The organism is Janthinobacterium woesei, from assembly GCF_051380875.1.
Lineage (GTDB): Bacteria > Pseudomonadota > Gammaproteobacteria > Burkholderiales > Burkholderiaceae_D > Janthinobacterium.
This window is the reverse complement of sequence record NZ_JBNYXW010000016.1, coordinates 110592-167552: the sequence shown is the minus strand read 5'-3', so window position 1 is coordinate 167552 and position 56961 is coordinate 110592. Positions and strand designations below refer to the sequence as shown.

The following is a 56961-nucleotide window of genomic DNA, read 5'->3' as shown; positions in this document are numbered from 1 at the left end:
AGGCGCTCGGCCAGGGCCTTGCACTCTTCGATGGCTTCGCCCATGACCACGCCGCCGCCGGAGATGATGACGGGGAACTTGGCCTTGGCCAGCAGTTCGGCCGCATCGTTCAGGCTGCTCTCGCCGCCGGCGCCACGGTCGAGGCGGCTCGGTGTTGGAATCTCGGCCTTGATTTCGCCGTAGAAATAATCGCGTGGAATGTTCAGTTGCGTCGGGCCCATTTCCGACATGGCACGGTCGAAGCAGCGGCCCGTGAATTCGGCCATGCGGGCCGGATGGGTGACGTGGCCTTGATATTTCGTAAATTCTTCGAACATCGGCAATTGATTGGCTTCCTGGAAACCGCCCAGGCCCATGCCCATCGTGCCCGTTTCCGGCGTGATGATCACGACGGGCGTATGCGCCCAGTAAGCGGCGGCAATCGCCGTGACGCAATTGCTGATGCCGGGGCCATTCTGGCCGATGACCACGCCATGGCGGCCCGAAACGCGGGCATAGCCGTCAGCCATGTGGCCGGCGCCCTGCTCGTGCACCACGGGGATCAAACGGATGCCGGCTGGCGCAAAGATATCCATCGGGTCCATGAAGGCAGAGCCCATGATGCCGAACATGTCGGTCACGCCATTGGCGGCCAGGGTTTCCACGAACGCCTCGGAAGGCGTCATCTTTTGCGGGCCAACTGGGACGGCTGGGGTGGCCGCTGCGGCGGCAGCTTTTTGCTCGGTCATGTCATTCATGGTGGTGTCTCCTTACGGTTTTATAAAAAATCGGTATATTTTGTTCCGATATTTGAAATATCGCATTCAATTTAACGCTTGAGAAATGGGATGTCAATGAAAATTCATGAAAAATCGGACTGTTCCGTTCCTGAATCTGAAATATCCAACAAAGTCCCATTCCTGAAACGCAAATGGCGGGCTATCTGCAACAGATAACCCGCCATCGGTTTCGCCAGCCTTGCGCCTTAGAACTTCAAACGCATGCCGGCCGTAAAGGCGCTCGAGTTATGCCCCGGCAAGGGCACGCTGCCGCCGCTCGACGCATCACCGGCAAAGTTGCTGCCCGCGCTATCGTTGGTGATGCGCCCGTACGAGGTGTACAGGTTGGTGCGCTTGGATAAGGCATACGTATAGCCGATGGCCAGCTGGCGAGCGCCGCGGCGCGCGTTCGTGCGGTCATCCTTCTTGATGTAGGACGCCATCACGCTGCCCGCCGCCCCTGCGGGTGCGGACACGCCCAGCATATAGTCGCGGAAATCCGTGCCCGCATCATCCTTGTCCGTTTCATACGCGGCGTGCAGCTTGGCAGGGCCGAAATCATAGGTGCCGCCCAGCAAGGTTACTTTTGCCGTGTTCAGTGGCGTGTCCTTGCGGTTGTCGTGCGCCAGCGTCAGCACCAGCGGGCCATTCGCGTAGTCGATGGAAAAGTCGATGGTGCGTCCCAGGGTGTTGCTGCCTGGCTTTTCGCCCAGGCCGACCATGACGGCGGCCGACAAGCCGTTCACCTTCGGCGATTCATACATGATGGAGTTTTTCGTGCGCAGGCTGGCCACGCTCATCAGGTTGATCGAGGCGCCCGTCATGCCCGTCTCGAACGGGTCGATATTGTCCAGCGCGGTAAACAGCGGGTTGTGCTGCAAACCGATATTCACGGCACCGAAGCCGCCGGACAGGCCCACATACGCCTTGCGCCCGAACAAGGCGCCCTGGCGGTAGGCGCCCGTGTCGAGATCGAGACCATTTTCCAGCAGGAAATTAGCTTTCAGATTGTTGCCCAGGTCTTCCGTGCCCTTGAAGCCGATGCGGCTGCCCGACTGCACGCCGGTGGCCAGCTTGGTGACGGAACCGTCGGCGCCGCCATGTTCGGACGTCAGGCCCGCGTCGAGCAAGCCGTACACGGTGACGGACGATTGGGCGCCGGCGCTGCCGGCGAAGGCGGCCAATGAGGCCAGGACGGCTGCCGCTACGAATGTGTGTTTCATGTCATCTCCAGATATTGTGGTTTTTATGGGTGCTTTAAACAAGAATCAACAACGGTGCTACAAAACCGGCTCAGGCGATCCGCCCGGCCATCGGCGACGAGGGCGAGGCGCTCATGAGGCCTGTCCGCCGGGGCATGCGTCCGGCCAGGTAGGCCTCGCGTCCGCCCTGCACTGCCAATTTCATGGCGCGCGCCATGCGGATCGGTTCGCGCGCCGCCGCGATGGCGGTATTCATCAGAATGCCGTCGCAGCCGAGCTCCATGGCGATGGCCGCATCCGACGCCGTGCCCACGCCGGCATCGACCAGCACGGGCACGCGGGCTTGCTCGATGATCAAGGAGAGGTTCCACGGATTCAAGATGCCCATGCCCGAGCCGATCAGGGAGGCCAGCGGCATGACGGCGATGCAGCCGATGTCTTCCAGCAGGCGCGCCTGGATGGGGTCGTCGCTGCAATACACCATCACCTGGAAGCCATCCCTAACCAGCTGTTCGGCCGCTTTCAGGGTTTCCGGCATGTTCGGGAACAATGTTTTTTCATCGCCCAGCACTTCGAGCTTGCACAGCTGATGGCCGCCCAGCAGCTCGCGCGCCAGCTGCAAGGTGTAGACGGCATCGCGCGCGTTGTAGCAGCCGCCCGTATTGGGCAAGATCGTGTATGTCGATGGTGGAATGAAATCGAGCAGGTTCGGCTCGCCCTTCTCCTGGCCGATGTTCACGCGCCGGATGGTGACGGTGACGATCTCGGCGCCGCTCTCCTCGATGGCCAGGCGCGTTTCCTCGAAATCCCTGTACTTGCCCGTGCCTACCAGCAGGCGCGATTGATAGGTGGTGCCGGCCAGGGTCAGGCCGCTAGTCGTGGGGCTGGGGGTGGTGGCGTCTCTCATCGTGCTGCTCTCCTAAGTTGAACTACAGCGGTCCCTTGCCGGGGGGGCTTCTCCGCAAAACGCAAAATCGACCTCGGGCCGCCGTCCCGACACCAGCTCGGCAATCGCCCTGCCCGCGCCGCAGCCCATGGTCCAGCCCAGGGTGCCGTGGCCCGTGTTGAGGAAGAGCTGGCGGTAGCGCGTGGCCCCAATGTAGGGCACGTTCGAGGGCGTCAGCGGGCGCAGGCCGGCCCAGTAAAGGGGCGCGCTGTAATCGCAGGCATGGGGAAACAGTGCCTGCACGCGGCGCGTGATGGCGGCGCAGCGCAGCGCATTGAGTTCGCGCGTGTAGCCGTTCAGCTCGCAGGTGCCGGCCACGCGCAGGCGCTGGCCCAGGCGTGAAAACACCAGCTTGCAGCCGTCGTCCGTCAGCGACACGCGCGGCGCGCTGGCAGGGTCGATAATCGGGTAGGTAGCCGAATAGCCTTTACCGGGATACAACATCAAACGCATGCCCAGCGGCTGCATCAGCGGCGCCGAAAAGCTGCCCATGGCCACCACCACGGCATCCGCATGGTCCAGGCGATGGCGCCCCTGCGCGTCGATGCATTCCACGCCCGTGATGCACTCGCCCTCAAGCAACAGGCGCGTCACCGTCGTGCCGTACTGGAAATCGACACCAGCGGCCGCCGCACGGGCGGCCAGCGCCGTGGTAAACAAATGCACGTCACCCGATTCGTCGCTGGCCGTAAAGTCGCCGCCTACGATGTGGCGGCGCGCGTGGGCCAGCGCTGGTTCGATGCGGATCACTTCGTCGGCGCTGACGGTGTTGCGGGGACAGCCCAGTTCGCGCAGCAGGGCGGCGCCCGCTTGCGATTTATCAAATTCCTTCTGCTCCGTATAGAAATGCAGGATGCCCCGTTCGAGGTGGTCATAGGCAATGCCCGTCTCGCGGCGCAGCGCCTGCAGGCTCTGCCGGCCGTATTCGGCCATGGCGACGATCTGGCGCATATTGCGCGTCACGCGCGCTGGGAAACATTCGCGCAGGTAATGCAGCGCCCACTGCCATTGCAGCAGGTCAAGACGGGGGCGGAACAGCAGCGGTGCATCGTCCTTGCCCAGCCAGCTCAAGACTTTGCGCAGGGTGGCCGGGTTGGCCCACGGTTCGGCGTGCGAGACGGAAATCTGCCCACCGTTACCAAAGCTGGTTTCCTGCGCCGCGCCCGCCTGGCGCTCCAGCACGCGCACGTCGTGGCCCGCCTGGCGCAAATACCAGGCCGTGGCCGTGCCGACCACGCCGGCGCCGAGGACGATCACTTTCATGGCCGGCTGCGCTTAACGCGTCAGCAGGATGGCGATGGCGACGAAGACGGCGATCCACACCGTTTCCATCACCAGCATGATCACGGGGCGCCAGCCCAGCGAGGCCAGCGACTGGAACGAGGTCTTCACGCCCAGTGCGGCAATGGCGATGACGAGGCAGGCGCGCGAGGCATTGTTGATCCAGCCATTCACTTCCTGCGGGATCAGGCCCAGGCTGTTGGTGATGACGAGCCAGACAAAGCCGATCAGGAAGAACGGCACCAGCGGCGGCGCATCGACTTCGCTCTTGCCATCCTTGCTGCGCTTGAACATGATCGACAGGCCCAGCACGACGGGCACCAGGCAGGCTACGCGCGTCAGCTTCACAAACGTGGCCACGTCACCCGTATGGTTGCTGACCAGATAACCGGCGCCCACCACTTGCGCTACATCATGAATCGTGCCGCCGATGAAGACGCCTGCCTCGGTCGGATCAAAGCCCAGCAGCTTGACCAACAGCGGGTAGACGATCATGGCCAGGGTCGACAAGGTCGTCACGCCCACCACCGTCAGCAAGGTGAACTTCTCGTTTTCCTTGGTTTGCGGCAGCACAGCGGAAATGGCCAGCGCAGCCGAGGCGCCGCAGATGGCCACCGAACCGCCCGACAGGATGCCTTCCGTGATGGGCCGCTTGAGCCACTTGGCCAGCATGTAGCCGAAACCCAGCGTCGCCACCAGGCCGCCGACGACGATCAATAACGGCGTCACGCCCACGGAAGCGATCTGGTTGAAGGTGATGCGCGCCCCCAGCAGGGCCACGCCCGTGCGCAGCAGCACCTTGCTGCAAAACTCGATGCCGGGCTTGCAGGTAGGGTCGGACGCCAGGAAGTGGAAGGCCAGGCCGAAGAACAGCGCGTACAGCAGTTGCGGCCCGCCATAATTGCTGGAAATAAAGGTGGCCGACAAGGCGATCACCAGCGCAATGGCCACGCCGGGCCAGCTGCGCAGCACCGCACGGGGGCGCCAGATGGCGACGGCGGAAGAGAGGTAGGGAATGTTGCTATCGACAACGCGTGTTATCGCTGATGAGTTGGTTTTCATGCGGGTCCGCTCATAATGTTTTAAAAATTGGGACATTTCATCTCGTTTTTTAATAATACACGATGAGGCAGCCAAGTCCACGCTTTTCGATTAAAATCGAAACCAGATGTTCCGAAAACTGACTTTTTAATGTTCGCTTCAAGATTAATACTGGCGCACAACGACAAGCGGCGCGGCCCTTTGCAGGGACGCGCCGCTATGGCTGAGGTGAGCCGGATTACTTTTTCGTCAAACGGGTAATCAGGCTGGACGTGTCATAACGGTTGCCACCCGCCTGCTGCACTTCGCCATAGAACTGGTCCGTCAGTTCCGTCACGGGCAAGTCGCTGCCGTTGCGTTTGGCTTCGGCGAGGCAGATACCCAGGTCCTTGCGCATCAGGTCGACGGCGAAGCCAAAGTCGAACTTGCCCTCGATCATGGTCTTGCCGCGGTTTTCCAGCTGCCACGACTGCGCCGCGCCCTTGGAAATGACGTCGACCACCAAGGCCGCGTCGAGGCCCGCGTTTTGCGCAAAGGCGATGCCTTCGCTCAAGGCTTGCACCAGGCCGGCGATGCAGATCTGGTTGACCATCTTCGTCAGCTGGCCCGAGCCGGACGCGCCCATGTAAGTGACGGCGCGCGCAAATAAAGCAATGACAGGCTCGGCGCGGGCATACGCTTCGGCGTCGCCGCCCACCATCACCGTCAGCTTGCCGTTTTCCGCGCCGGCCTGGCCGCCGGACACGGGCGCGTCGAGGAAGAACACGCCCTGCTCTTTCGCCGCAGCATGGATGGTGCGCGCCGCTTCGGCCGAGGCCGTCGTATGGTCGATCAGGATGCTGCCCGGCGCCATGGCGGACAGCAAGCCGCCCTCTTCCAGGATGACTTGATACAGGTCATTATCGTTGCCGATACAGGTAAACACGAACTCGGCGCCTGCCGCTGCGGCGGCTGGCGTGGCGGCGCTGCTGCCCTTGTACTGCTCCAGCCAAGCTTGCGCGCGGGCCGGGTTGCGGTTGTACACGGTAACGTCGTGCCCGCCCGCCGCCAGATGGCCTGCCATGGGGAAACCCATGACGCCCAAACCGATGAATGCCACTTTTGCCATATTGTCCGTCCTGTCGATGAATGAATACGATGATTGTTGCACAAATGGCTCGCTCTGGCAGCATCGCGCTGCCATATGGCCGCACGGACATGCTGGCAGTAGCGACTGGGGCAGTCAACATTTCAGCTATGCAAGATGCCAATTATCATAAAGAAACTTTATGTTGCATTTTTTACTATCAAATACTATATTGAATTGGCATTGGGAATCTCCATGCGCAGTGCCAGGTCCTTCCCCCATCCCTGTTAAGGAGTCAATCTTGCAAACCGCACTCTTCCGCCTGAAAATCATCAGTGCCGCCGCCCTGCTCCTCGCCGCCAGCGCCGCACAGGCAGACATCACGCTCTTTACCAACCAGGCCGCCTATCTGGCAGCCGCCGGCAATACCGGCGTCGATACCTTTGACGATTTGCCAATCGATGCGCTCGACGGCCCGCTGAACCGTAGCGCCGGCAGCTACGCCTACACGGTAAGCTCCGTTGGTACCTCGCCCATCCTGTATGGTGCCGGCACGGGCAGCGACAACTGGCTGAGCACGAACAACCGTAACGACAGCGTGTTGTTCTCCAACTTTTCCAGCGCCGTACGCGGTGTCGGGGGATTCTTCTTCGGCTCGGACTTTGCCGGTGGATATGCCACCAGCCAGAACGTCACGCTGACAGCGCGCAATGCGCTGGGCGAACTGCTCACCTACGAGCTGACCTTGCCGACGCAGGCATCGTTTGTCGGCTTCCTGTCGACGGGCGCCTTCTCCGACTTGTCCGTCAGCACGGCAGGACAGATCGGCATCTGGCCGACCATCAATAACCTGTCCGTGTCGGCCGTACCGGAACCGGCCACTTACGGCATGCTGCTGGGGGGCTTGGGCTTGCTGGGCTTCATGGCGCGCCGCCGCCGGGCCAGCCAGCGCTAAGCGAACTGGCGTCTGGTACGGTTCCAGGCAGCCGTACCAGACCTGCCATTACGACAATATCTCGCGCAAGGCCGCCAGCAAGGCTGCGCATTCGCCCACGTTGCCGATGCTGATGCGCAGATACTGGCTGATGCGGGGCGCGTTGAAGTGGCGCACGATCACGGAACGGGCGCGCAAGCCGGCCGCCAGTTGCGCCGCGTCATGCTGCGGGTGGCGGGCAAAGACGAAATTGGCCACCGAGGGCAGCACCTCGAAGCCCAGCGCCGTCAAGTCCGCCGTCAGTTGTTCGCGGCTGGCGATGACGGCTTGGCGCGTGTGCTGGAAATACGCTTCGTCACGCAGCGAGGCCACGGCACCGGCCAGCGCCAGCCGGTCCAGCGGATATGAATTGAAACTGTTCTTGACGCGTTCCAGTGCCTCGATCAGCTGGGGATGCCCCAGCGCGCAACCCACGCGCAAGCCGGCCAGCGAACGCGATTTCGAGAACGTATGCACCACCAGCAAGTTCGGATAGCGATTGACCAGGGCCACGGCGCTGTCACCGCCAAAATCCACATACGCTTCATCGACCACCACCACGGCGTCGGGATGGTCGCGCAGCATGGCTTCCACGCCAGCCAAGGGCAAGTCCACGCCCGTGGGCGCGTTCGGATTGGGGAAGATGATGGCGCCGCAAGGCCCCTGGTAATCTTCCGGACGGATGCGCATGGATTCGTCGAGCGGCACGGTGCGGTAATCGATGCCGTACAGCTTGCAATACACGGGGTAGAAACTGTAGCTGATGTCGGGGAACAGCAGCGGCGCGTCGTGCTTGAGCAAGGCCATGAAAGCCAGCGCCAGCACTTCGTCGGAACCGTTGCCGACAAACACTTGATCGCTAGTCAGCCCGTGATACTCGGCCAAGGTTTGCTTCAGTTCACTGGCGGACGGGTCAGGATACAGGCGCAGGCTGTCGTTACTTGCTTCGCGCAGTGCGGCCAGCACTTGGGGCGACGGGCCGTAGGGGTTTTCGTTGGTATTGAGTTTGACCAGGTCGGGCAGCTTGGGCTGCTCGCCAGGGACGTAGGGGGTCAGCTCACTGACGATGTTGCTCCAGAATCGGCTCATTGCTTGTATGTTTGCTCAGGAAGATGGGTGGGGTAGATTACCATAGGCTGAGCGAGAGCAAGGTGGGGAGAGTGGTGTGCTCACTTGCGCTGGCGGGGATGCTGGCAGTTACTGCCTGAATGGAGGAAAAAACGCCTTGCGCTGCGCGCTTTGGGCGGGTTTTCTACCTGGCCTGATGCGCTGGTAATACGCGCGCGTTTCAGATATAAAAAAAGCTCCCTTGCGGGAGCTTTTTCTATTTGTTCTGGCGGAGAGGGTGGGATTCGAACCCACGGTACGATTTAACGTACGCTTGATTTCGAGTCAAGTACATTCGACCACTCTGCCACCTCTCCAGGTGTTACGTTACTGCGGTCTATTCATTCAAACTGGCGTGCCGGTTTGAACGAGGCGCTATTTTAGCATGGGGATTGTTCAATTGGGTAGGGGTTTGTTGCTAATCCTGCTCTTGAAAAGCAAAAACCGAATGGACGATTCGGGGAGCCTCGCGCGAGTACGCGCTCGTCTTCGAATCCCACCGTACGCCCCGCAGGGGGCGTACTCCTCACCGCCGCCACAAATAGAAAAAGCTCCCTTGCGGGAGCTTTTTCTATTTGTTCTGGCGGAGAGGGTGGGATTCGAACCCACGGTACGATTTAACGTACGCTTGATTTCGAGTCAAGTACATTCGACCACTCTGCCACCTCTCCATTTACTGCGGTCTTTTCTTGCATTGCTGCGAGAAGGCAAGATTATAGCAGCCCGCAACAAAAAGAAAAGGACTATTTTATGCCTTCAAATGCGTCAGGCCGCCCATGTACGGACGCAGGACGGCAGGGATCTCGACGCTGCCGTCGGCTTGCTGGTAATTTTCCAGCACGGCGACCAGGGTGCGGCCCACTGCCAGGCCGGAGCCGTTCAGGGTGTGCGCCAGTTCCGGCTTGCCGGCGGCGTTGCGGAAGCGCGCCTGCATGCGGCGGGCCTGGAAGGCTTCCGTGTTCGACAGCGAGGAAATTTCGCGGTAGGTGTTTTGCGCCGGCAGCCACACTTCCAGGTCAAAGGTCTTGCTGGCCGTAAAGCCCATGTCGCCCGTGCACAGCGACATCACGCGGTATGGCAGGCCCAGGCGTTGCAGAATGGCTTCGGCGTGGCCGACCATCTCTTCCAGCACTTCATACGAGGTGTCCGGGTGCACCACTTGCACCATTTCCACCTTGTCGAACTGATGCTGGCGGATCATGCCGCGCGTGTCGCGCCCGTAGCTGCCCGCTTCCGAACGGAAGCATGGCGTGTGGGCCGTCATTTTCAACGGCAATTGATCGAGCGCAAGGATTTCATCGCGGGCGATATTGGTCAGCGACACTTCCGACGTGGGAATCAGGTAGAAGGTCTCGCCCTCGCCTTCCACGCCGCCTTTTTTCACCGAGAACAGGTCGGCTTCGAATTTCGGCAACTGGCCCGTGCCGCGCAGCGAGTCGGCGTTGACCATGTAGGGGGTATAGCATTCCATGTAGCCGTGCTCGTCAACGTGCGTGTTGAGCATGAACTGCGCCAGTGCGCGGTGCAAGCGGGCGATGCCGCCCTTCATGACGGAGAAGCGCGAGCCGGTCAGCTTGGTGGCCACTTCGAAATCGAGGCCCAGCGGGGCGCCCACGTCGACGTGATCCTTGACCTCGAAATCAAACGTGCGTGGCGTGCCGACCTTGCGCACTTCCACGTTGCCCGACTCGTCCGTGCCTACGGGCGCCGATTCGTGCGGCAGATTCGGCACAGCCATGATGAAGTCGCTCAACTTGGCTTGCACCACGGTCAGGGCCGCTTCATCGGCTTTCAATTCATCGCCCAGGCCGGCCACTTGCGCCATCACGGCCGAGGTATCTTCCCCCTTGCCTTTGAGCATGCCGATTTGCTTGGACAGCGCGTTGCGCTTGCCCTGCAGTTCCTCGGTGCGCGTCTGGATCGCCTTGCGTTCGGCTTCGAGGGCGGTAAAACCTGCCACGTCGAGCTGGAATTTGCGCGTCGCCAGGCGGGCGGCAACAGTAGCGATGTCTTTACGGAGTAATTGGATATCTATCATGGGGTGCGTGGCGGTGCTGATGTAAGGAAGCACACATTGTACCAAGACCCGTTCACTTCATTCTGAGTTTTGCACACGGCAAGCCATCGTCATGGCGCCAGAGGCTGGGCACTCGCGCCCGCTTTACATCTGCTGCTTGGCCGGCTGCTTAGATAAAAGCGGCTTTTTCGGCGGCGGTGAGGCGGCGGGCGCTGACGGTGACGACAGGCATTTTCACGTCGGCGGCCTGGGCGATCACGGTGGAGGTGGCGCTCACTTCCACCGTGTTGGCGCCGGCAGTGGCGAAGCTGGTGCCGATGGCGATGACGGCGGCGGCGACAAAGGCGATTTCCATGTTTTTCAGTGCGTTCATGATGTGGCTCCTGGTTGGTTTGTTTCGTTGAGTGCTGCTGGTATGGTGGTACTTTAGCCAACGGACACAAACAACGCCACCGGCTTGCGACCAGCGGCGAAAAACAGGGAGCGAACGGTGAAAAAGGAGCACTGAAGCGTGAAGTGACGCTATTGCGGCCTCAGCCCTTGCCCGCTTTGCGGTCCAGCTCGCGCAGCCAGGCCAATTTATCGGCGATCTTGCTTTCCAGGCCGCGCGGCACGGGCTGGTACCAGCCCGGTTCGGCCATGCCGTCCGGGAAATACGTCTCGCCAGCCGCGTAGGCGTCCGGTTCGTCGTGCGCGTAGCGGTAGGCGTGGCCGTAACCGAGTTCCTTCATCAATTTCGTCGGCGCATTGCGCAAGTGCACGGGCACTTCCTTGGATTTATCCTTCTTCACAAACGCCATGGCCGTGTTGAAGGCGTTGTAGCCGGCATTGCTTTTCGCGGCAATCGCCAGGTAGATCACGGCCTGGCCCAGCGCCAGCTCGCCTTCGGGCGACCCCAGGCGTTCATACGTTTGCGCCGCATCATTGACCATGGTCAAGGCGCGCGGGTCGGCCAGGCCGATGTCTTCCCAAGCCATGCGCACGATGCGCCGCGACAAATAACGGGGGTCGGCGCCGCCGTCGATCATGCGGCAAAACCAGTACAGGGCCGCGTCCGGGTTCGAGCCGCGCACGGACTTGTGCAAGGCCGAGATCTGGTCGTAGAAATTATCGCCGCCCTTGTCGAAGCGGCGCGAATTCAAGGTCAGCGCATTGTCGACAAAGGCCGCGTCGATGGTCGTCGTGCCGGTCGAGCTGGCGGCCGTCTCGGCCTGCTCCAGCAAATTGAGGAAACGCCGCGCGTCGCCATCCGCATAGCCGATCAGGGTGTCGGCGGCAGCCTCGTCAAACGTCAGGTGCGTCAGCGCCGTGGACTGCGCCTTGGCCAGCAACAGCTTCATCTCGTCTTCGTCGAGCGATTTCAACACATACACTTGCGCGCGCGACAACAAGGCCGAATTGACTTCAAAACTGGGGTTTTCCGTGGTGGCACCGATGAACGTCACCAGGCCAGATTCGACAAACGGCAGCAAGGCGTCCTGTTGCGACTTGTTGAACCTGTGGATTTCGTCGACAAACAATAAAGTGTGCTTGCCGAACTGGTCCAGGCTGTGACGGGCCTGGTCCATGGCCGCGCGGATATCTTTTACGCCCGCAAACACGGCCGACAGGGCGATGAATTCGCTGTCAAAGGCGTTCGCCATCAAACGCGCCAAGGTGGTTTTACCCACGCCGGGCGGGCCCCACAGTATCATCGAATGGGCCTTGCCCGCCTCGAAGGCCAGGCGCAGCGGCTTGCCGACGCCCAGCAAATGCGTCTGGCCAATCACTTCATTCAAGGTTGTCGGGCGCAAGGCTTCGGCCAGCGGCTGGCGCGGTGCGGTGGAAAAGAGATCCGCCATGATATTTACCGGGTAAGAATGCAAAGGCCTCGCACGGTGCGAGGCCAGTCAAAAACAAGACGTCATCAATCAGTTATTAATCACGTCGGCGCCTTTGGGCATGACAAATTTAAAATGATTGTTTGACAAGGCCGGATTTTTCTGGAAATTCTTGAACGACAGGATCGACGTCTGGCCGAAGGAATCGCGCAATTCCATCGCTTCGGGTACGCCATTGCGCAGGCCGATGCTGATTTCATCGAACGTCGTGTCCTTGGCTTTCGGCGTGGCTTTCAGCCATTCCAGGCCATCGCGCGTGCCCGCTTCGGCCAGGGTGAAGTTCTTTTCCAGGTCGTTGCTGCCAAACAAGATGGCCGCCGGCGAGGAACCGAGCGCGTCGCCCAGCTTCTTGACCGTCACCTGGCTCAAGTCCTTGTCATAGATATACAGTTGCTCACCATCGGCTTGCAGCAGTTGCTCGTACGGTTTCAGATAGGTCCAGATGAACTTGCCCGGACGGGCGAACTCGAACGTGCCGCTGGCCGGGGTCGACACTTTTGCCTTGCCGCTGGCATCTGCCTTTTTCATTTGGCGCTGCACGAACTCGCCCTTGGCCGACTTGGTGCCGGCAGCAAAGCTCTTGAACTGCTCCAGCGCGCTGGCCGAGGCACTGGCTGCAAACAGCAGGCTGCAAGCCATGCCGGCAACAACTACCACGATTTTTTTCATTGCATGATTCTTCATCTTTTACCCTTGTTCAGCACTTGCCGCCGGCACCAGGATTTCCCGGTTGCCGTTCGATTGCATGGTTGATACGACACCGCTCTGCTCCATCTGCTCGAGCAGACGGGCGGCGCGGTTGTAGCCGATGCGCAAATGACGCTGCACCAGCGAAATAGAAGCGCGGCGGTTTTTCAGCACCACCCCCACCGCCTGGTCGTACAGGGCATCGGCCTCGCCGCCGCCCTCGCCCGGCGCGCCGCCTTCGGCGCCGTCGCCTTCCAGCGTGCCGCCTTCGAGGATGCCCTCGACGTAATTCGGTTCGCCCTGCAGCTTCAAGTGGTTGACGACGCGATGGACTTCCTCATCGGAAACAAACGCACCGTGCACGCGCATCGGCAAGCCGGTGCCGGGCGGCATATACAGCATGTCGCCCATGCCCAGCAAGGCTTCCGCGCCCATCTGGTCGAGAATGGTGCGCGAATCGATCTTCGACGATACCTGGAAGGCGATACGCGTCGGGATATTCGCCTTGATCAACCCCGTGATCACGTCTACAGATGGGCGCTGTGTGGCCAGAATCAAGTGCAAACCGGCGGCGCGGGCCTTTTGCGCAATACGCGCGATCAATTCTTCGACTTTCTTGCCCACGACCATCATCAAATCGGCCAATTCGTCGATGATGATGACGATGGTCGGCAATTTTTCCAAAGGCTCCGGCGAATCGGGCGTCAGGCTGAACGGGTTCGGGATGTGTTCTTCGCGCTTTTTCGCGTCGGCAATCTTCGCGTTATAGCCAGCCAGGTTACGCACGCCCATTTTGCTCATCAGCTTGTAGCGGCGCTCCATCTCGTTGACGGCCCAGTTCAGCGCGTGGCCCGCCTGGCGCATGTCCGTCACCACGGGCGCCAGCAAGTGCGGGATGCCTTCGTAGACGGACATTTCCAGCATCTTCGGATCGATCAGGATCAGGCGCACGTCGAGCGGATCGGATTTGTACAGCAGCGACAAGATGGTGGCATTGATGCCCACGGATTTACCCGAGCCGGTGGTGCCGGCCACCAGCAAGTGGGGCATCTTGGCCAGGTCGGCCACGACAGGCTTGCCGGCGATATCCTTGCCCAGCGCAATCGTCAGGCTGGAGACGCCATCGTTGTAGACTTTCGAGCCGAGGATTTCCGTCAGGCGCACGATCTGGCGCTTGCTGTTAGGCAATTCCAGCGCCATGTAATTCTTGCCAGGAATGGTTTCCACGACACGGATCGATGTCAGCGACAGCGAACGGGCCAAGTCGCGCGCCAGGCCCACGATCTGGCTGCCCTTGACGCCCGTGGCCGGCTCGATTTCATAGCGCGTCACCACGGGGCCGGGGTAAGCGGCCACTACCTTGGCATCGACGCCAAAGTCCGACAATTTCTTTTCAATCAGGCGGCTGGTGAATTCCAGCGTTTCCACGGACACCGTTTCCACCACGGGCGGCGCTTCATCGAGCAGTGACAAAGGCGGCAGCTTGCCATCGCCCAGTCCTTCGAACAGATACGCCTGGCGCTCCTTTTCCACACGCTCCGATTTGACCACAGTCACCACTTGCGGCTCGATCTTCATCGGCGGCGCAGCCACATGCTTTTCCACATGCTTGGCGCGCTCGGTGACCACCACTTCGTCGCGGCGCACGGCTGCCACTTCACCCTGGCGGCGGTCTTCGCGGTCCTGGTAGCGCAGCACGAACCAGTTGAATGCGTCCTCGATGGTGCCGCCGATGCGTTCGGCCACTTGCAGCCATGAAACGTGGAAGAACAGGGAAAAGCCCAGCGCGAACAGCAGCAACAGCAACAGCGTGGCGCCCGTAAAGCCAAAGGCCACGTGGGCCGAGTGCCCCACCAGTTGGCCCAGCACGCCGCCCGGCTCGCGCGGCAGCTGCACGTGCAGGCTTTTCGCCATGCGCAGGTATTCCAGGCCCATGCTGCCGATCAGCATGATGGAGAAGCCGACGATACGTATCAGCATCTCGACATGATGCTCGCGCTCCACGTCTTCCTGTTCCAGCAGGAAGCGCTTACTCAGGCGGCGATAGCCATTCCATACCGTGCGCAGCAGCCAGACGCACCACCACCAGGCGGAAAAACCGAAGATATACAGCAATAAATCCGACAGGGTCGCGCCCAGCTTGCCGCCCAGGTTGGCTACCTTGTCGACGGAGGTGGCGTGCGACCAGCCCGGGTCGAGCTTGTTGAAGCTGGCCAGTATCAGCACGAAGTACAGGGCAAACGCGGCCAGCGCGAACCAGCGCGCCTCGGACAGCAGCCGCACCAGCCGGTTCGGCAGCGGCCGGCGTTCGACCGGTTTACGGGTGTAGCTATTTTGATTGGCCTGGGCTGGTTTAGTCATTCTGGGAAGCGCTGCACGGTGATAAATGTTTCTGAAAGGGAATTTCCCATATAAGGATGTATTCTAAGCCATATATGCCAACCAGGGCCCCACGATTCGTCGCCACAGGCGCCTTGGTCTATAATCCGGGATTGCTTGCGCAAGCGCAATACGCCCTTGTTCTTCGCGCGTACGCCCCCAATTCGGATAGACCCTACTCATAGAGAAGCTCCCATGACTACTACCAAACACGCCCGCGTCTTGATTCTCGGTTCCGGCCCCGCCGGCTACAGCGCTGCCGTCTACGCGGCCCGCGCCAACCTGAACCCGATGCTGGTGACCGGCGTGGAACAAGGCGGCCAGCTGATGACCACCACCGACGTGGAAAACTGGCCCGGCGACCCGATGGGCGTGCAAGGCCCGGACCTGATGCAGCGTTTGCTGCAGCACGCCGAGCGTTTCAATACGGAAATCGTGTTTGACCATATCCACACCACCTTCCTCAACGAAAAGCCGATCCGCCTGAAGGGCGACAGCCACGAATACACGTGCGACACCCTGATCATCGCCACGGGCGCGTCCGCGCAATACCTGGGCCTGCCATCGGAAGCCGCGTTCATGGGCAAGGGCGTGTCCGCCTGCGCCACCTGCGATGGTTTCTTCTACCGCAATCAGGAAGTGGCCGTCGTCGGCGGCGGCAATACGGCCGTCGAAGAAGCGCTGTACCTGTCGAACATCGCCGATAAAGTCACCCTGATCCACCGCCGCGACAAGTTCCGCGCCGAAGCGATTTTGATCGATCGCCTGAACGCCAAGGTTGCCGAAGGCAAGATCGTGTTGAAATACAACCACACCCTGGAAGAAGTGACGGGCAACGACAGCGGCGTGACGGGCCTGAACATCAAGTCCACCATCGACGGCAAGGTCGAAGCCTTGTCCGTGCACGGCGTCTTCATCGCCATCGGCCACAAGCCGAACACGGGCATCTTCGACGGCCAGCTGGAAATGCACAACGGCTACATCAAGACCAAGACGGGTCTGGAAGGCATGGCCACCGCCACCAGTGCGCCAGGCGTGTTTGCCGCCGGCGACGTGCAAGACCACATCTACCGCCAGGCCATCACCAGCGCCGGCACGGGTTGCATGGCAGCACTGGATGCCCAGCGCTACCTGGAAGGCCAGGAGTAAGCGTCGCATGGCGTCGATGAAAGACTTTGCCGACCTGAAAGCGGTCAGCAAGCAGCTCAAGGAACAGGCCGACGTGCGCGCAGCCGAGCAAGCTGCGCGCGCCAAGCAGGTGCAGGTGCAGGCCGTGGAGAGCAATCTGTTCAAGGCCAGCATCGGCGGCATCAAACGCCTGCCCGAGTCCGACCGCTACGTACCCAGCCGGCCCAAGGCGGGCAGCACGACGGCCCAGCAAGCGGCGCGCAAGCTGTCGCCGGCAGACGATGATGCGGCCGTGCTGCGCGAATCGCTGTCGGACTTGTTCGAAGTCGACCATTACCTGGAAAACGATCCGGCCCTGAACTACGCCCGCCCCGGGGTGGGGCCGGACGTGGTGAAAAAGATGCGCAAGGGCCACTGGCCGATCCAGGATGAGCTGGACTTGCACGGCTTGCGCCGCGACGAGGCGCGCGACGGCATCGGCGCCTTTTTGAACCAGGCGACGCGGCGCAAGCTGCGCTGCGTGCGCGTGATCCACGGCAAGGGTTTCGGCTCGAAAGGCCAGGAACCGGTGCTCAAATCGATGGTGCACAGCTGGCTGGTGCAAAAGGATGAAGTCATCGCCTTTTGCCAGGCGCGCCGCTCCGAAGGGGGCGATGGCGCGCTGGTGGTTTTACTTTCCGCAGCCCTGCAGCCCATCCGTTAGGCTTGCCAGCAAGAAAAGCCAATTGAGTAACAAGTTACACACTGCACACGGCCCCGTTTGTCACCATTCGGGGCCGTGTCATGTTAACCTGTGACAATTATTTCCTGCCCACGCGCTCCGCCCATGATGCCACCCCAATTGCCGCCTGGCTCATTGATCAAGATCATTGAGGTCATCGCCATCCTGGTAGGCGCGTTTTCCGGCTTCATCGAAGCGCGCCGCAAGCGCATGGACTTGGTCGGCGTGTTTGTCGTGGCCTTCATCACGGCCTTTGGCGGCGGCACCTTGCGCGACATCCTGCTCGACAAGCGGCCTTTGTTCTGGGTCTCGCACCAGGAATACGCGATCCTGATCTTCGTGCTGGCCCTGACGGCGGCACCATTAATTCAGCACTTGCGGCAAATCGTCTCGGAACGCCTGATCGTCATTGCCGACGCCATTGGCCTGGGCATGTTCGCCATCGCTGGCGTGGCTGAAGCGACGCGCGCCGGCATGCCGCTCTTTATTGCCTCGATGATGGGAGTCATTACGGGGATCTTTGGCGGCGTGATGCGCGACATCGTCTGCAACGAAGTGCCGATGGTGTTTCGCGACGGCAAACCATACGCGATCTGCGCGTTCTTCGGCTGCTGGGCCTATCTGCTGCAGATGCACTTCGGCGCCGAACACGACTTTGCGCTGTGGACCAGCGCCAGCGGCATTACCATCTTGCGCCTGATCTGCTGGAAATTTGACATGCGGCTGGGCCGCTGATGCACAGCAGCGCCAGCTGAAAAACTTAGACCGCGTCGGGGCCTGTTTCGCCCGTGCGGATGCGGATGACTTGCTCCACGTCGCGCACGAAGATCTTGCCATCGCCAATCTTGCCCGTGCGGGCTGCCTTGATGATGGCGTCAACAACCAGTTCCGACACGCTGTCATCGACCACCACTTCCACCTTGACCTTCGGCAGGAAGTCGACCACATACTCGGCGCCACGGTACAGCTCGGTATGGCCCTTCTGGCGGCCAAAGCCCTTCACTTCCGTCACGGTCAAGCCCGTCACGTTCACATCGGCCAGGGCCTCGCGTACTTCGTCGAGCTTGAATGGTTTGATGATGGCGGTAATCTGTTTCATGGCTACTCCTTAAAATGAATGGCTTGTTATTCAAAAAACTTGGAAGTGATCGGGTAGCGCCAGTCGCGGCCAAAGCCGCGGTGCGTGACGCGGATACCCACCGGCGACTGGCGCCGCTTGTATTCATTGATCTTGATCAAACGCGTGACCCTGGCCACATCGGCTGGCGGGTAGCCGGCCGCGATAATCTCGGCGATCGGCCGGTTTTCTTCCATGTACAGCTGCATGATGCCATCGAGTGTTTCATACGGCGGCAAGGAATCCTGGTCCAGCTGGTCGGCGCGCAGCTCGGCTGACGGTCCGCGCGTCAGGATGCGCTCGGGGATCACGTCCGACACACTGTTGCGCCAGGCGCACAGGCGGTACACCAGGGTCTTGGCAATATCCTTGATAACGGCAAAGCCGCCCGCCATGTCGCCGTACAGGGTGCAATAGCCGACTGCCATCTCGCTCTTGTTGCCGGTCGTCAGCACGATGCTGCCATGCTTGTTCGACAGGGCCATCAGCAAGGTGCCGCGGATGCGCGCCTGGATATTTTCTTCCGTCGCGTCTTCGGCCAGTCCGGCGAACTCTTCAGCCAGGGTAGCGCGGAAAGCGTCAAAGGTTTGCTTGATCGAAATTTCATCGTAGCGCACATTGAGGCGTTTTACCATGTCGCGCGAATCGATCCACGAGATATCGGCTGTAAATTGCGATGGCATCATGACGGCGCGCACCTTGTCGGCGCCCAGAGCATCGACGGCGATGGCCAGGGTCAGCGCGGAATCGACGCCGCCCGACATGCCGATCAGCACGCCCGGGAAGCCATTCTTGCCGATATAGTCGCGCACGCCCAGCACCAGCGCCTGGTACACCTGCGCTTCCGTCGTCAATGGCGTGGCCAAGGCTTGCGGCACGGGCGTGGCGCCGTCGAATTCGACAAGCTGCAAGTCTTCCTCGAAATGGCGCAGCTGGGCGCAAATCGTGCCTGCCGCATCCATCACGAACGAGTCGCCATCGAAAATCAGTTCATCCTGGCCGCCGACCAGGTTGGCGTAGACCAGGGCCATGCCTTGCGCGCTGACGTTCTTGCGCATGGTTTCATAGCGCAAATGCTGCTTGTTCATGTGGTATGGCGAGCCGTTCGGCACCAGCAGCACTTGCGCGCCAGCCGCGCGGGCGCGCATGGGCGCATGCTCGAACCAGGTGTCTTCACAGATATTGATGCCGAAACGCACGCCCTTGACGCCAAACACGAAGGCCTGGTCGGACGATGTGAAATAGCGCTTTTCATCGAAGACGGTGGTGTTCGGCAAGTCGTGCTTGCGGTAGGTGCCCAGCACTTCGCCATTCACCAGCACGGAGGCGGCGTTGTGGCGCACGCCCTTGTCGTCCTGCAATGGCAGGCCCACCACCACGTGCAAATCCTTGAACTGGGCCAGGTCGGCAGCCAGTGCGGCAAACGTCTCTTGCGTTTTTGCGTAGAATGCATTGCGCAGCAACAAGTCCTCGGGCGGATAGCCGACCAGCGACAGTTCCGGGGTGAGCACGATATCGGCCCCCGCTTCAAACGCACGGCGGGAAAGGTCGAAGATCCTGGCGCGGTTGCCCGCCAGATCGCCGACCGTACTGTTCATTTGAGCAATTGCGACTTTGACTGTCATGATGATGGATATTTCGTTTTATTAATTTTATTAAACAAGAACAAGACAGGGACGCGCAGGCCAACGGCGGCGACCCGAGATTGATGAATGCACACTACAACAATGAATTATCGCACGGGTATCGTCTCTTCTCTGGCTGAAATTGGCGAAGCGGCCTGGTCAGACCTGCTGGCGCACCAGGCGGACGCCAATCCCTTCCTCTCCTATGCCTTCTTGCACGCGCTGCACGAATCGGGCTGCGCCAGCGTCAGCAGCGGCTGGCAGCCCAATTTCCTGGTGCTGTGGCAAGGCGGGACCCTGGCCGCCGCCCTGCCCCTGTACCTGAAAACGCATTCCTACGGCGAATACGTGTTCGACTGGGCCTGGGCAGAGGCATATCAGCAACATGGTCTCCAATACTACCCGAAACTGCTGTCGGCGATTCCGTTTACGCCCGTCAGCGGCGCGCGCCTGCTGGCCCGCGATGGTGAAGCGCGCGCCGCCCTGCTAGTCTTTTTGCAGGCGCAGCAGCAAGCGGCCGAGGTCTCGTCGTGCCACATCCTGTTTCCGCCGGAAAACGAGGCGCAACAGCTGGAGGCAGCCGGCTATCTGCTGCGTAGCGGCGTGCAGTTTCACTGGCTCAATCCCGGCTATGCGAATTTCGAACAGTTCCTGGCTACCCTGGAACCGAAGAAACGCAAGAATATCCGCGCCGAACGGCGCAAGGTGCAAGAGGCGGGCGTAACCCTGCGCCAGGTGCGCGGCGTTGACGCCCTTGACGCCGACTGGCAACTGTTCCACCGCTGCTACAGCAATACCTATGCGGAGCACCGGTCGTCGCCGTACTTGAGCCTGGAATTTTTCCAGCGCATCGGCGCCGGCATGCCGGAGAACATTTTATTAGTGATCGCCGAACGCGACGGCCGGGCGCTTGCCGCCTCGCTGCTGATCCACACCAACACTACCCTGTATGGCCGCTACTGGGGCGCGCTGGAGCATGTGCCCTGCCTGCATTTCGAGACGGCGTACTACCAGCCGCTGGAGTTTTGCATCGCCAACGGCATCGCTACCTTCGAAGGCGGCGCCCAGGGCGAGCACAAGATGGCGCGCGGCTTCCTGCCGCAAAAGACCTGGTCCGCCCACTGGCTCGCGCATCCCGCCTTCGCCGACGCCGTGCAGCGCTTCCTCGAACGCGAGCGGGGCGGCATCGATGCCTATCTCGATGAATTGAACGAGCACAGTCCGTTTCGGTCGTAAAAAAAACGCTCCCGGCCATATTGGCGGGGAGCGTTTTTTTACTCGCACACGAACGAAAACAGCCTTTATCCGTGACCGGAGAGCGTTTTCTTGCGCAGCGTCAACAACTTAGGAAGCTGCTTTTTCGGCATCTGCCTTGAACGCGGCGACGCCGGCCAGGATTTCTTCCTTGGCCACTTCCGGACCATACCAGCCGTCGATCTTGACCCATTTGCCTTTTTCCAGGTCTTTGTAGTGCTCGAAGAAATGCTGGATCTGGCGCAAACGCAGTTCGTTCAAGTCTTCCGGCTTTTGCCAGTGGCTGTAGATCGACAGGACTTTATCGACTGGCACGGCCAGCACTTTCGCGTCTTCGCCCGATTCGTCGGTCATTTTCAGCACGCCGATAGGACGGCAGCGCACGACCACGCCAGGGAACAGCGGGAATGGCGTGATGACCAGCACGTCAACCGGGTCGCCATCCGGCGACAGGGTATTTGGCACGTAGCCGTAGTTGCACGGGTAGTGCATGGCGGTACCCATGAAGCGATCAACGAAGATCGCGCCGCTTTCCTTGTCGACTTCGTACTTGATCGGATCGGCGTTCATCGGGATTTCGATGATGACGTTGAAATCGTTCGGCAGGTCGCGGCCGGAAGAGACGTTATTCAAACTCATGGATTTTCCTTATAGCGGATTGTGTTTTAACCGCGTAATTATAGCGAAGTACAGACCGCTTGTGCATCGCAACAGCGGCCTGTGGCCGTTTCGCGCACCGCCACGACAACAGTTGTGCGATGGCGCGGCGCCAGACCATGCCACCGCCCTGCCCCGCCGCGTTGCCACAGCCTGGCAATGCCATGGCGATAAAAAATATATCGCGTAGCGGCCGAAGATAATGTGGCCAACACCTCAAACATTAATACGTATAAGCACGTAAGTAATACTGCCGATACGCCGATCAATCTACGCCCCAGCATTATCGAACGCCCCTGCCATTCATCCATGTCACCAGCAATCATGTAGGTATTTTCATTAATATTGGCATTGTATTCACCCTTGGAATCCGCACGTGAGCTCAGCACGCAGGCGCCATGGAACGTGCGCGACGCCCGTGCGCACCTCGCTTTCGTAGTGGCACCGCTGCAATATCAGCATAATATTTGTTTTTATTTGAAGGATTTATTTCCTTAAAATTGAAATAATCAATAAAAGCAAGCTCACAGGAAAAGAATAATCAACTCTGATAAAATATAACATTCTCGTGATTCCAAACTTTGCGCATTCCGCAATCGACGCCTTCCCTGAATCCAATATGGCGCCACTGGCGCGCCACCGATAAATCCTTGCAAAAAGGAATATGATGATTCCCTCCTACCGGTCCGGGCCTTTATTAAAGGTCACCGGCGTTATTTTCATTCTGTTTGGCCTCGCCCTGTTGGGCGGCGGCATCTGGCTGGCCAGCCTCGGCGGCTCCTGGTACTACTTGCTGGCCGGCATCGGCATGCTCATCGCCGGCGCGCTCGTCTTCAAGGGGCGCCGCAGCGCGCAGCCTTTCCTGGCCTTGTTGCTGTTCGCCACCCTGATCTGGTCCGTGATTGAAGTGAAATTTGACTGGTGGCAATTGCTGCCGCGCCTGGACATCTGGTTTGCCGCTGCCGTCTGGCTGCTGCTGCCTTTCGTCAGCCGCCGCCTGAGCCCGCCAACCGACGGTGCAGAGAAACCGCAGCAAGCCGGCAAAATCGCCTTGAGCGCTGCCGTTGCCCTGACCGTCATCGCCGGCGTCATCGCCCTGTTCCAGGACTATCATGACCTGCATGGCGAGGTGCCGGCCGAAAACATGGCTGCCACCGCCGCAGGCGATCTGGCGCCTGGCGTGGAGCACAATGACTGGTCCGCGTATGGCCGTTCCGGCTATGGCGACCGCTATGCCCCGGCCGCGCAGATCACGCCAGCCAACATTTCCGGGCTGAAAGAAGCGTGGACCTATCATACGGGCGACTTCAAGGGACCGAACGACCCGGGCGAGATCGCCAATGAAGTCACGCCACTGAAGGTCAATGACATGCTGTACCTGTGCACGCCGCACAATATCGTCATCGCCCTGAACCCGGACACGGGCAAGGAAATCTGGCGCCACGATCCGAAGATCAACCGCGATGCGGCCAGCTACCAGCACATGATCTGCCGTGGCGTGGCGTACTGGGATGTGAACGCGGGCCGCGCCAAGAACGACCCGGCGCCGCAAGCGGCGAGCATGGAGTGCCCGCGCCGCATCCTGGCGCCTACCATGGACGGCACCATGATCGCCGTCAACGCCGATACGGGCGAGTCGTGCAAAAGCTTTGGCACCAATGGCGTCGTCAACCTGTATAAAAACATGGCCATGGCCAAGCGCGGCTTCCTGATGCCCACTTCGCCGCCCGCCGTATCGCAACACATGGCCGTGATCGCCGCCAGCGTGACCGACAACCATTCGACGGAAGAGCCATCGGGCGTGATTCGCGGCTACGACCCAGTAACGGGCAAGCTGATGTGGAACTGGGACCCCGCCACGCCGGAAGATACCGCACCATTCCCTGAAGGCAAGAACTACACCAATAACTCGCCCAATTCATGGGGCGTGGCCAGCATCGATGAGAAGCTGGGCATGGTGTATATCCCGATGGGCAATGAAACCCCCGATACCTGGGGCGGCAACCGCAACAAGAATGGCGAGAAATACAACAGCGCCATCGTCGCGCTCGACCTGGCAACGGGTAAAGTACGCTGGGCTTACCAGACCGTGCACCACGACATCTGGGACATGGACATCGGCGGCCAGCCTAGCCTGGTCGACATCGACACGCCAAAAGGCAAGGTTCCTTCCGTTGTTGCCACCACGAAACGCGGTGACATCTATGTAATCGACCGCCGCGATGGCAGCCTGGTCGTACCAGCACCTGAAAAACCAGTGCCAACGAGCAATCCTGCCGCCGGCGACAAACTCTCGCCTACGCAGCCTTTCTCGGCCCTGACGTTCTTGCCTGAGCGAAATATCAGCGAAGCAGACATGTGGGGCACCACGCCGTTCGACCAGCTCGCTTGCCGCATCATCTTCAAGGAACGCCGCTATGAAGGCCCGTTCACGCCGCAAACAGCGGGCAAGGGTGCCGTCATTTCCCCAGGCCCATTGGGCATCTTCGAATGGGGTGGCGCGGCCATCGACCCGGTACGCCAGTTGTTGATCGTCAATCCCGACTACATGGGCTTCCTGGAAAAACTCGTGCCGCGCGCCGAAACCACGGCCAAAGGCGGTACCGGTGGCGAAATGGGCTTGCAGCCACAGACCGGTGTGCCATTCGCAGTGGAAATCAAGGCTTTCCTGTCGCCATTGGGTTTCCCTTGCCAGGCACCACCTTGGGGCTATGTGGCCGCCGTCGACCTGCGCACCATGAAAAAAGTATGGATGCACAAGAACGGCACCACCATGGACAGCGGTCCCGTGCCGATTCCACTGCCACTGGGCGTGCCTAGCCTGGGTGGCATGGTCACCACCGGCGGTGGCGTGACCTTCCTCAGCAGCACGCTCGATTACTACATCCGCGGCTACGATGTCAGCAACGGCAAAGTGATCTGGAAAGCCCGCCTGCCAGCCGGCGGCCAGGCTACCCCGATGAGCTATGTATCCAACAAGTCGGGCCGTCAATTCGTCGTCGTCATGGCCGGCGGCCATGGTTCGCTGGGCTCGAAAATGGGCGACACCCTGGTGGCATATGCCTTGCCAGAGGACGCAGCCGAGAAGAAGGCCCAGCAAAAGAAGTAAGGTAACAGCAGTATAAAGTGCATGCCAGACGGCCCGGTCGAATCATCGACCGGGCCGTTTTACGTTGGCACGCGCATCGGCAAGCAAAGGAGACAGCGGCATGCATGGCTGCACGCAGCCAAAGCCAGCGCCCGCACGCGAGGTAGCAAGGCAAGGAGGCAAGGCAAGGCAAGGCGCCATGCTGCAGACTGCCCCCGCCTGGCGCTGCCATCGCCCAAAAAAAATGCCGTTCAGTCTGCACTGAACGGCATTTTTTACGCGTAACAACTTACATTACAGGAGTGTGGCCAGCGCGCATTGCCGGTAATGGGCTGCGGCTTGTTCCGTCTGCTGCAAGGCGTCGTGCATCTGCGCCAGCTTCAAATGGGCGTCGCGCACCATTTGCGGCTCGTTCGCATCCGACAGCGCCTGCTCCAGGTGGCGCTGGGCCTTGCCCCAGAGTTTTTGCTTGAGGCATAGGGAACCCAGGGTCAGGGCCAGTTCCGCATCCAGCGGACGCTGTTTCAGCCATTGTTCACAATGCTCGACCTGCAGCAGCAAGGCCGGTGTGCCCGCTGGCGCCGCCGCTTCGCGGTAGGCGCGCACCACGCGGTCGTCCCAACCGGCGGCCAGCGACTCTTCGCACACCAGGCGCGCCTCGTCGTGCAGGCCGCGCGCGTTCAGGGCCGTGGCGGCGCGGCAGGCGACGTAGGGCTTGACCCGGTCCACGCTTGGCACGGTGGACCAGACGCGCATCAGGGACTCGGCGTCATGCGACGGATCGGACAGCAAATGGTCGTAGGCCAGCTCGCGCAGGCGCGATGACAGGGCCGGATGCAGGGCGCGGTACTTGTCGAGCGAACGCACCAGGCGCAGCACTTCTGGCCAGTTCTTCGCCTGCTGCTCGGCTTTCAGCGACCATTGCAGCGCGTGGATGTGGCGCGTGCCGCTGGCGTTCAGTTCGCGCACGGCAGCCAGCGCCGCTTCGGGCTGATGGTCGTCGACCAGCAATTCCGTCACCGTCATCAAACGCGCCGTCTTCAGGCTGGCATCGCCTTCGACGCGGGCCAACCAGCTGTCGCGGCGTTCGGACTGGCGCATGCGGTGCGCGGCACGCGCGCCGATCAGCGCGGCCAGGCCTGCGTTTTCTTCCAGTTCGGCGGCGCGCAGGGCAGCCTTCTCGGCATGGCCGAAACGGCCTTCGAACAGGGCTTTCAAGGCTTCGCGCAAGCCCTTGTTGCCATCGCGCTCACGCTTGCGCTGGCGGTAGGCAGCCACTTGCGCCGGCATGCGCACGGTGGCACGCACGGTGCGCAGCACGAAATACACCAGCACGAACAACAGCACCTGCAGCAGCAAGAAGAAGTTCAGCGACAAATCGATGCGGTACGGCGGATAGAACAGCACCACGTTGCCAGGGTTGAAACGGGCCGTCACGGCGATACCGATCGCCGCGGCCATCAGGGCGAGTAACCAGAGAAATAGACGCATGGGCTCAGGACTTTGCTTTGTAGTTGCGCACAGCCGTCAGGCTGTCGGACAAGGTCGGCATTTCGATGGCCAGGTTGCTCGCCTGCACCTGGCGCAGCAAGGCTTGCGCCGTCTGCGTGCTTTTGACGCGCGTATCGAAATACTTGGCCAGCGCATCCTGGGCCGCGATCAAGTCGTTCCTGAACGCCGTTTCATTGCGCGACAACAAGGCCATGCGCGCGTTCAGCAGGCGCAGCTTGACGTTTTCGCGCAAGAAATACGCTTGCGTGGGCGACAGCATCAGCGCTTCCGGCGTATCGACGCGGCGGATGCGGATCAATTGACGCACGTCATCCCACATGTCGCTACTCCAGGTGTTCCAGCCTTCGCGCACTTTTTGCAGCAGCGGCTCGGGCGCCGGTGGACCGACCAGCTTAGTTACACCATGCGCGGCGGCACCGCGCGAGGGCAAGGTACCGGCCCTACCCGGCTTTTCCGGCGCGGCCGGCAGGGCCGGTTTTTCGTCGGACAGCATCGGCAAGGCGTCGATCTGGGCGATCACGGCGTCGAGGCGCAGGGCCACGCCAGTCGAATCGACGCTGGGCAAGGCCTTGAGTTTTTCCATGTCGCGGGCGATGGCGCGGCGGATGGTGATGAATTGCGGCTTGTCCGAGCGCGACAGGCTGCGGTCGGCATTTTGCAGGGCAATCAGCGCGCCCGGCACGTTGCCGGCCAGTTGCAGCTGCTGGCTGGCCGTCGACAGCACTTGCTCGATTTCCGTCAGCGCCCACTCGTCGCGGTTCTTCGACAAGTCGTTATACAGTTGTTCCAGCGCAAGCTGCTGGCTCTGGGTTTCGCTCTGGCGGTTTTCCAGCGCGCCCACCTTGACTTGCAGCTCTTTGTTGCCTTCTTGCACGTTGCGCGCCAGCACGCCCGTTTCGGCATTGCTGACATCGCCCTTTTGCAGGCGCTTGGCCACTTCTTCGCGCAAATTGCGGATTTGCTTGCTGGACGACCAGCTTTGCGCAGCCAGCAGCACCGCCAGTACGATGACGGCGATACTCATGGGCTTTTGCAGCTGTTCGAGCAAGCTCGGCGCGCGGCCTGTGGGTTGGTCGGCCGCCTGCGGCGCCGTCTTCACGGCGCTGCCAGGCGATGCATTCGATTCGGAGATTGTAGGCATTTCGTTCATGGTCGTGATTGTAACGCGGCGAGCACTCCTGCGTCGCCTGATCCTGTCAAGGTGACCCGGGCAAAGCCCAGGGCGGTCGCCGTTTGTGCAATACGGGCGTGCGGCACGATCAGATGCTGCTGTTGCATTTTTGCAACAGCCCACTTTTTACCGTCGCTTGTATCGAGCGCAGCGAGCAATGCCAGCAAACCGCGCAGCGCTTCCGAGCTGGTGATGATCCAGTTGTTATTATGCTGCAACAAATGCTCCAGGGTCGCCCGCAAGGCCGGCGTCAGCGCCGGCACCCGGCGGCGGTAGGCGGTGACGAACTCGACTTCGGCGCCCGCGCCACGCAAGGCGTCGGCCAGGTAATCGCGCCCGCCATCGCCGCGCACAATCAGTACGCGCTTGCCGCGCAGGGCCGGCAAGTCCAGCGCCAGCAATAAATGCTCGGAATCGCTGCGCGCCGAGTCCAGCGGGCTGGTGATCGTCGCATTGGCCTCTGTCACGCCGTGCGCGGCCAGCGCCAGGCGGCTGCCCTCGCCCACCACGGCCAGCGGCACGCCGGCCGGCCAGCCGGACAGGTGCGCAAAGACGCAGTCGATGGCGTTTGGCGAGACAAACACCACCAGCGCATAGCCGCCCAGGCGCTGCAGCACTTTCATCAAGTGCGCGCATTCCTGCGCGCCGTCCAGGGCGTGGATTTCCAGCAGCGGCAGCAGTTGCACGGGCAAGCCCAGCGCCGCGACTTTGGCGGCCAGCGGCCCCGCTTGCGCCGCAGGCCGCGTGATCACCACGGTATCAGGCATGCGGCGCCAGGCCTTCGTGGTTGTCGGGCGTGACGGCACAGGAAGCGAGGATGCCGGCGGCATCCTGTTCGCGCAGCAAGGCTGCCACCTGTTCGCCCAGTTCCTCGGGGCGCTCGGCCGGGCCGCTCGCTTCGGCGCTGGCCATGCGCGCGCCGTCCGGCGTGGCGACCATCGCGCGCAGGCGCATCTGCTCGCCATCGACGGTAGCAAACGCAGCCAGTGGAATCTGGCAGCTGCCGCCAAAAATCTTCGATACCTTGCGCTCTGCCGTGACGGCTTGCGCCGTCGCCGCGTGGTTCAGCGGCGCCAGCAGGGCCGCCAGGTCGACGCCGTCGGCCCGCTCATTGCGGATTTCGATCGCCATGGCGCCCTGGCCGGCGGCCGGCAAGCTATCTTCAGGCGCCAGCACGGCGCGAATGCGCGACGCCAGGCCCAGGCGCTTCAAGCCGGCGGCGGCCAGGATGATGGCCGCATAGTCGCCTCGGTCGAGCTTGCCCAAACGCGTGTCGAGGTTGCCGCGCAGGGGCAAGATGGTCAGGTGCGGGTAGCGCGCGGCGATCAGCGACTGGCGGCGCAGGCTGCTCGTGCCCACCACGGCGCCGTGCGGCAAGGCGTCCAGGCTGGCGTAATCGTTCGACACAAAGGCGTCGCGCGGGTCTTCGCGCTCGAGGATGGCGGCCAGGCTATAGCCTGCTGGCAACTCCATCGGCACGTCTTTCAGCGAATGCACGGCCAGGTCGGCGCGGCCTTCCTCCATCGCCACTTCCAGTTCCTTGACGAACAAGCCCTTGCCGCCTACCTTGGACAGGGCGCGGTCGAGAATCTGGTCGCCACGTGTGGTCATGCCGAGAATTTCAACGCTACACTGTGGATATAATGCCGCCAGGCGCGCACGCACATGCTCGGCTTGCCACATGGCAAGACGGCTCTCGCGCGACGCGATCACCAGCCGGGAAGGAATATTCGGGGTCAATTCGGATGCTTTCAAAACAAGGTTCTTTCGCAGTCGTTGTCGTTATCGTGAACGTTCGTTGCCATGTTCGTTGCCATTTCGCGGGACGCGATACTGATATGTATCGAAATGGCGCCTACCGTCGCTATAATCGTTATCCCTTTGCCGATACGGCCAAGTCAGGCTAGCGTCCATGTTCAAGACCACAAATTTTATCATGCGCCCCCTCCCCCTGCGGCTAAACGCCCGGTGCGATCTTCATTCCCTTGCCTTTACACTTACTTTGGTTCTTTATTATGCTCAATGACGCAGTAGCACCAGAATTAGTCCCACCGGCCGGCTCCGACAAGGACGCGCCGCTGAAAGAAGATATCCGCCTGCTGGGCCGCCTGCTGGGCGACGTGCTGCGCGAACAGGAAGGCGACGCCGTCTTCAATGTGGTCGAAACCATCCGCCAGACGTCGGTGCGCTTTCGCCGCGAAGCGGACGCCGGTGCCGCGCTGGAACTGGACGCGATGCTCAAGGAACTGAGCCGCGACCAGACCATTTCCGTGGTGCGCGCCTTTTCCTACTTTTCGCACCTGGCCAACATTGCGGAAGATCAACACCACATCCGCCGCCGCCGCGCCCACCTGCTGGCCGGTTCGCCCGCGCAAAAGGGCAGCATCAGCTTCGCGCTGAAAAAGCTGCGCGCCGCCGGCGTGCCGCGTCAAACCGTCGACACTTTCTTCCAGGACGCGCTGATCGCGCCCGTGCTGACGGCCCACCCGACGGAAGTGCAGCGCAAGAGCATCCTCGACGCCGAGCATGACATCGCCCGCCTGCTGGCCGAGCGCGACCTGCCGCTGACGCCGAAGGAACGGCAAGCGAACATGCAGCTGCTGCGCTCGCGCGTTGCCACCCTGTGGCAGACGCGCATGCTGCGCTATTCGAAGCTGACGGTGGCCGACGAGATCGAGAACGCCCTGTCCTACTACCGCATCACCTTCCTGCGCGAACTGCCGGGCCTGTACGACGATATCGAGGACGACATCGCTGCCGAGTATCCGAACGGCGACGGCACCATCAAACCCATCCATGCTGCCTACGTGCAGATGGGCAGCTGGATCGGCGGCGACCGCGACGGCAACCCGAACGTCAACGCAGGCACCATGCAGCATGCGCTGGCGCGCCACGCCACCACCATCCTCGACTTTTACCTCGATGAAGTGCACACCCTGGGCGCGGAACTGTCCGTCTCGACCTTGATGGTGGGCGTCAGCAGCGAACTGCAGGCGCTGGCCGAGCAGTCGCCGGACGCCTCGCCGCACCGCAGCGACGAGCCGTACCGGCGCGCCCTGATCGGCATCTATGCGCGCCTGGCCGCCACCGCGCGCGCCCTGGGTGCGACGAATATCCTGCGCAAGGAAGTGGGGCCGGCGGCCACCTATCCGGATGCGGCCGCCTTCGTGGCCGATTTGCGCACCATCGTCGCCTCGCTGGAAGCGCACCACGGCACGGCCCTGGTGCGTCCGCGCCTGTCCACCCTGGCGCGCGCGGCCGACATTTTCGGCTTCCACCTGGCATCGCTGGACATGCGCCAGACGTCCGACGTGCACGAGCGCGTGCTGGCCGACCTGTTTGCCAAAAGCGGCGTGGCCGCCGATTACGCGGGCATGGCCGAGGCCGACAAGGAAGCGCTGCTGCTGAACGAACTGGCGCAGCCGCGCCTGCTGTATTCGCCCTACATCAGCTATGCCGCCGAGACAGATTCGGAACTGGCGATCTTGCGCGCGGCGCGCGACATCCGCCAGCGCTACGGCGCGCGGGCGATACGCAACTACATCATTTCGCACACGGAAACCGTCTCGGACTTGCTGGAAGTGTTGCTACTGCAAAAGGAAACGGGCTTGCTGCGCACGGATTGGCGCAACAATGCTGAAGGTGGCGACAGCACGTGCGAGCTGATGGTCATCCCCCTGTTCGAAACCATTCCCGACCTGCAGCGCGCGGCCGGCATCATGAGCCGGGTGATGGCCTTGCCCTTGGTCAAGCAATTGATCGCCAAACAGGGACAGTTGCAGGAAGTCATGCTCGGCTATTCCGATTCGAACAAGGATGGCGGCTTCCTCACCTCGAACTGGGAACTGTACAAGGCGGAACTGGCGCTGGTGGCCGACTTCCAGAAGGCCGGCGTCAAGCTGCGCCTGTTCCACGGACGCGGCGGCACGGTGGGCCGTGGCGGCGGACCCAGCTACGAAGCCATCCTGGCCCAGCCGCCAGGCACCGTCAACGGGCAGATCCGCCTGACGGAGCAAGGCGAGATCATCGCCTCGAAGTTTTCCAACGCGGAAATTGGCCGGCGCAACCTGGAGTTGCTGGTCGCAGCCACCCTGGAAGCGAGCCTGGCGCCGCATGAAGCGAATCCGGCCCGCAACAGCCAACTGGCACAGTTTGAAGACGTGATGGCAGAACTGTCGAACCTGGCCTACAAGGCTTACCGCGACCTCGTGTATGAAACGCCGGGCTTTACCGAGTATTTCTTCGCTGCCACGCCGATTGCCGAGATTGCCGAACTGAACCTCGGTTCGCGCCCCGCCTCGCGCAAGGCCAACCAGCGCATCGAAGACTTGCGCGCCATTCCCTGGGGCTTTTCCTGGGGCCAGTGCCGTTTGCTGCTGCCGGGCTGGTTCGGCTTCGGCAGCGCCATCCATGCCTGGATCAACCAGGCGCAAGGTGCGGCGAAGGATGAAAAGATCGCCACGCTGCGCAGCATGCACGCCGAATGGCCATTCTTTGCCACCTTGCTGTCGAATATGGACATGGTGCTGGCCAAGACGGACCTGGCGATTGCCTCGCGCTATGCGGAACTGGTGGCCAACCAGGAGTTGCGCGAGCGCATCTACAAGCGCATCACGGACGAGCATGGCAACACCTTGCAATGCCTGGAGCTGATCACTGGCAATACCGAGCGCCTGGCAGGCAACCCGCTGCTGGCCCGCTCGATCCAGAACCGCTTTGCCTATCTGGATCCGCTGAACCACTTGCAGGTAGAGTTGATCAAGCGCAACCGCGCCCTGTCGAGTGAAAGCAAGATCGACGAAAGGGTCCACCGCGGCATCCAGCTGTCGATCAACGGCGTGGCAGCCGGCCTGCGCAATACGGGCTAAGGCAGGACAGCGGGCAGCAGATCGAGGCCGGCGCCGCCAGCGCCAGCCTCTTTTGATTTCCCGTAGGAAAATTAGTTTCAATAAAGCAACAGAAGGATTACACTAGTGTCGGATACTTCACCCACTCCGGCGCCTGACGCTCCGCAGCGGCCAACCAAGACGCCAGGGGTGTGGATGAGCAAATGGACGATTGAAACGCCAAGCGCGGCATGTGCCGCCCTCCTCCTGATCGTGCTGGGTGGGCTGGCAGGCGCGGCCTGGCAAGCGCTGGATGCCTGGGAGCGTATCTGGCTGGGTCTGCTGCTGCTCATCGCCGCCGGCACGTCCATCTGGCTGATAGGCAAGCTGCGCGCCCATCCGGCCAGCACGCCCCAGCAGCTCGACGCCAGCGCCATGCGCTACCGCGAGCTGGCCGAGACGGCCCAGGACGGCATGTGGCAAACCGATGCCCGGGGCAAGATCGTGCATGCCAACGCGCGCCTGGGCGACATGATGGGTATCCCGGCGCAACAGTTGCTGGGCCGCAGCATGAGCGAATTCCACGACGAGGCCACCCTGCAGCGCCTGTGCCCGCTGAAGCGTCCTGCAGAACAAAGTTGCATAGGCGAACTGCAATACCAGCACCCTGACGGCACGCAGCGCTGGGCCATGATCAGCGGACGGCGCCTGTACGACGGCCACGGCGCCTTGACGGGCGCGCTGGTGCTGGCCAGCGACATGACCAAGCACAAGCGGGCAGAACAGGCGCTGAGCGTGGCCCATGCGGAGCTGGAAAACCGTATTGCCCTGCGCACGGCGCAGTTGCAGGATGTGAATGCCCGCCTGTCCGCCGAAGTCGCCATGCGCGCGCAGACGGAGGCGGCGCTGGCGCGCAGCGAAGAGCGGCTGCAAGAGATCATCGCCATGATGCCCCTGTCGCTGTTCCTGAAAGATGCCGATTCACACATCGTGCTGATGAACCAGGCGTGCGAGCAGCAATGGGGCGTGCAATTCCAGGACATCGCCGAAGGGCGTGACTTGCAGCACTTTCCCGCCCACCAAAACGCCGGCTTCCACACGGCGGACCGGGAGGCGTTTGCCAGCAATAAGGTGGTGATCCGCGAAGAACTGGTATGGAACGCGCTGTTACAGGAAAATCGCCTGGTGCAAACGCATAAAAAACCCGTCTTCGACGCCGAAGGCCGGCCGCAGATGATCATCGCCATGGGCATCGACATCACCGACAGCAAGCGCAGCGAGGAAAACCTGCAGCGTTCGCTGGCCCAGTTGCGCGAATTGTCCGATCATCAGCAAACGATTAAGGAAGAGGAACGGCGCCGCATTGCACTCGATATCCACGACGACCTGGGGCAGAACCTGATGGTGCTGCGCATCGATGTCTCGCTGCTGCATGCGCGCACGGCCAGCGCCCATCCGCGCCTGCACAGCCATGCGCAGCGCGTGCTCGACACCATCGACGCCACCATCGGCTCGGTGCGCACCATCATCAACGACTTGCATCCCAGCACCCTGGAGCTGGGCCTGGGGCCGGCAGCCGAATGGCTGATACGCCAGATGGAAGGCCGCGGCAGCATCCGCTACCGCTTGCACATTACCAGCGACGCCCCCAACCTGGGACTGGATCAGCGCCAAACGTCGGCTATCTTCCGCGTACTGCAGGAATCGCTATCGAACATCGTGCGCCACGCCCAGGCCAGCGAAGTGGAAGTGGCACTGGCGCAGGACGACGACGCGATCGTCGTGCGCATCAGCGACAATGGCATCGGCATGCAGCCGGGCGATGATGGCAAGCGGGCCGCCTTCGGCCTGAAAAGCATACGCGAACGTGTCCACGCGCTGGGCGGCGAGCTGCGCATCGATAGCCAGGCGGGCCGGGGCACGGCGCTGGCCATCCATTTGCCGCAGGCCCGCCCTGCCGCGTCGTGATCATCGCAGGACCGCGACTCTCGCCGCCACCAGCGGCGTGGCACTGCACAAGCTGCAACGTAAAACCGCATGGGCCTGCCTGGCGCGCATGCTTTTCTGCAGGCTACGCACGCTACGGGCGTAAAAAAAGAGGCTTGCGCCTCTTTTTTTTGCTTGCCGAATGCTTAGTTCTGCATTTAGTTTTGCGTCAGGAATGTCTTCAGCTTGTCCGAACGCGAAGGCTGGCGCAGCTTGCTCATGGCTTTCGCTTCGATCTGGCGGATACGCTCGCGCGTCACGTCGAACTGCTTGCCCACTTCTTCCAGGGTGTGGTCGTTCGACATTTCCACGCCATAACGCATGCGCAGCACTTTCGCTTCGCGCGGGGTCAGGGAATCGAGCACTTCCTTGATCACATTGCGCATCGAGGCGTGCAATGCGGCGTCCAGCGGTGCCAGAGTGGTGTTGTCTTCGATGAAGTCGCCCAGTTGCGAATCGCCATCTTCGCCCATCGGCGTTTCCATGGAAATCGGTTCCTTGGCGATCTTCATGATCTCGCGCACCTTGTTTTCCGGCATTTCCATCTTGATAGCCAAGGTCGCCAGGTCCGGTTCGCTGCCCGTTTCCTGCATGATCTGGCGCGAGATGCGGTTCATCTTGTTGATCGTTTCGATCATGTGCACCGGCACGCGGATGGTGCGGGCCATGTCGGCGATCGAACGCGTGATGGCCTGGCGGATCCACCAGGTGGCGTAGGTCGAGAACTTGTAGCCACGGCGATATTCGAATTTATCGACCGCCTTCAGCAAGCCGATGTTGCCTTCCTGGATCAAGTCGAGGAATTGCAAGCCACGGTTGATGTATTTCTTGGCGATCGAAATGACCAGGCGCAAGTTGGCGACCGTCATTTCGCGTTTCGCGTGACGCGCGCGCTTTTCGCCGGCAGCCATCTGCTTGTTGATCTTGCGCAAGTCGGCCAGTGGCAGGGCCACGCGCGCTTGCAGGTCGATCATCTTCTTTTGCAGTTCTTTCACGGCTGGCACGTTGCGGCTCAGGATGGCGCTGTACGGATACTTGCAATCGACTTCGCGGTCGACCCATTCCAGGTCGCATTCATTGCCAGGGAACACCTTGATGAAATGGGCGCGCGGCATGCCGCATTTGTTGACGCACAGTTCCAGCACGGCGCGCTCGATGTGGCGCACTTCTTCCATCTGGCCGCGCAGGGTGTCGCACAGCTTTTCGACGACCTTGGCAGTGAAGCGGATGCCCAGCAATTCTTGCGAAATGGCTTCCTGCGCCTTGATGTAGGCTTTCGAGTTGTAACCCTCGGGCGCCTTGCGCATCTTGTCATACTGCATCGAAATGACGTTGAATTTCTCCAACGCATTCTTTTTCAGTTGCGCCAGCTGTTCGCTGGAGAAACCAGCCGCGCCGCCATTGGCGTCGCCATCTTCTTCCTCGGCTTCTTCTTCCTCTTCCTCGTCGTCACCGCTGGCGGCCGCTGGTGCTGCGGCAGCGGCGGGCGCCGGAGCATTGCTTTCGTTCAGGTCGACAAAGCCGTCGACCACTTCATCGACCTTGATTTCGTCGCGCGCGATTTTTTGCGACAGCGCAACGATTTCGGCTATCGTGGTCGGGCAGGCGGAAATCGCCTGGATCATGTCTTTCAGGCCGCCTTCGATACGCTTGGCGATCTCGATCTCGCCTTCGCGCGTCAGCAGCGCCACGGCGCCCATTTCACGCATATACATGCGCACGGGGTCGGTGGTGCGGCCGAAGTCGGAGTCGACCGTCGACAACGCCGTGGCGGCAGCCGCTTCCACTTCATCATCGCTGGTGACGGTAGCGACGTTGTCCGTCAGCAACAAACTTTCTGCGTCTGGGGCGCGCTCGTAGACGGCGATACCCATGTCGTTGAAGGTGGCGATGATGCCTTCAATGGCTTCCGGATCAATGATGTTTTCTGGCAATTGGTCATTGATCTCGGCATAGGTGAGGAAACCGCGTTCCTTGCCCATGTTGATCAAGCCCGTGATTTGCTTGCGGCGGCGCTCCAGATCCGCTGCCGAAGCTTCCGGATCGCCCAAGGCATCGGCCAGGCCGCCCTTGGCCTTGCGGTCGCGCGCTTTCGAGACGGCCTTCAGTTCGGCGCGCTCGACGGCGTTGAGTGCTGCCACTTCATCGTTTTCAGGCGTAAATTCGCTTGGCTTACGGCCACGGCGGCCTGGCACCTTGACGGTAGGCAAGAAATAATTCGAGGTATCGATGGCAGCTAAGGCATCGGCGTCGGTGGTCTTGCTGACCACTTGTGCACCGGTAATGATGGTCACGGGCGCCGCTTCGACCTTGGCGCGCACGACTTTCGAGCGGGCGGCGGTGACGACCTTGTTGGTGGCGGCGCTTTCGCTGACCTTGCGCGGCGCAACGGCGAGCTTGGCGCTGGGGGCGATTTTCACGCTCGGCGCCTTGGCGGGCACCGCTTCGGCGGCCTCGGCAACGGCCTCGGCGACCGCTGCGGCAACTGGCGCTTCCGCAGTCATGTCGGCCGACGGCACGGCTGCCAGGCGCGAGCGGCTTTTCTTGACCACCGTGACTACGGTCGGCGCCGTGGTGACGGTGGCTTCCGGATTCGCTTGCGCATTATCGATGAAGTAAGATAAAGTCGTTTGTGGTACGGCAAGTGGCGCCGCGGCTGGGCGTGGCGCCTTGGCGGACAACGTTAAAGTTTTTGGCGTATTCTTCATGAGATATCTCTTAATGCGAGACCAGATGGTGTCGGCGCGAAGTGAATGATTCCACCTAAGCCTGCGAAACCGGACTCGATGGAGCGTGTTGTTGCGGCTGCCCTCAACGGCAGCGGCGCCTGTCTATCAGAACGTTCAAAGCCCGCGCATCCGGCATGAGGAGCGGCGGGGCCGAAGCCGGGTCAGATAAATAAGCGATGTACATTGCGGAATGAAAAAAAGCCCGTACCAGAACGGGCTTGAATCTATTGTTGTTCAGTGAAGACACAGCGGAGAGCAAGATTATGCACGACGGCCAGTTATATGGATAATTGATAAGCGAAATATCCGATATCAAAAATATCAATAATGATGGCCCTGCACCGCACTGCTCCTATCCCCTGCACACCTGAGACAGACCGTCAAATACGGGGCCATGTCATCAGCGCAAGCCGACATTATACACATTTCACGCATTTTGCGCTGCAGGCAAGCAGGCGTGCGCACGCTGGCCCCAGGTCAAGTTGCCAAAAAAGACAATGCGCTTGCCTGTGGCGCGTGCTATGCTCCCCTTTTATAGCCCAACCAATGATGTCGATGACCAGCTCCACGCCAGACCAGCAAGCCACCACTCCTGTCACGCCAGCAGATGCAGCCCCAGCGGCGGCACCGGCCGTAGCGGCCACACCGGCGCCCGCCGGCTTGACCGCGCGCGCCCTGCTGAAGCAGTTCCAGGAGCAATTCCCGCCTTTCCGCGATTGCCTGCCCTTGTCGATCGGTATTGACAAGCAAGTCCTGGCCCGCTTGCCGGACCTGGACCGCAAGCTGATGCGCACGGCGCTGGGCATCCACACCGGTTCGCTGCGCTATCTGCGCATGATGGAAAAAGCCAAGATACGCTACGACCTCGACGGCACAGCCGGCGCGGAAGTGACGCAAACGCACCGCGACCACGCCACGCAAGTGCTGCAGCAGCGCTTCAAGAAGGAAGCCGAGCGCAAGAAAGCCGAGCGCGACGCCGCCGCCGCCGAAGAAGCGAATCGCTTGCACCTGGAAAAACTGAATCAGCTGACCGCGAAATTCTCGCGCAAGGGCTAATCCGGTTTCATGGAGACAGCTGCCGCGCCGCCACTGCCGCCCTATCAGGGCATCGAACTCGACCATGTCAGGCTGGTACGCACCAGTGACGATGCCAAGGCGGCCATGGCCGCCCTGCTGGCAGCGGACGCCATCGGCTTCGATACAGAATCGAAGCCGACCTTCGTGAAGGGCGAGTCCTCCACGGGACCGCATCTGATCCAGCTGGCCACCGACGACATCGCCTACCTGTTCCAGGTGGGCAGCACGCCGGCGCCAGCCCTGGCCGAACTGAAAGCCATCCTCGAATCGACCACTACCCTGAAAGTGGGTTTTGGCCTGTCCGACGACGTCAAGCGCCTGCGCAACAAGCTGGGCATCGCCCCGGCACAGGTGCTCGACCTGTCCGTCGCCCTGCGCGGCGGCCAGCGCAACGACCTGGGCGCGAAAACCGCCGTGGCCAAGTTCTTTGGCCAGCACCTGCAGAAATCGAAAAAAATCTCCACCACCAACTGGGCCACCTCGCGCCTGACGGAAAAGCAAATCCTGTACGCGGCCGACGATGCGCAAGTGGCGCTGCGCGTGTACCGCCGCTGGATCGCCGATGGCGGCAAGGTAGCGCCGCAAAAAGCCGCGCGCACCAGTGCGCAGCCGGCCAACACCTCCACCACGCCAGCCTGATCTGATCTGATCTGGACCTGATCTGCCCGCCACCGCGAGGCGGCAGGCAGCATGCGCTTACTTGATCAGGCGCCAGGTCAGCGGATAACGGTAGCTGATGCCATTGCTGGCCTTGACGGCCGCGACAATGGAGCACACCAGGTTAGCCAGCGCCACCACCCAGAACAGGAACAGGCCAATCAGCACGAACGACAGGACGAAGCAGACGATATACCAGAGGATCAGGGTAATCTGGAAATTCAATGCTTCACGGGCATTCTCGGCCGAGAATTTATCCGCATCGTCCTTCTTGATCAGATAAATGATCAGCGGCGCCACCCAGCTGGTGAACAGGCCGCCTATATGGGACAGGATGGCGATCGTCGTATCTTGCGTACGGACCACTTCCGGCTGCGAATTATCCATTGTCATTCCCATCATTAGTTATAGATACATCAATATAACAGCAATATTTCTTTTTGGAATGAAACACTTGCGTGCCGCAATGATTATTTTGGCCTCGGCGATTGCGCCGCCAGCGCCAGCTGCCCCAGGGTGGCGATGGCCGCTTCCAGCTGCTCACTCCACGGGTGGCCGTAATTGAGGCGGATGCAGTGGCGAAACGCGCGCGTGGCCGAAAAGATGGGGCCAGGCGCGATGCTGATACCGGCTGCCAGCGCGCTGCGGTGCAAGGCCAGCGCATCGATGCCCACAGGCATCTCCACCCAGACGAAATAGCCGCCCTGCGGCCGCGTGACGCGCGTGCCGGGCGGAAAATGCAGGGCGATGGCTTGCAGCATGGTATTTTGCTGCGCCGCCAGGGTCAGGCGCAACTGGCGCAAATGGCGCTCGTAGCCGCCCTGCGCCAGATAATCGGCCAGCGCCATCTGCAGCGGAATCGGCGCCGACAGGCTGGTGGTCAGTTTCAGCCGCTCGACCTGGCGCGCAAAGCGCCCCGCCACGGCCCAGCCCAGGCGAAAACCGGGCGCCAGGGTCTTGGAAAACGAACTGCAGTGCATCACCAGTCCCGCGCTGTCATGGCTTTTCGTCAGGCCCGGACGCTGCTTGCCGAAATACAACTCTCCATACACATCATCCTCGATCAGCGGCACCGCATGGCGCGCCAGCAGCTCGACCAGCGCGCGCTTCTTTTCCGGCGGCATCAGGCTGCCCAGAGGATTCTGGAAATTCGGCATCAGCCAGCACGCCTTGGGCCGATGGCGTAGCAGCAACTCTTCCAGCGCCGCCAGGTCGACGCCATCGCGCGGACTGGTAGCAATCTCGACGGCCTTGAGTTCGAGCCGCTCCAGCGCCTGCAAACAGGCGTAGAAGCTGGGCGACTCGATCAGCACCGTGTCGCCGGGCCGCGTGACGGCTTGCAGGCACAGGTTCAGCGCTTCCAGAGCGCCATTCGTGATGACGATGTCGTCGCTGGACACCAGCACGCCGTCGAGCTGGTAGCGCAGGGCGATCTGGCGGCGCAGCTCGGCATTGCCCTGCGACAGGTCGGTGACGGTGCTCCACGGGTCGAGGCGGCGCATGCTGGCCGAGACGGCGCGCGCCAGCTTGTCCATCGGAAACAGATGCGGGCTGGGAAAGGCCGAGCCGAACGGCACGATGTCGCGCGCACCGACGGCGCCCAGCACCTCGAACACCAGGTCGCTGACATCGACGGTGGTGCTGGCGTCGACAGGGCGGGAGCTGTCCGGCTCGGGCGCCAGCGCGGCGCGCTGCGGCGCCACGTAATAACCGGAACGGGGACGCGAGACGATCATGCCGCGCGCTTCGAGCAAATAATACGCCTGGAACACCGTCGACGGACTGACGCCGCGCCGCGCATGCTGCTGGCGCACGGACGGCAACTTTTCACCAGGCAGCAGCAACTGCGTGGCTATCATGACGGCGATCTCTTCCGCCAACGCTTCATATCGCTTCACACCCGCTCCCCTGCATCCCGTAAAACTGATCCGTAGTTTTATTGCACAACTGATCCTGTTCCAATATCCGCACACAGTATATCCTTGGCAATGACGCCAGCAGCCCCGGCCAGCACAGACAGGTGACACCTCATGCGATTCAACATTTTCAGGCTCTCACTCATCCTCTGCGCCGTGACGGCGTGGCTGCCCGGCATGGCGCTGGCCGCACCCGCAACTGTCTCGGCCAGCCACGACAGCCTGGAGCAGCGCATCAAGGCGTGTACGGCTTGCCATGCGCAGCAGGAGCGCCATGATGCCTTCTTTCCCCGCATCGCCGGCAAGCCGGCCGGCTACCTGTATAACCAGTTGCTGAATTTTCGCGAAGGACGGCGCCACTATCCGATGATGAACTACATGGTGGAACACTTGCCGGACGACTACTTGCGCGAAATCGCCGCCTATTTCGCCGCGCAGCACCCTGCCCCGCCACCGGCCCAGTCCAGCAACGCCGGTACGGCGGCCCTGGCGCGCGGCAAGCAACTGGTGCTGCAAGGCGATCGTGCGAAAAAAATTCCTGCCTGCATCGCCTGCCATGGCGAGAAGCTGGCCGGCGCGGCGCCCGCCATCCCCGGCTTGCTGGGCTTGCCGCGCGACTATATCAACGCCCAGTTTGGCGCCTGGAAGAACGGCATCCGCCGCGCCCAGGCGCCCGACTGCATGGCGCACATCGCCCAGCGCCTGTCGGACGCCGACGTGGGCGCCGTCTCGGCCTGGCTGGGCACGCAAGTGGCCAGCGCCGACGCCCGCCCCGCCGACAACATCGCCCTGCCATTGCCGCTGCACTGTGGCGGCGTGCCCGGCTCCACGGCGCAGGTGGCGCCATGAAAAAGTGGCTCATCAGCATCGCCAGCCTAGCCATCGTTGCCACTGGTGCCACATTCATCCTGTGGCCGGCGGACGACCTCGGCCCGCCCGCCCCGGCCAGCACCTTGAGCGGCGAGCAACTGATTGCGCGCGGCGCCTACCTGGCCAAGGCGGGCGACTGCATGGCTTGCCACACGACGCGCGGCGGCGTGGCCTACGCGGGCGGCCGCGCGCTGCAAACGCCGTTCGGCAAGGTGTTGTCGCCCAACATCACGGCCGACAGGGAGACGGGCATCGGCAGCTGGACGGCCGACGATTTCTGGCGCGCCATCCACAACGGCAAGTCGAAAGACGGCCGCCTGCTGTATCCAGCCTTTCCGTACACCAATTACACCAGGGTGCGGCGCGAGGACAGCGACGCCCTGTACGCCTACTTCCAGAGCGTGCCCGCCCACAGGCAGGCGAATGCGCCGCACGAACTGCGCTTCCCCTACAACCAGCAGCTCGCCCTGGCCGCCTGGCGCGCGCTGTACTTCACGCCGGGCGTGTACCAGCCCGCCAGCGCGCAAAGCGTGGAATGGAACCGCGGCGCCTACCTGGTGCAGGGCCTGGGCCACTGCAGCGCCTGCCATAGCAGCCGCACCACCCTGGGCGGCAGCGACGACAGCCTCTCAGGTGGCCTGATCCCCGTGCTGGGCTGGTACGCCCCTTCGCTGACGTCGGACGCGGAAGCGGGCCTGGGCGACTGGGACACGGCGCATATCGTGCAATTGCTGCAAACGGGCGTCTCGCCGCGCGCCACTGTCTTCGGCCCGATGGCCGAGGTGGTGCGGCAAAGCCTGCAGCACCTGGGAACGAGTGACGTGCAAGCCATGGCCGTGTACCTGAAGAGCCTGCCCGGCCCGGCACAAGCGGCACCACGCGTGCCGCGCGATGCATCGGAGCAAGCCAGGCAGCAACTGGCGCTGGGCGAAAAACTGTATGCGGCGCAATGCGCGAGTTGCCACAAGGATGATGGCAAGGGCGTGCCGCCCGGCTACCCACCACTGACCGGCAACCGCGCGCTGACGACGGCGTCGGCCGTGAATGCCATCCGCCTCGTGCTCAACGGCGGCTTCGCGCCCGGCACGACAGGCAACCCCCGCCCCTACGGCATGCCACCGTTCGGTCCCGTGATGGACGATGGCGAAGTGGCCGCCGTCGTCACCTATCTGCGCGCGGCGTGGGACAACGACGCGCCGGCCGTATCGGCGCTGGAAGTGAATAAGTACCGCAGCGTGCCTTTGGAGTGACGGACATGAAAAAGCCGGCAATCGATGCCGGCTTTTTCACTCTGCCACCGCGATTTTCAGCGGAACTTGCTTTTATGGCCAGTCTTCAGGTCCAGCGCATAGCGCACGCCGTTGTCCGTCAGCATGACTTCATCGGGCGGCTCTTCGCCTGCCAGCGCGCCGTCGATCCGGGGCAAGCCTTCGCCTTTGCGCATCAGGTCGTCGCAGCGCTCGTACACATTGGCGCAACCGGTGGAGGCCATCAGCGATTGCACGATGGCCACTTTCCACGCATCGACGCCGCCGGCGTTAAATTCGCAGATCAGGTAGCCTTGCACGCCGCCGAACAGTTGCACCACCAGGCCCGGCAAGCCCTCGTCTTCGCCCTTGATCAGGGTCAACAGCTGGTTTTCACCCGCCTTCTTGATGGCCGCTAACTTTTTTTCGATGGCGGCCTTGACGCGGCGCTTGATCAGCGCGTGGTCGACGGGCTCGTCTTCCTTGAAGCTCCAGATGCGCGCGCGGATCTGCGACTTCGAATTGTAGGCGGCGCGGGCGATGAACTGCTTCGACGAGCTTTGCACGATGGCCGTCGAGCCAGGCTTCATTTTTTCCTGCGGCTTGCCTTCGACTTTTTCAATCGCGGAGGCGTAAATCCACGATTGGCCCAGCAAGCTCTTTTCCTTGCCCTGTTTGATGGTGATGATCAGCATGTAATTCCAGTAGTGGGACCGGCACGTGCCGGTCGTCGTATGTCCAATACCGGCATGATACCTCATGCCATCCTGTCGCATCCTCTTGCATTCTGCGCCGCCAGTGCCGCAGTCTGTCGCAGCGCAGTACGCAAGCGTGGCCGGCTGGCATACCATGCATACAGACAATTCTAAACAGGGAGCAAGAATGACACACGCAATTTTCCACCTCCGCCATGCCCGCGCCGCGCGCACCCTGCTGCTGGCGGCCTGCGCCCTGGCGCTGCCCGCCGCGCCGGCGCTGGCCTCGCCGCTGGACTGGATGTCGGGCAACAGCGTGCAAGGCAGCGGCAAGCTGCAAAAACAGACGCGCGAGGTGGGCAGCTTCAATGGCGTGGCGCTGAATGTGCCAGGCAACGTGGAATTGCGTATCGGCAACACCGACAGCATTACCATCGAGGCGGACGACAACATCCTGCCCCTGATCGACACGGTAGTGGAAAACGGCACCCTGCGCATCCGGCCCGCCAGGCGCAACAGCAACTTTCGCCAGAGCAGCTTGACCATCGTCATCCAGGCGCGCCACGTGGAGCGCATCAGCGTCGGTGGCTCGGGCAATGTTGTTGCTGCCGGCCTGCGCGCCGACAAACTGCGCTTCGATGTGGGCGGCTCCGGCTCCATCAGCACGCGCGAACTCGACAGCCGCATGGTCTCGGTGGCCATCGGCGGCAGCGGCAACTTTACCGCCAGCGGCAAGACCGGGCAGCTGGCGGCATCGATCGGCGGTTCGGGCAATATCCAGGCGGGCCGCCTGGCCGCCCGCGATGTGCAGGTGAGCATCGGCGGCTCGGGGGCGGCCGAAGTGTGGGCCAAGGATGACTTGAGCATCAGCATCGGCGGTTCGGGTGAAGTAAGCTACTACGGCGACCCGCGCATCAGCCGCAGCATGCAGCGTTCCAGCAGCATCCGCCGGCTGGGCAGCGCACCTCACTAAGCACCCCTGCTTGAGCGCCCATATTCGAGCGCCAATAACGATAAAAGCCCGGATCGCTCCGGGCTTTTATCGTTTGGGACAGCTGAAAATCAGCGGGCCGGCTTCACCGGTTCGCGGTCGATCAAGACCGTGTTGACGCTGTCGGTCAGCCAGATCTGGCCATCCTGGATCGTGCATTGCAGCTGCATGTTGCGCTGCGCCAGCCTGCTCATCTCTTGCGCCGCCTCCGATGGAAGATTGATCACGGTCAAGTTCTTCGCCCGTTCCAGCTTGTTGGCGATCTGCTTCCACCAGATGTGGCTGGTTGCACCATAACTATAGACAATCACTTGTTCCGAACGCCCGCAAGCCTTCAGGATGCGTTTCTCGTCGGGCTGGCCCACTTCGATCCACAGCTGAATGGCGCCCGTCAGGTCTTTCTGCCACAGGTCAGGCTCTTCCGTGTCGAACAGGCCCTTGGTGAAGGTCAGCGCCTCGTCGGCGTGGATGGCGAACGCCAGCAGGCGCACCATCATGCGCTCATCCGTTTCGGACGGGTGGCGCGCCAGGGTCAGCGCGTGATCCTGGTAGTAATTGCGGTCCATGTCGGCGATCTGCAGATCGGCTTTGAAAATTGTTGCTTTGAGGGCCATCGTGTTTCTGTCTCGGTAAAGTAGATATCAATATTGTACTGGCGGGTGTCAGCGAAAAACCACGGTCTTGTCGCCATTTTTCAAGATGCGGTGCTCGACGAACCATTTCACGGCGCGCGCCAGCACCACGCACTCGACGTCGCGGCCGATGGCCGTCAGGGTCTCGGCATCCATCGCATGGTCGACGCGCTCGACGTCCTGCTCGATGATCGGGCCTTCGTCCAGGTCGCCGGTGACGAAATGCGCGGTCGCGCCGATCAGCTTGACGCCGCGGTGATGCGCCTGCGCATATGGCTTGGCACCCTTGAAGCTGGGCAAGAAAGAGTGGTGAATATTGATGGCGCGGCCATCGAGCGCCTGGCACAGGCCGGGCGAGAGGATTTGCATGTAGCGCGCCAGCACCACCAGGTCGATCTGGTGCGTGTCCATCAGTTCGATGATCTTCGCTTCCTGCGCCAGCTTGGCCGCTTCCGGCGCGCCCGCCGCTAGCGGCAGGTGGTGGAACGGAATATTGTAGCTGGCCGCCAGCTGGTAGAACTCCATGTGGTTCGAGACGATGGCGGGGATTTCCACGTTCAACAAGCCGCTCTTGTAGCGAAACAGCAAATCGTTCAGGCAATGGCCAATCTTCGACACCATCAGCATCACGCGCGGCTTGACGCGCGCATCGTGCAACTGGCCGTGGAACGGACCGTTTAGCTGCATGGCTTGCGACAGGACGGCGAAGTCGCTGCGCAACTGGGTGTCGCTGACGGCGCCATCTTCCAGCGCGAAATGCACGCGCATGAAAAACAGCTGGGATTGCTGGTCGCCAAACTGGGCCGAATCGAGGATATTGCCGCCGCGTTCGGCCAGGAAGCCGGAGACGCGGTGCACGATGCCGCGCTGGTCCAGGCAGGACAGGGTCAGGATGTATTCGGGATGCGTCATGGTCGCGAAATTAGGCAAAAAATAGGGCGATGCTCGGCTCAGCCACGCGCGCCGGCTATCGGCTGCGCTGCCGCGAGCCGGCTATTGTCGCACGGCTGGGCCGGTAAACCCGCATTTTCCATGCAGCCAGCATGGCCGCTGGCGGCAGCGGCGTGATGCAACGTTCTTTTGATCTGGCGCAAAGTTCCCCCATCTTTCAGGCGGCAAGGGGCCGTTCGGCCCCGAAACCTGCATCTGGCGCGGAACCTTGCGTGCCATCCGGCGTCTATCCCTTTGCTTGTTTCAGCACATGCCGCATCCGCTGCGCCGGGTGTTTCCCGCACCAGATTTTCATTGAGGTAGAACATGTTCACAAACAGCATCAATCCCAGTCTCAGCCCCGCCCTGAAGTCCCAGCTGGAAGCCCAGCTCAATTTCACCACCGAACTATCGTGCAAGATGTGCGACACGGCGCAACAAATGAGCGCGCTCCATCTGCGCCTGGCGCAAGAGCTGCTGCAAGAATGGAGCAGCGTCAGCGTGCAATTGCTGTACGCGCGCGACACCGGCGAATTGCTGTCGCGGGCGGCGGCCCGCTTGCAGCCGGGCAGCGACAGGCTGCTCCAGTACCGGCAGCAACTCGGCAATCTTGTCGCCAATGCCAATGTCGAGCTGAACCGCACTGCAGAGGCACATATCCCCACAGCGAGCCGCACGGCCGTGGCCTTTGCCGACGAAGTGATGCGCAAGACGGCCGAGGAAATGGAAAAAGCCACGCAGCGCCAACGCGAACTGATCGAAAAAATGCACGCCGGTGGCCACCACGACAGCGCAGGCCACAACCGCGATACCAGCAGGCAAGCCGATCAGGCGCACTGAGCACCGGATTTCCACTCGACCGCAAGGAGAACAGCATGGCTAGCAATCAAGGTAACGAACAAGGCAAAGCCGCTGGCAGCAGCCAGAAAGCAAGCGATGCCAGCAGCCCGAAAGGCATGAGCAAGCGCGGTTTTGCCGCCATGAACGAGGAGCAGCAGCGCGAAATTGCCAGCAAGGGCGGCCAGGCCGCGCATCAAAAGGGCACGGCGCACGAGTTCGACTCGGAAGAAGCACGGCGGGCCGGCCAAAAAGGCGGTGAAGCCGTCAGCCGCAACCGCGAACACATGGCGGAAATCGGCAGGAAAGGCGGCGAAAGCCGCCAATCGGCCCAGCGCGCCAGCGCCAGTACCGGGCAGCAAGCCAAGGCCGGCAGGCAAGGCGCCAAGGGCGGCGGCGACAAGGGCTGAGCAAGGGTGGGCCGATCAGGCCCGCGCCGGGATGGCGCCATGGGACTCGCCAGGCGGCACGCGCTGGCATGGGTGTGCACCGGGAGGCGGGTGGCGGTACGCGGTCGCGCCGTGCATGGCATGCCCCTCGCTGGCCGTGGCCATGCCCCTGGCAATCGCCGCTTCCAGCGCAGGGTGCTACGGTATGGTACATTCTCGCCTTACCGACACACCCGCGCCCCGCCCTTTCCCCGCATGCAGCCATCCCTGAAATACCTGAGCGCTTATTCCGAGCAAACACAATCGCAAGTGCAGCAACTGATCGCACAAGACAAGCTGGGCGAAGTGTTATTGAAACGCTATCCGAAGGCGCATGAAGTCCGCAACGACAAGGCGCTGTACCAGTATGTACAAGACTTGAAGACTGAATTCCTGCGCAATGCCGAGCCTATCAACAAAGTAGCGTTCGACAGCAAGATCCATGTGATCCAGCATGCGCTGGGCTTGCACACGTCGATTTCACGCGTGCAGGGCGGCAAGCTCAAGGCCAAGCATGAAATCCGTGTCGCCACCATGTTCAAGGAAGTGCCGCTGGAATTCTTGCGCATGATCGCCGTGCATGAACTGGCGCACGTGAAAGAAAAGCAACATGACAAGGCCTTCTACAAGCTGTGCACGTATATGGAGCCGCAATACCACCAGTACGAATTCGATGTGCGCCTGTACCTGACCCAGCTCGACCTGTCCGGCCAGCGCCTGTGGTCGTGACCAGGCCCATCTTCATGAAAAATGCCGCCTGGTAAAGATACCAAGCGGCATTTTTTTCGCCTCTGCCGCGCGCGGCGCGGCAGCCAAGCGCTGGCGTCAGGCGGCGTTCTTGCGGCGGAGCAGGAAGCCCAGCAGACCCAGTCCGCCCAACAACATGCCATAGGTGGCCGGTTCCGGCACGGCGCTCACGCTGGCGGTGATATTGTCGACCTGGAAGGTATGGAGGGCGCCTTCCTTCCACGTTGCCGACAGCAAGTTGCTAAAGCCCGTAAAAGTGTAATCGCTGAAAGTATGGCTGCCATTCAGGCTGAACGTTTGCGTCACCGTGCTGCCGCCCACTTGATGGCCGACGAAGGTCACGTTGAAGGCACCAGGCAAGCTCACGTAGTCAGCCAGGCTGATCGAGCTCAGCGAGAATGCGGCGCCATCGGTACGGCTCAGTGTCGTCGTCGACAGGAGCGACGCGCCAAGGCCGGCCGAACCGGCATAGGCGAAGTTGCTCTGATGTGCCGAGCCCAACAGGCCCAGGAAGCTGCTGTTGAAATCGTAACCCCCTTCGGAGTAGGAATGGAACACGGAACCAAGGAAGCCAGGATGTTCCAGTGCATCGAAACTGATCGTGGTCGTTTGTGCTTGGGCGCTGCCGGCGGCGGCGAGTATGGCGGCGACAGCAGTCGCGCGCAAGAGGGTCATAGGTTTCAAAATAGCATCCTTTCGAGATGATGAAGTGGCGTGGTCATGGCAACTTAAAACATGGCGGCACTTTTTTAGGGAAAGTGCAAAGCACCTCGCGGGTGGCCGGCATGTGTGTTTTTAAAACAATTCTAGTAGACCACACTAATATTCAAAAAGCATCTTCATTTTCAAAAAAACATGCCATTTTAGAAATATTTTAGGTATATTTTTATTAATTAATTTATTGATTTCGATCAATTTTTCCATGCGGAAATAAAAAAGCCATGCACTTCGCAGTGCATGGCTCGCTATAAAATTTCCGTGTAGAAAACTTACGCCGTACAGTCCTTCAAGCGCTGCACCAGCGCCGCCGGATCGGCATCGGCATTCAGGAAGGCGGCATGTTGCGGGCGGATAAACCCCTGCTGCGTACCATTTTGCACGAAGGCAATCAAGCCGTCATAGAACTGGTCGACGTTGAGCAGGCCGATCGGCTTGGCGTGCAGGCCCAGCTGGGCCCAGGTCAGCATCTCGAACAGCTCCTCCAGGGTGCCGTAGCCGCCGGGCATGGCGATGAAGGCATCGGACAGGCTGGCCATCATCGCCTTGCGCTCGTGCATGTCCTTGACGATGAACTGGCGCGTCAAGCCCGTGTGGCCCACTTCGCGTTCGACCAGCTGGGTCGGGATCACACCCGTCACTTCGCCACCCAGGCGCAGCACTTCATCGGCGATCACGCCCATCAGGCCAACCTTGCCGCCGCCATATACCAATGAGATATTTTCCGACACCAGCACACGCGCCAGTTCGCGCGCCGCTACCGCATAGTCCGGCGACACGCCTGCGTTGGCGCCACAGTACACACATAAAGCCTTGATCACAGCATTCCTTTATTCTTTCAGTTCATCCATCGCAGCCTCGACTTCGAGGCGCTCCTTGGCATCGACCGCCACACAGTCGGCCGCCAGTACATACAGGGCCAGCGCTTCGGCCATTTTTTTCTTTCCGTCGAGCATGTTCAAGGCGCGCGCATATTCGCTGTGGGCCAGTGCCGAATGGGGCGTCAGGGCCAGTGCCGTCTTGAAATGCTGGTAGCCATCGTCCTTGTTGGCGCCGTATGTCAGGCCGCCAATCATGGCGCCCACCTTGTCGATAATTTCCGTATGATAAATGCCAAACGCGATATGCGCGTCTGCATGCATGGGCGCCACCGTCATCGTGCGGTCCAGGCTGTTGCGCACGCGCGCGCCCATGCCCTGCGCCAGGGCCTTGACGACAGACGTGCCCAGGGCATAACGGCCCAGGCTGTAGGCATGCCAGTAGTAGCCGGCCGGATTGTCCGGCTGCTCGATCTGCTGGCGCTCGCAGCGCTCCGCCACTTCCTCGTACATGTCGAGTTTCTGGCGCTCATTGAGCTCCAGGTGCGTCGCGTAGATGCAGGTGGCCTTGTGCGCCACCGCGTAGCCGGGCACGCCAACGGCCAGTCCCAGCTTCACGGCGCGTTCGAAATCGCCCGCATGGAAGGCCAGCCACGCCTGCAGCAGCGCCGGGTGCGTGGGAAACGGCTCGACGTCACCCGCATGCAGGCGCGGCCAGGCCGCTTCCAGGCTTTGCGCGGTGTATACATAGGCTGCGTCAGGATAGGGAAATTGTTTCCAGGCCATACCGTGTCTCCAGTGAGTAAGCGCCTGCCCACCTTGCGCGGCAGCGCTGGCGCGCCGCGCAAGGCCGTCAGTCGCTCTTGAGTTTAGTCACATACTCTTCCGATAACTTGCGAAACAACAGATGCGTTTCATTGCGCAGATACGGCCCGATCAGGGACAGCACCTGGTAGCAGCCACGCGCCAGCGCATCGGACATCGATTGCTGTTCGCTGTACTTGCGCGGATTGCGCACGTACTCATACGATAGCCAGTAAGTGGCGACGACCACCATATTCGTCGCCATGGCAGCTACTTCCATGTCCGACGCTTCCAGGGATTGCTCGCTGCGCAAGTCTTCGCACAGCTGCGTGGCCACCTTGATCTTGTGCGCCAGGATCAGCTTGAAGTGCAATTCGAGCTTGCGGTTACGCGACAGCAAATCGTTGAGGTCGCGGTAAAAGAAGCGGTAACGCCAGATCAGCTCGAACATCAGGTGCAGGTACAGCCAGACGTCCTCGATATTCGAGCGGCGCCCGTTCGGCACGGTCAGGATGCGTTCGATTTCCGCCTCGAACTGGACGAAGATCGAGTTGACGATATCGTCCTTGTTGCGAAAGTGGTAGTACAGGTTCCCCGGTGAAATATTCATCTCTTCCGCAATCACGGTGGTCGTGATATTCGGCTCACCGAACTCGTTGAACAGGCGCAGCGACAACTCCAGGATGCGTTCGCGGGTACGGCGTGGTGCTTTTTGTAGCATGGCGGGCAATCTCTCTGTGTTCTGCCTCAAGCATACCACCTAAAATAGCCGTAATGAAACACTGCGCCCGCCCGTGCCGGCGAAATGGCAGGCTAAAAAAAGCCTGCGCGAGCAGGCTGGAGTGGAGGCGGCGCCAGCTCAGGGCACTGGTGCTTTTTTCTTCGCCGCCGGCCTGGCAACGGCGGACGCTGCGGGCTTGGCCAGCGGCCTGGCGATCGCCTTGGCGGCAACCGCCTTGGGTGCTGCCTTTGGTGAGGCTTTCGGCGCCGCCTTCACGGCAGGCTTGACGACAGCGTTCACGGCCGGCTTCGCCACACTTCTGGGCGCTGCCTTTGCTACAACCTTGGCGCCAGGCTTGGCTTGCGCCTTGCCCGACAGCGCCGCCACCTGCTCGCTCAGGGCCGCAATCTGCGCGTGCAGCGCGGCGAGGTCATGTTGCGTCGGCACGCCGATGGTGGCCAGGGCGCGCGCCACGCGCTCTTCAAACACTTGCTCCAGCTTGTCCCACGAGCCGCTGGCCTGCTTGCCGACGCCATCGGCCAATTTGCCGACGCTGTCGCTGACGCCGGCCACCTTGTCTTCGGCGCGCTGCTGAAATTGCGTGCCTTCCTTGACCAGCCTGGAAAATACGCGGCCGCCCTCTTCCTGCGCCTTGGCAAAAGCACCCAGGCCGGCTTGCCAGATCTGCTGCGCGGATGAACGCACGGCGTTCGCCAGTTCCTTGTCTTCCGCCAGCTCCTTCAATTTCTTCACCATCGTCAGCTCCCGTCATCTGCAAGGCCATGCCCATCATGGATGCTTTTTATTCTAGTGAGCAAAACTAGAGACGGGAGTCTAATCCAATAGAAAACAGCGTCTAAACGTGCGCCAGCGCACACGCAGCCTAGGCAGCGGCCTTGACGGGGCCGTGCAGCAGGCCGTGCAGGCGGAAGCCCTCGCGGATATTTTCGCGCAGCACGGCGCCCTTCCACGGCTTGGTGTAGAAGCGGTCGACGGCGCCACGGTTAATCGCCGCCATGATCGGCGTCAAATCGGCAAAGGCGGACAGCATGATGCGGAAGGTGTCGGGGCACAGGTGCTTGACGCGCTCCATGAATTCGGTGCCGCTCATGAGCGGCATGCACTGGTCGCACAAAATAACCTGCACCCTGTGGCGCGCCAGGATATCAAAACCCTCGGCCGCCGTTTGCGCCGTCAGGATGCGGTAGCCATCCTGCGCCAGGAAGTCGCTGAGCACGTCGAGCATGAAGACATCGTCGTCGACAATCAACAGCGTTTGCTGTTCTTCGCTGCCCGCATCCTGTGGCGCCTGCAGCAGTTTGCCGCCCATCAGCATCTGCTCGAATTCTTCCTGCGGCACGGGGCGGCTGAAATAGTAGCCCTGCATCTCGTCGCAGCCGTGGCGCCGCAGATAGGCCAGCTGCGCATCGTTTTCCACGCCTTCGGCGATCACCTGCAGCTTCATGCTGTGCGCCATGCTGATGATGGCCAGGACGATGGCCGCGTCGTCCGGGTTGCTGGTGACTTCGCGCACGAAGGCGATGTCGATCTTCAGCTTGTCGATGGGGAAGCGCTTCAGGTAGGCCAGGCTGGAATAGCCGGTGCCGAAATCGTCGATGGAAATCTGGATGCCCAGCGCCTTGAGATTGCGCAATACGGCGATGGTTTCTTCGGCGTTCGACATCAGCGAACTTTCCGTCAATTCGAGTTCCAGCAAGTCGGGCGCGATGTCGTGCTTGCGGATCGCCTTGAGCACTTCTTCTTCCAGGCCGCCGACAAAAAACTGGATGCCCGAGACGTTCACCGACAGGTGCACTGGACCGATGCTGCTGGCGCACCACTCGCTGATTTTCTTGCACGCCTCGTCGAGCACCCAGTTGCCGACCCGCACGATCAGCCCCGTCTCTTCGAGCACGGGGATGAACAGGGCCGGCGAGACCATGCCATGACCGGGGCGGCGCCAGCGTATCAGCGCCTCGGCACCGCTGATGCGCCCCGAGATGATATGCACCTTGGGTTGGAAGTACAGCACGAATTCCTCGTTCTCGATGGCACGCCGCAGGGCGTTTTCCATCTCCAGGCGCGCCATCGATTGCACATTCATTTCCGCCGTGAAGAAGCGGAAGGTATCGCGGCCCGCCTCCTTGGCGCGGTACATGGCCGTGTCGGCATATTGAATCAGGGTGTCGGCGTCGGCACCATCGTCGGGATACACGGAAATACCGACGCTGACCGTCACCGTCACTTCATGCCCCTGCAAGTCGAAAGGCTTGCGCATCGCTTCGCGGATCTTGTCGACCACGCCCACGGCATGCTGCGCGCCTTCGGGCAGCAGCAGGATGGCGGCAAATTCATCGCCGCCGAAGCGGCCGATGGTGTCGCGCACGCGCAGGCTATCGACCAGGCGCTTGGAAAACTGGCGCAGCAAGTCGTCGCCGAGGGTGTGGCCCAGGGTATCGTTCACATTCTTGAAGCGGTCGACATCCATGAACAGCACGGCCACGGCCCACTGGTGTTCGGCAGCCTGGACCAGCGAATGGGTCAGCGAGGAGTAGAACTGGCTGCGGTTGGGCAAGCCGGTCAGGGTATCGAAATGCGCCAGTTTCATCAGGCGTTGTTCGGCATCCTTGCGCTCGGTGATATCGCGCGCCACCGCCACCAGGATCCAGCTCTGGCCCGAACGCAAGGTGCGCCGCTGCACTTCCACCGACAGCGGCGAGCCATCCTTGCGCTGCAGCTGCAATTCCGTCATCGTACTGCCCTGGTCGCCCGCCAGCAGCTTGCTATACAGCTCTTCGAGCTGGGCCTCGCCCTCATGCGCCCGGCCCGGCCCCACCCTGAGAAAATCCTCGCGCTCGAAGCCCAGCATGCGGCAAGCCGTCTGGTTGACGTCGACGAAGCACAGGCCGGCGCGGTCGATGAGGAAAATCGCGTCGGCCGTGGCGTCCATCGCCAGGCGGAAGCGGCGCAAGTCTTCGTCGAGGCGGATGCGCGCCGCCATGTCCAGCGTCAGCTGCTCGTGATGGCGCTTGATTTCATCGTACAGCAGCAGGTTGTCATAGGCGACGGCGATCTGCGCGGCCACGGTGGCGGCGACGCGCTCGTCGACTTCGGAAAATTCATTCGCCCCAAGCTTGTCAACCAGATACAGCCAGCCATGGCTGCGCTCGCGCGAGGCGATGGCCACGCCCAGGAAGGAGTGCACGGGAGGATGCGACTCGGGCAAGCCCAGCGCAGCGGGATCGCCCTTCAGGCCATTCACGCGGTAGGGCTGGCGCTGTTCCAGCAGCCGGTTCAGGATGCCCGTGCGCGGCGCGCTGGCGATGTGCCCGATGTTTTTTTCGGCGCCGCACGAGGAAAAATAACTGAGTTTTTCAGCGCCCTGCTCCAGCACGCCGATGCAGGCATATCTGGAGACGCAGATATTTTGCGCCACCTTGCAGCCGGTCTCGATCAGCGCGCGCGGATCGCGTTCGGCGCCCAGCTCGATACCGAGCTCGATCAGCGCTGTCAGGCGCAGGCTCACCGCCTGCAGGCTAGCTAGCGAGCGCGACAGGCGCTCCGTCATGATGGCCAGGTCTTCCGGCATGGCCGCCTGGCCCTCGCCCTGGCTGGCCAGCTGCGAAATGTGCAAGCTGCTGGACTCCAGTTCGTCCAGATAGCCGCTGACCTGCTTGTCGATGCCGGCCAGCTCGCCTGCGCCAGGCGAGGCGCGCACGGCTACGGCGGCGGGCAGCGCAGCGGCAGGCGGCGCGGCCAGTCCCAGCGCCTCGTTGACCGTGCGCACGATGAGCTCGGGGTCGGACGGTTTCGGCAGCACCCAGCGCACGCCGCATGCTTGCGCCAGCTGGATCGCTTCCTGCTCGCGGTAAGTGGCCGTATAAAAAATGATGGGCACGTCAGCCAGCGCGGCATCTTCATGCACGCGCATGACGAATTCGTAGCCATCCATGTTCGGCATGAGGATATCGGAGATGATCAGGTCCGGCCGCTCGGTACGCATGACGTCCAGCGCATCGGCGCCATTGGCCGCTTCCAGCAGGCGATGGCCGCTGTAGCCCAGCAGCGCAGTGAGGAATTCGCGGTTCAGTACATGATCGTCGACGATCAGTATGGTGGCTATGTCGTTTTTAACTGGCGTCGACGGCGCCCCGGGTAAAAAAGATTCCAGCTCCGCGACGAACAGGTCAGGCTCGATCGGCTTGCCGATATAGCCATTGAATCCCGCCTCGAGCAAGCGTTCCCGGTCGCCCACCATGGCCAGCGCCGTCACGGCCAGGGCAGGAATCTTGCGCAGCAGCGGGTCTTTTTTCAGCTCGGCCACCACGCCATAGCCATCGAGCTTGGGCAAATGCACATCGCAGATGATCAAGTCCGGCAATTCGCTGCGCGCCATGCGCACGCCCTCCTCGCCGTCATAGGCGGCCAGCGGCGTATACCCGAAGGCCCGCAGCAGGTACACCATCAATTCCATATTGGTGGCGTTATCTTCGATGATCAGGATACGCGCGGACAATTTGCACTCCCAATAAAAACTGCATTGACCCAATTCTGCCTGCGCGCATTTTTCCGCTGGTGCGTGCAGCATAACAATTCTACAACATCTTGCCATGGATCCCGGCACATTACGTTGCAGGATGTTAATGGAGCGCCGGATGCGGCCTCAGGAATAAATTTCTCGGTAGCACCATCCTGACGTTAGCTTAAACCAGTACGCGAGTGGAAAACAGGTTTTTCTGGCCCTTGCCCTATTCATTACGGGCAACAGCAGAGTCAAAACAGACCGTCTGCCATGCAGACAGGATGCCACGGGACTCAGGCAACATGGGAGGAAGATGGGGGTTGGCCGACTTCGTACTTGATAGTAATTTCCGCCAGCAGCTGATGCAGCACGCGCGCATCGCTGGCCAGTGCCACATGGCCGATGCCGCCGAAGGCAATATGGCGCGCGCCGGGCAGCAGCGCAGAAGATTGCGGTGCGACAATATTGTCGTGATGCGAGTAGATCGAGGTGAACAAGGCGCGCGTTTCCGGCGTCTCGCTGGCGGCCAGTTGCGCCAGCCAGCCGCTGGGCGCGTCGTTGATGCGGCGCATCTGGCGCGCATTGGTACCCGCCGCCAGGTTGGCCAGCGCCGTGCCCTGGTGCGGCGTACCGACGGTGATGATGCGCGCCACGCAGGCCGCGCCATGCCGGCGCAGCCAGGCGCGCGCCACCAGGCCGCCCATGCTGTGCGCCACGATGATCACGCGTTCGCTGCCCGTGCGCGCACACAGGCCCTCGATCGCCTGCGCCACTTGCGGCACGTAGGCGTCGATGCCGGCGCCGATCGGCTCCAGGTCGACGGCGTCATGCGCGATGCCGGCCTGCGCCAGCTGGCCGCTCAGCTGCGTCCAGTAGCCGCGGTTGCACACATAGCCGTGGATCAGCAGCACCGGCAGACCCTGGGGCGGCGTGTCAGCGTCCAGCACATGCAGGCGCGGACGCAGCATGCCCCACGACGAAGTCCACAAGGTGGCGCGCAACTCGCCCAGGAACAGGCGCGCGGCGCCCAGGGCGCCGAGCCGGTATTCAGGGGCACGGCACTGCCAAGGCGCCGGCTTTGCCAGAAATTGCGCGCCACGATCAGCGCGCGCACGGCCAGCAGCAGGGCCAGCGCCAGCAGCAAGGCCACGGCGGGCGGCGCAACGCCCCACGCCTGCATGGCCAGGTACGCAAGTCCCAG

The 56961-nt window shown here is 61.7% G+C and carries 50 protein-coding genes and 2 tRNA genes (1 of these 52 cut by a window edge); 16 read left to right on the top strand and 36 right to left on the bottom strand.

Annotated elements, in window-relative coordinates; all coding sequences use genetic code 11:
* The 6 genes from ACQ4W6_RS19400 to ACQ4W6_RS19375 all read right to left on the bottom strand — a co-directional run.
* Positions 1-728 (bottom strand): thiamine pyrophosphate-binding protein (locus ACQ4W6_RS19400; RefSeq protein ID WP_436568812.1); only part of this gene is annotated, 728 nt, incomplete at its 3' end.
* Positions 729-964: 236 nt separating this feature from the next.
* Positions 965-1981, bottom strand: coding sequence for a porin (locus ACQ4W6_RS19395; RefSeq protein WP_436568804.1), 1017 nt, complete (start codon positions 1979-1981; stop codon positions 965-967).
* Positions 1982-2051: 70 nt separating this feature from the next.
* On the bottom strand, positions 2052-2867 hold the full coding sequence (locus ACQ4W6_RS19390; protein WP_436568803.1) for a thiazole synthase: 816 nt from the start codon (positions 2865-2867) through the stop codon (positions 2052-2054).
* Positions 2868-2879: 12 nt separating this feature from the next.
* A complete protein-coding gene (locus tag ACQ4W6_RS19385; RefSeq protein WP_436568802.1) occupies positions 2880-4169 on the bottom strand; it encodes a D-amino acid dehydrogenase in 1290 nt (429 codons plus the stop codon).
* Between the two features lie 12 nt (positions 4170-4181).
* Positions 4182-5249: a YeiH family protein gene (locus tag ACQ4W6_RS19380; RefSeq protein ID WP_436568801.1), complete on the bottom strand. Its 1068-nt coding sequence runs from the start codon at positions 5247-5249 to the stop codon at positions 4182-4184.
* A gap of 217 nt (positions 5250-5466) precedes the next feature.
* The gene (locus ACQ4W6_RS19375; RefSeq protein WP_436568800.1) at positions 5467-6336 is read right to left on the bottom strand and encodes an NAD(P)-dependent oxidoreductase; all 870 of its coding nucleotides are present in this window, start codon (positions 6334-6336) and stop codon (positions 5467-5469) included.
* A 259-nt stretch (positions 6337-6595) separates the two neighbouring features.
* On the opposite strand from ACQ4W6_RS19375, the gene ACQ4W6_RS19370 reads away from it, so the two are divergent.
* Positions 6596-7249: a PEP-CTERM sorting domain-containing protein gene (locus ACQ4W6_RS19370; protein WP_436568799.1), complete on the top strand. Its 654-nt coding sequence runs from the start codon at positions 6596-6598 to the stop codon at positions 7247-7249.
* Between the two features lie 48 nt (positions 7250-7297).
* Here the strand turns inward: ACQ4W6_RS19370 and hisC are convergent, their stop codons facing one another.
* From hisC to ACQ4W6_RS19330, 8 genes are all read right to left on the bottom strand, one after another.
* Positions 7298-8356 (bottom strand): histidinol-phosphate transaminase, encoded by a 1059-nt coding sequence (gene hisC / locus ACQ4W6_RS19365; protein ID WP_436568798.1) that lies wholly within the window; start codon positions 8354-8356, stop codon positions 7298-7300.
* 245 nt (positions 8357-8601) lie between these two features.
* Positions 8602-8691 (bottom strand) — tRNA-Ser (locus ACQ4W6_RS19360).
* Between the two features lie 264 nt (positions 8692-8955).
* A tRNA-Ser gene (locus ACQ4W6_RS19355) sits at positions 8956-9045 on the bottom strand.
* 77 nt (positions 9046-9122) lie between these two features.
* Positions 9123-10412, bottom strand: coding sequence for a serine--tRNA ligase (serS, locus tag ACQ4W6_RS19350; protein ID WP_436568797.1), 1290 nt, complete (start codon positions 10410-10412; stop codon positions 9123-9125).
* Positions 10413-10560: 148 nt separating this feature from the next.
* Positions 10561-10764, bottom strand: coding sequence for a hypothetical protein (locus ACQ4W6_RS19345; RefSeq protein WP_436568796.1), 204 nt, complete (start codon positions 10762-10764; stop codon positions 10561-10563).
* A gap of 160 nt (positions 10765-10924) precedes the next feature.
* Positions 10925-12232 carry a replication-associated recombination protein A gene (locus ACQ4W6_RS19340; protein ID WP_436568795.1) on the bottom strand — a complete coding sequence of 436 codons (1308 nt, stop codon included), beginning with the start codon at positions 12230-12232 and terminating at the stop codon, positions 10925-10927.
* A gap of 69 nt (positions 12233-12301) precedes the next feature.
* Positions 12302-12940 (bottom strand): outer membrane lipoprotein chaperone LolA, encoded by a 639-nt coding sequence (lolA, locus tag ACQ4W6_RS19335; protein ID WP_436568794.1) that lies wholly within the window; start codon positions 12938-12940, stop codon positions 12302-12304.
* Between the two features lie 18 nt (positions 12941-12958).
* On the bottom strand, positions 12959-15319 hold the full coding sequence (locus ACQ4W6_RS19330) for a DNA translocase FtsK (RefSeq protein ID WP_436568793.1): 2361 nt from the start codon (positions 15317-15319) through the stop codon (positions 12959-12961).
* Positions 15320-15532: 213 nt separating this feature from the next.
* Between ACQ4W6_RS19330 and trxB the strand changes: the two genes are divergently transcribed.
* The 3 genes from trxB (at position 15533) to ACQ4W6_RS19315 (ending at position 17921) form a co-directional block, all read left to right on the top strand.
* Complete coding sequence (gene trxB / locus ACQ4W6_RS19325; RefSeq protein WP_436568792.1) at positions 15533-16486, top strand: thioredoxin-disulfide reductase; 954 nt, start codon at positions 15533-15535, stop codon at positions 16484-16486.
* A 7-nt stretch (positions 16487-16493) separates the two neighbouring features.
* Positions 16494-17168, top strand: coding sequence for a Smr/MutS family protein (locus ACQ4W6_RS19320; RefSeq protein WP_436568791.1), 675 nt, complete (start codon positions 16494-16496; stop codon positions 17166-17168).
* Between the two features lie 123 nt (positions 17169-17291).
* The gene (locus tag ACQ4W6_RS19315) at positions 17292-17921 is read left to right on the top strand and encodes a trimeric intracellular cation channel family protein (RefSeq protein ID WP_034758680.1); all 630 of its coding nucleotides are present in this window, start codon (positions 17292-17294) and stop codon (positions 17919-17921) included.
* Positions 17922-17946: 25 nt separating this feature from the next.
* Here the strand turns inward: ACQ4W6_RS19315 and ACQ4W6_RS19310 are convergent, their stop codons facing one another.
* Both ACQ4W6_RS19310 and ACQ4W6_RS19305 read right to left on the bottom strand, forming a co-directional pair.
* The gene (locus tag ACQ4W6_RS19310) at positions 17947-18285 is read right to left on the bottom strand and encodes a P-II family nitrogen regulator (RefSeq protein WP_034758685.1); all 339 of its coding nucleotides are present in this window, start codon (positions 18283-18285) and stop codon (positions 17947-17949) included.
* A 26-nt stretch (positions 18286-18311) separates the two neighbouring features.
* Positions 18312-19928: an NAD+ synthase gene (locus tag ACQ4W6_RS19305; RefSeq protein WP_436568790.1), complete on the bottom strand. Its 1617-nt coding sequence runs from the start codon at positions 19926-19928 to the stop codon at positions 18312-18314.
* Positions 19929-20030: 102 nt separating this feature from the next.
* Between ACQ4W6_RS19305 and ACQ4W6_RS19300 the strand changes: the two genes are divergently transcribed.
* Positions 20031-21164 (top strand): GNAT family N-acetyltransferase, encoded by a 1134-nt coding sequence (locus tag ACQ4W6_RS19300; protein WP_436568811.1) that lies wholly within the window; start codon positions 20031-20033, stop codon positions 21162-21164.
* Positions 21165-21272: 108 nt separating this feature from the next.
* Here ACQ4W6_RS19300 and ppa read toward each other — a convergent pair whose 3' ends face one another.
* Positions 21273-21821 (bottom strand): inorganic diphosphatase, encoded by a 549-nt coding sequence (gene ppa / locus ACQ4W6_RS19295; RefSeq protein WP_436568789.1) that lies wholly within the window; start codon positions 21819-21821, stop codon positions 21273-21275.
* Positions 21822-21859: 38 nt separating this feature from the next.
* Positions 21860-22228 (bottom strand): hypothetical protein, encoded by a 369-nt coding sequence (locus ACQ4W6_RS19290; RefSeq protein WP_436568788.1) that lies wholly within the window; start codon positions 22226-22228, stop codon positions 21860-21862.
* A gap of 275 nt (positions 22229-22503) precedes the next feature.
* Here ACQ4W6_RS19290 and ACQ4W6_RS19285 point away from each other — a divergent pair, with 275 nt between their 5' ends.
* Positions 22504-24948: a membrane-bound PQQ-dependent dehydrogenase, glucose/quinate/shikimate family gene (locus tag ACQ4W6_RS19285; protein WP_436568787.1), complete on the top strand. Its 2445-nt coding sequence runs from the start codon at positions 22504-22506 to the stop codon at positions 24946-24948.
* Between the two features lie 273 nt (positions 24949-25221).
* Here ACQ4W6_RS19285 and ACQ4W6_RS19280 read toward each other — a convergent pair whose 3' ends face one another.
* The 4 genes from ACQ4W6_RS19280 to hemC are packed head-to-tail and all read right to left on the bottom strand — an operon-like array spanning position 25222 to position 29365.
* Complete coding sequence (locus tag ACQ4W6_RS19280; protein WP_436568786.1) at positions 25222-26418, bottom strand: heme biosynthesis protein HemY; 1197 nt, start codon at positions 26416-26418, stop codon at positions 25222-25224.
* A gap of 4 nt (positions 26419-26422) precedes the next feature.
* Positions 26423-27589 (bottom strand): uroporphyrinogen-III C-methyltransferase, encoded by a 1167-nt coding sequence (locus tag ACQ4W6_RS19275; protein ID WP_436568785.1) that lies wholly within the window; start codon positions 27587-27589, stop codon positions 26423-26425.
* Entirely contained in the window at positions 27586-28377 is a 792-nt protein-coding gene (locus ACQ4W6_RS19270) for a uroporphyrinogen-III synthase (RefSeq protein ID WP_436568784.1), read from the bottom strand. The genes ACQ4W6_RS19275 and ACQ4W6_RS19270 overlap by 4 nt, the downstream gene beginning before the upstream one ends.
* On the bottom strand, positions 28370-29365 hold the full coding sequence (gene hemC, locus ACQ4W6_RS19265; RefSeq protein ID WP_436568783.1) for a hydroxymethylbilane synthase: 996 nt from the start codon (positions 29363-29365) through the stop codon (positions 28370-28372). The genes ACQ4W6_RS19270 and hemC overlap by 8 nt, the downstream gene beginning before the upstream one ends.
* 260 nt (positions 29366-29625) lie before the next feature.
* Here hemC and ppc point away from each other — a divergent pair, with 260 nt between their 5' ends.
* A complete protein-coding gene (gene ppc, locus ACQ4W6_RS19260; RefSeq protein WP_436568782.1) occupies positions 29626-32478 on the top strand; it encodes a phosphoenolpyruvate carboxylase in 2853 nt (950 codons plus the stop codon).
* Positions 32479-32652: 174 nt separating this feature from the next.
* Positions 32653-34404, top strand: a complete 1752-nt coding sequence (locus ACQ4W6_RS19255) for a PAS domain-containing sensor histidine kinase (protein WP_436568781.1) — start codon at positions 32653-32655, stop codon at positions 34402-34404.
* 176 nt (positions 34405-34580) lie between these two features.
* On the opposite strand, the gene rpoD is transcribed toward ACQ4W6_RS19255, so the two are convergent.
* Positions 34581-37130 (bottom strand): RNA polymerase sigma factor RpoD, encoded by a 2550-nt coding sequence (gene rpoD / locus ACQ4W6_RS19250; protein ID WP_436568780.1) that lies wholly within the window; start codon positions 37128-37130, stop codon positions 34581-34583.
* Between the two features lie 567 nt (positions 37131-37697).
* Here rpoD and ACQ4W6_RS19245 point away from each other — a divergent pair.
* Both ACQ4W6_RS19245 and ACQ4W6_RS19240 read left to right on the top strand, forming a co-directional pair.
* Positions 37698-38207, top strand: coding sequence for a ProQ/FINO family protein (locus tag ACQ4W6_RS19245; protein ID WP_436568779.1), 510 nt, complete (start codon positions 37698-37700; stop codon positions 38205-38207).
* Between the two features lie 9 nt (positions 38208-38216).
* On the top strand, positions 38217-38867 hold the full coding sequence (locus tag ACQ4W6_RS19240; protein ID WP_436568778.1) for a 3'-5' exonuclease: 651 nt from the start codon (positions 38217-38219) through the stop codon (positions 38865-38867).
* Between the two features lie 57 nt (positions 38868-38924).
* On the opposite strand, the gene ACQ4W6_RS19235 is transcribed toward ACQ4W6_RS19240, so the two are convergent.
* Complete coding sequence (locus ACQ4W6_RS19235; protein ID WP_436568777.1) at positions 38925-39272, bottom strand: DUF4870 domain-containing protein; 348 nt, start codon at positions 39270-39272, stop codon at positions 38925-38927.
* A gap of 83 nt (positions 39273-39355) precedes the next feature.
* A complete protein-coding gene (locus tag ACQ4W6_RS19230; RefSeq protein WP_436568776.1) occupies positions 39356-40783 on the bottom strand; it encodes an aminotransferase-like domain-containing protein in 1428 nt (475 codons plus the stop codon).
* 132 nt (positions 40784-40915) lie between these two features.
* Here ACQ4W6_RS19230 and ACQ4W6_RS19225 point away from each other — a divergent pair, with 132 nt between their 5' ends.
* Both ACQ4W6_RS19225 and ACQ4W6_RS19220 read left to right on the top strand, forming a co-directional pair.
* Positions 40916-41650 (top strand): c-type cytochrome, encoded by a 735-nt coding sequence (locus ACQ4W6_RS19225; RefSeq protein ID WP_436568775.1) that lies wholly within the window; start codon positions 40916-40918, stop codon positions 41648-41650.
* Complete coding sequence (locus tag ACQ4W6_RS19220) at positions 41647-42921, top strand: c-type cytochrome (RefSeq protein ID WP_436568774.1); 1275 nt, start codon at positions 41647-41649, stop codon at positions 42919-42921. The genes ACQ4W6_RS19225 and ACQ4W6_RS19220 overlap by 4 nt, the downstream gene beginning before the upstream one ends.
* A gap of 56 nt (positions 42922-42977) precedes the next feature.
* Here ACQ4W6_RS19220 and ACQ4W6_RS19215 read toward each other — a convergent pair whose 3' ends face one another.
* Positions 42978-43613: a class I SAM-dependent rRNA methyltransferase gene (locus ACQ4W6_RS19215; RefSeq protein ID WP_436568773.1), complete on the bottom strand. Its 636-nt coding sequence runs from the start codon at positions 43611-43613 to the stop codon at positions 42978-42980.
* A 187-nt stretch (positions 43614-43800) separates the two neighbouring features.
* Here ACQ4W6_RS19215 and ACQ4W6_RS19210 point away from each other — a divergent pair, with 187 nt between their 5' ends.
* On the top strand, positions 43801-44586 hold the full coding sequence (locus ACQ4W6_RS19210; protein WP_436568772.1) for a head GIN domain-containing protein: 786 nt from the start codon (positions 43801-43803) through the stop codon (positions 44584-44586).
* Between the two features lie 89 nt (positions 44587-44675).
* On the opposite strand, the gene ACQ4W6_RS19205 is transcribed toward ACQ4W6_RS19210, so the two are convergent.
* Both ACQ4W6_RS19205 and purU read right to left on the bottom strand, forming a co-directional pair.
* Positions 44676-45218, bottom strand: coding sequence for a YaeQ family protein (locus ACQ4W6_RS19205; RefSeq protein WP_436568771.1), 543 nt, complete (start codon positions 45216-45218; stop codon positions 44676-44678).
* Between the two features lie 48 nt (positions 45219-45266).
* The gene (gene purU, locus ACQ4W6_RS19200) at positions 45267-46148 is read right to left on the bottom strand and encodes a formyltetrahydrofolate deformylase (RefSeq protein WP_436568770.1); all 882 of its coding nucleotides are present in this window, start codon (positions 46146-46148) and stop codon (positions 45267-45269) included.
* Between the two features lie 345 nt (positions 46149-46493).
* Here purU and ACQ4W6_RS19195 point away from each other — a divergent pair, with 345 nt between their 5' ends.
* The 3 genes from ACQ4W6_RS19195 (at position 46494) to ACQ4W6_RS19185 (ending at position 48160) form a co-directional block, all read left to right on the top strand.
* Complete coding sequence (locus ACQ4W6_RS19195) at positions 46494-47006, top strand: phasin family protein (protein WP_436568769.1); 513 nt, start codon at positions 46494-46496, stop codon at positions 47004-47006.
* Positions 47007-47041: 35 nt separating this feature from the next.
* Complete coding sequence (locus ACQ4W6_RS19190) at positions 47042-47413, top strand: KGG domain-containing protein (protein WP_436568768.1); 372 nt, start codon at positions 47042-47044, stop codon at positions 47411-47413.
* A gap of 234 nt (positions 47414-47647) precedes the next feature.
* Positions 47648-48160 (top strand): YgjP-like metallopeptidase domain-containing protein, encoded by a 513-nt coding sequence (locus tag ACQ4W6_RS19185; protein WP_436568767.1) that lies wholly within the window; start codon positions 47648-47650, stop codon positions 48158-48160.
* Positions 48161-48256: 96 nt separating this feature from the next.
* Here the strand turns inward: ACQ4W6_RS19185 and ACQ4W6_RS19180 are convergent, their stop codons facing one another.
* The 8 genes from ACQ4W6_RS19180 to ACQ4W6_RS19145 all read right to left on the bottom strand — a co-directional run.
* Positions 48257-48862 carry a PEP-CTERM sorting domain-containing protein gene (locus ACQ4W6_RS19180; protein WP_436568766.1) on the bottom strand — a complete coding sequence of 202 codons (606 nt, stop codon included), beginning with the start codon at positions 48860-48862 and terminating at the stop codon, positions 48257-48259.
* Between the two features lie 305 nt (positions 48863-49167).
* Positions 49168-49713: an LOG family protein gene (locus tag ACQ4W6_RS19175; protein ID WP_436568810.1), complete on the bottom strand. Its 546-nt coding sequence runs from the start codon at positions 49711-49713 to the stop codon at positions 49168-49170.
* Positions 49714-49725: 12 nt separating this feature from the next.
* Positions 49726-50499 (bottom strand): tetratricopeptide repeat protein, encoded by a 774-nt coding sequence (locus ACQ4W6_RS19170; protein WP_436568765.1) that lies wholly within the window; start codon positions 50497-50499, stop codon positions 49726-49728.
* A 67-nt stretch (positions 50500-50566) separates the two neighbouring features.
* Positions 50567-51238 (bottom strand): TetR/AcrR family transcriptional regulator, encoded by a 672-nt coding sequence (locus ACQ4W6_RS19165; RefSeq protein ID WP_436568764.1) that lies wholly within the window; start codon positions 51236-51238, stop codon positions 50567-50569.
* A 138-nt stretch (positions 51239-51376) separates the two neighbouring features.
* The gene (locus ACQ4W6_RS19160) at positions 51377-51994 is read right to left on the bottom strand and encodes a phasin family protein (RefSeq protein ID WP_436568763.1); all 618 of its coding nucleotides are present in this window, start codon (positions 51992-51994) and stop codon (positions 51377-51379) included.
* Positions 51995-52121: 127 nt separating this feature from the next.
* Positions 52122-55754 (bottom strand): EAL domain-containing protein, encoded by a 3633-nt coding sequence (locus tag ACQ4W6_RS19155; RefSeq protein ID WP_436568762.1) that lies wholly within the window; start codon positions 55752-55754, stop codon positions 52122-52124.
* A gap of 299 nt (positions 55755-56053) precedes the next feature.
* Positions 56054-56728, bottom strand: a complete 675-nt coding sequence (locus tag ACQ4W6_RS19150; RefSeq protein WP_436568761.1) for an esterase/lipase family protein — start codon at positions 56726-56728, stop codon at positions 56054-56056.
* On the bottom strand, positions 56662-56961 hold the 3' portion of the coding sequence (locus ACQ4W6_RS19145) for a hypothetical protein (protein ID WP_436568760.1). 51 nt of this gene lie beyond the right edge of the window; the window shows 300 of its 351 coding nt (coding positions 52-351); the start codon falls outside the window, past its right edge; the stop codon is at positions 56662-56664. Before ACQ4W6_RS19145 ends, ACQ4W6_RS19150 begins: the two co-directional genes overlap by 67 nt.

What these genes read in the sequence shown, in the direction of transcription:
- ACQ4W6_RS19395 (WP_436568804.1), bottom strand. Translation starts at nt 1,981, where the DNA reads ATGAAACACACATTCGTAGCGGCAGCCGTCCTGGCCTCATTGGCCGCC.
- ACQ4W6_RS19390 (WP_436568803.1), bottom strand. Translation starts at nt 2,867, where the DNA reads ATGAGAGACGCCACCACCCCCAGCCCCACGACTAGCGGCCTGACCCTG.
- ACQ4W6_RS19385 (WP_436568802.1), bottom strand. Translation starts at nt 4,169, where the DNA reads ATGAAAGTGATCGTCCTCGGCGCCGGCGTGGTCGGCACGGCCACGGCC.
- ACQ4W6_RS19380 (WP_436568801.1), bottom strand. Translation starts at nt 5,249, where the DNA reads ATGAAAACCAACTCATCAGCGATAACACGCGTTGTCGATAGCAACATT.
- ACQ4W6_RS19375 (WP_436568800.1), bottom strand. Translation starts at nt 6,336, where the DNA reads ATGGCAAAAGTGGCATTCATCGGTTTGGGCGTCATGGGTTTCCCCATG.
- hisC (WP_436568798.1), bottom strand. Translation starts at nt 8,356, where the DNA reads ATGAGCCGATTCTGGAGCAACATCGTCAGTGAGCTGACCCCCTACGTC.
- serS (WP_436568797.1), bottom strand. Translation starts at nt 10,412, where the DNA reads ATGATAGATATCCAATTACTCCGTAAAGACATCGCTACTGTTGCCGCC.
- ACQ4W6_RS19345 (WP_436568796.1), bottom strand. Translation starts at nt 10,764, where the DNA reads ATGAACGCACTGAAAAACATGGAAATCGCCTTTGTCGCCGCCGCCGTC.
- ACQ4W6_RS19340 (WP_436568795.1), bottom strand. Translation starts at nt 12,232, where the DNA reads ATGGCGGATCTCTTTTCCACCGCACCGCGCCAGCCGCTGGCCGAAGCC.
- lolA (WP_436568794.1), bottom strand. Translation starts at nt 12,940, where the DNA reads ATGAAAAAAATCGTGGTAGTTGTTGCCGGCATGGCTTGCAGCCTGCTG.
- ACQ4W6_RS19330 (WP_436568793.1), bottom strand. Translation starts at nt 15,319, where the DNA reads ATGACTAAACCAGCCCAGGCCAATCAAAATAGCTACACCCGTAAACCG.
- trxB (WP_436568792.1), top strand. Translation starts at nt 15,533, where the DNA reads ATGACTACTACCAAACACGCCCGCGTCTTGATTCTCGGTTCCGGCCCC.
- ACQ4W6_RS19320 (WP_436568791.1), top strand. Translation starts at nt 16,494, where the DNA reads ATGGCGTCGATGAAAGACTTTGCCGACCTGAAAGCGGTCAGCAAGCAG.
- ACQ4W6_RS19315 (WP_034758680.1), top strand. Translation starts at nt 17,292, where the DNA reads ATGATGCCACCCCAATTGCCGCCTGGCTCATTGATCAAGATCATTGAG.
- ACQ4W6_RS19310 (WP_034758685.1), bottom strand. Translation starts at nt 18,285, where the DNA reads ATGAAACAGATTACCGCCATCATCAAACCATTCAAGCTCGACGAAGTA.
- ACQ4W6_RS19305 (WP_436568790.1), bottom strand. Translation starts at nt 19,928, where the DNA reads ATGACAGTCAAAGTCGCAATTGCTCAAATGAACAGTACGGTCGGCGAT.
- ACQ4W6_RS19300 (WP_436568811.1), top strand. Translation starts at nt 20,031, where the DNA reads ATGAATTATCGCACGGGTATCGTCTCTTCTCTGGCTGAAATTGGCGAA.
- ppa (WP_436568789.1), bottom strand. Translation starts at nt 21,821, where the DNA reads ATGAGTTTGAATAACGTCTCTTCCGGCCGCGACCTGCCGAACGATTTC.
- ACQ4W6_RS19285 (WP_436568787.1), top strand. Translation starts at nt 22,504, where the DNA reads ATGATGATTCCCTCCTACCGGTCCGGGCCTTTATTAAAGGTCACCGGC.
- ACQ4W6_RS19280 (WP_436568786.1), bottom strand. Translation starts at nt 26,418, where the DNA reads ATGCGTCTATTTCTCTGGTTACTCGCCCTGATGGCCGCGGCGATCGGT.
- ACQ4W6_RS19275 (WP_436568785.1), bottom strand. Translation starts at nt 27,589, where the DNA reads ATGAACGAAATGCCTACAATCTCCGAATCGAATGCATCGCCTGGCAGC.
- ACQ4W6_RS19270 (WP_436568784.1), bottom strand. Translation starts at nt 28,377, where the DNA reads ATGCCTGATACCGTGGTGATCACGCGGCCTGCGGCGCAAGCGGGGCCG.
- ppc (WP_436568782.1), top strand. Translation starts at nt 29,626, where the DNA reads ATGCTCAATGACGCAGTAGCACCAGAATTAGTCCCACCGGCCGGCTCC.
- ACQ4W6_RS19255 (WP_436568781.1), top strand. Translation starts at nt 32,653, where the DNA reads ATGAGCAAATGGACGATTGAAACGCCAAGCGCGGCATGTGCCGCCCTC.
- rpoD (WP_436568780.1), bottom strand. Translation starts at nt 37,130, where the DNA reads ATGAAGAATACGCCAAAAACTTTAACGTTGTCCGCCAAGGCGCCACGC.
- ACQ4W6_RS19245 (WP_436568779.1), top strand. Translation starts at nt 37,698, where the DNA reads ATGATGTCGATGACCAGCTCCACGCCAGACCAGCAAGCCACCACTCCT.
- ACQ4W6_RS19240 (WP_436568778.1), top strand. Translation starts at nt 38,217, where the DNA reads ATGGAGACAGCTGCCGCGCCGCCACTGCCGCCCTATCAGGGCATCGAA.
- ACQ4W6_RS19235 (WP_436568777.1), bottom strand. Translation starts at nt 39,272, where the DNA reads ATGGATAATTCGCAGCCGGAAGTGGTCCGTACGCAAGATACGACGATC.
- ACQ4W6_RS19225 (WP_436568775.1), top strand. Translation starts at nt 40,916, where the DNA reads ATGCGATTCAACATTTTCAGGCTCTCACTCATCCTCTGCGCCGTGACG.
- ACQ4W6_RS19220 (WP_436568774.1), top strand. Translation starts at nt 41,647, where the DNA reads ATGAAAAAGTGGCTCATCAGCATCGCCAGCCTAGCCATCGTTGCCACT.
- ACQ4W6_RS19215 (WP_436568773.1), bottom strand. Translation starts at nt 43,613, where the DNA reads ATGCTGATCATCACCATCAAACAGGGCAAGGAAAAGAGCTTGCTGGGC.
- ACQ4W6_RS19210 (WP_436568772.1), top strand. Translation starts at nt 43,801, where the DNA reads ATGACACACGCAATTTTCCACCTCCGCCATGCCCGCGCCGCGCGCACC.
- ACQ4W6_RS19205 (WP_436568771.1), bottom strand. Translation starts at nt 45,218, where the DNA reads ATGGCCCTCAAAGCAACAATTTTCAAAGCCGATCTGCAGATCGCCGAC.
- purU (WP_436568770.1), bottom strand. Translation starts at nt 46,148, where the DNA reads ATGACGCATCCCGAATACATCCTGACCCTGTCCTGCCTGGACCAGCGC.
- ACQ4W6_RS19195 (WP_436568769.1), top strand. Translation starts at nt 46,494, where the DNA reads ATGTTCACAAACAGCATCAATCCCAGTCTCAGCCCCGCCCTGAAGTCC.
- ACQ4W6_RS19190 (WP_436568768.1), top strand. Translation starts at nt 47,042, where the DNA reads ATGGCTAGCAATCAAGGTAACGAACAAGGCAAAGCCGCTGGCAGCAGC.
- ACQ4W6_RS19185 (WP_436568767.1), top strand. Translation starts at nt 47,648, where the DNA reads ATGCAGCCATCCCTGAAATACCTGAGCGCTTATTCCGAGCAAACACAA.
- ACQ4W6_RS19170 (WP_436568765.1), bottom strand. Translation starts at nt 50,499, where the DNA reads ATGGCCTGGAAACAATTTCCCTATCCTGACGCAGCCTATGTATACACC.
- ACQ4W6_RS19165 (WP_436568764.1), bottom strand. Translation starts at nt 51,238, where the DNA reads ATGCTACAAAAAGCACCACGCCGTACCCGCGAACGCATCCTGGAGTTG.
- ACQ4W6_RS19160 (WP_436568763.1), bottom strand. Translation starts at nt 51,994, where the DNA reads ATGGTGAAGAAATTGAAGGAGCTGGCGGAAGACAAGGAACTGGCGAAC.
- ACQ4W6_RS19150 (WP_436568761.1), bottom strand. Translation starts at nt 56,728, where the DNA reads ATGCTGCGTCCGCGCCTGCATGTGCTGGACGCTGACACGCCGCCCCAG.